The sequence below is a fragment of the Ghiorsea bivora genome (assembly GCF_000744415.1).
Classification (GTDB): Bacteria; Pseudomonadota; Zetaproteobacteria; order Mariprofundales; family Mariprofundaceae; genus Ghiorsea; species Ghiorsea bivora.
The window spans coordinates 115343-173013 of record NZ_JQLW01000010.1 but is presented as its reverse complement, the minus strand read 5'-3'; the positions used below and the strand labels follow the sequence as shown (position 1 = coordinate 173013).

Sequence of the window (57671 nt, the reverse complement as noted above, 5' to 3'; positions counted from 1 at the left end):
ATGGTGGATGGTCCTGAAGATTGGGCAGGTAGCAGAATCCGTTTCCTCATTATTCGGGCGGCTGATGTGTGTACTTATGTGGAGCAGGGTGCTGCAGACCTAGGTATTTCAGGACGTGACTTATTGTTGGAGCACAAACCCCATGTATATGAACCTTTGGATTTGAAGATAGGTAAGTGCCGCCTGTGTGTGTGTGGGCCTAAAAATGCCGTAGAATCGGGTGATTCTTCAGTGATTGGTGGGCGTATTCGTGTGGCGACCAAGTATGACAATATTGCTGAACAATATTATTTGGAACAAGGTGTACATGCTGAAGTGATTCACTTGTATGGCTCGATGGAGCTTGCACCTTTGGTGGGTATGGCAGACCGAATTGTGGATGTTGTGGAAACAGGTAATACGCTCAAGGCGAATGGCTTAGTGGAAGAAACCACATTGTTTGATGTATCTAGCCGTTTGATTGCCAACCCTGCAAGTTTTGTCACCAAGAAAAGACAAGTGCAAGCGGTGATTAACAAGTTGCGTGAAGCTGTGGAAGACAGAGAAAAAGCGTTGGCTAAAAAAGATGTAGAGAGTATGAAGTGATGAAGATTCAACGTATTTATGCAAATAGTGCCGATTATAAAGCGCAATTGGATGCTTTGTTGTCGCGTGAAACCGATACGGGTGCAGATGTGCAAAACCTAGTATCGGATATTTTGTTGGATGTGAAACAACGTGGTGATGTTGCACTATGTGAATATACAGCGAAATTTGATGGTTGGGATTGTACGGCTGAAAACATGGTGATTAGTCGTGAACGCATGAAGCAGGCTTGGTCTGATGTGTCGGATATGGATAGACAGTCGTTGCAATTGGCTGTGGATAGAATCAAAGCTTACCATGAAAAACAAGTACAAACAGATTGGGATTATACCGATGATGCAGGTTTAACTTTGGGTCAGAAAATCACAGCTTTGGATAGTGTGGGTTTGTATGTGCCCGGCGGTAAAGCAGCATATCCATCATCTGTATTGATGAATGCAGTGCCAGCGCATGTGGCTGGTGTTGAAAAGATTGTGATGGTTGTACCCACACCTGCAGGTGAGATGAATGATTTGGTCTTGGCAGCAGCTTATGTGTCTGGTGTGCAACAAGGTTTTGCGGTGGGTGGTGCGCAAGCCGTAGCAGCTTTAGCTTATGGTACGGAAACAATTCCAGCAGTGGATAAAATTGTAGGGCCGGGCAATAAGTTTGTGGCAGCAGCCAAACGTCAGGTGTTTGGTACATGTGGCATTGATATGATTGCAGGGCCTTCAGAAATTGCAGTGGTGGCTGATGGCGGGCATCCAGAATGGTTGGCGGCAGACTTTTTATCCCAAGCAGAGCATGATGAAGCTGCCCAAAGTATTTTTATTACTACAGATGAGGTTTTGGCAGATCAAGTGGAAGCGGCAATTATGCAACATTTGCGTGTGCTTGAGCGCGCGCCTATTGCAAAAGAATCTGTTGAAAACCATGGTGCATTTATTATTGTGAATAGCCTTGATGAAGCAGCTGAAGCTGTAAATATTATTGCGCCTGAGCACTTGGAATTGGCTTTAGAAGACCCAGATGCCATGTTGCCTAAAATTAAACATGCAGGTGCGATTTTCTTGGGTCATTTTGTGCCTGAGGCACTTGGTGATTATATGGCAGGGCCTAATCATGTATTACCTACCAATCGTACAGCACGTTTTTCTAGTCCACTGGGTGTGTATGATTTTCAAAAACGAAGTAGTGTAATTCGTTCAACACCGCAAGGTGTGGCTGCAATTGGTGCTGAAGCAGCACACTTGGCACACCGTGAGGGTTTGCAATGTCATGCTTTGACGTTAGAGCTAAGGTTACAGGATAAAGGGGAATAGATATGGCTCGTAGTGCAAGTATTGAAAGAAATACGAAAGAAACTCAGATTAAACTGTCAATTAACTTGGATGGCACCGGAGTATGTGAACTGGATACACCTATCCCTTTCTTAAACCACATGTTGGAGCAGATTTCACGCCATGGTTTGATAGATATGCGTATTGATGCCAAAGGTGACATTGATATTGATGACCATCATACGGTGGAAGATATTGGTATTTGCCTTGGTGAAGTGCTGCGTGATGCTATTGGTGATAAAAAGGGTATTGTACGTTATGGGCATGCTTATGTGCCATTGGATGAGTCGTTGTCACGTGTGGTTCTTGATTTGTCAGGTCGGCCTGATTTGGAATACCATGTGAATTTTCCTAAAGAAATGATTGGAAGTTTTGATGTGGACTTGTTTAAAGAATTTTTTCAAGCTGTAGTGAATCATTCGCGTATGAGTTTACACATCGACAACCTAAGAGGTATCAATAACCATCATATTGCAGAGACCGTATTTAAAGCATTTGGTCGTGCTTTGCGTATGGCGGTTGAGGCTGATCCACGCCAAAGTGGTATTCCGAGTACCAAAGGTACGCTATAACTCATGATTGGTTTGGTTGATTATGGCATGGGTAACCTGCATTCGGTTGCCAAGGCCTTGGAAAAAGCGGGTGCTAAAGTCGAGCTGGTGCAGAATGCTGCGGCAATTGCTGATTATGAGCGTATTGTATTGCCAGGTGTGGGTGCGTTTCGTGATTGTATGCATACCCTTAAAGCAACGGGTATGGCGGATGCGATTGTAGAAACCGTCAACAAGGGCACACCCTTTTTGGGTATATGTTTAGGCATGCAAGTGTTGATGACACGTTCGTATGAGTTTGGTGTGCATGCTGGGTTAAATTTGATTGAGGGTGAAGTAAAGGCTTTTCCTGAAGATCATGTAGCACGGGGTTTTAAAATACCACATATGGGTTGGAATGATGTGGTGTTACCGCAAGGTAAACCGCACCCCGTGTTTCAAGGAATTAAAAAGGGTGATCAGGTATATTATGTTCATTCTTATTATTGTGCACCGCGTAATCCAGGGCATTTGTTGGCGGCATGTTCCTATGGCGACTTTCCTTTTGCCGCTGTAATTGGTAGAGATAACGTGTTGGGTATGCAGTTCCACCCTGAGAAAAGCCAAAAAGTTGGTATGCAACTATTGGAAGGTTTTATCAACTGGAAACCATAAATAGCGTAAGATGCGAAAAAAAATCTTGCTGCTAGTGTTCGTGAAAAGAAAATCAGTAATACAATATGTTCAAAGGGGACTCCATGGGTATTCTTGAAGGAAAGAAAGGCTTAATTTTAGGTTTGGCCAATAATAAATCTATTGCTTGGGGTGTAGCGCAAGCTTGCCATAAACAAGGTGCAGAGCTTGGTTTCAACTACCTTGGTGAACAATTGGAAAAACGTGTTCGCCCATTGGCAGAACAAGTTGGTGCGACCTTGATTGAGTCTATGGATGTAGGTGAAGATGCTGAAATGGATGCATTTTTTGCTAAGGTTGAAGAAAAATGGGGAAAAATGGATTTTTTGATCCACTCCATTGCTTTTGCCAATAAAGATGCACTACGTAATCCTTTTTCACAGGCTAGTCGCCAAGATTTCCAATTGGCATTGGACATTTCAGCTTATTCATTTATTGCATGTGCGCAACGTGCAGCAGGTATTATGAATGATGGTGGTAGCATGGTGACCATGACCTACTTGGGTGCAGAACGTGCTATTCCGGGGTATGGCATGATGGGTGTGGCTAAAGCTGCGCTTGAAGCATCAACACGTTATTTGGCAGATGATTTGGGGCATAGTCGTGGTATTCGGGTGAATGCGGTATCAGCTGGCCCTATTCGTACATTGGCTGCATCAGCTGTGGGTGATTTTAAACAGTTGATGGCAAAAAGCGCGCGAGGCTCCATGTTGGGGCGCAATGTAAGCCAAGAGGAAGTCGGTAATACGACTGCATATTTGGTATCCGATTTAGCATCAGGTGTTTCGGGTGAAGTGCATTATGTGGATGCGGGGTTCCATGTCGGTGCAGGCGACCCAGGCGAATAATGCTTAACTTACCTATCTACTATTCACTAGCAGCGTTGGAAACGCGCACTTACAGTAGTAAGCTTGCTTGTTCCGCCTCGCTAGGGAATACTATCTAGGCAAGATAATTCATTATTTATGATGATTTATGAGTGAAAGATTAGGGATAACAAATGTCAGGTTCTAGTATTGGTCAAATATTTCGTGTCAGCACGGCAGGTGAATCGCATGGCAAGGCATTGGTTGCGATTGTTGAGGGCTGTCCTGCGGGCGTAGCATTAACGGAAGCGGATATTCAACCTGATTTGGATAAACGTAAACCTGGGCAATCCAAATATACAACACAACGCCGTGAAGCCGATGAAGTTGAAATTCTATCGGGTGTATTTGAAGGTAAAACCACGGGTTGCCCAATTGCATTGTTGATTCGTAATACAGACCAACGCAGCAAAGACTATTCCGACATTAAAGATAAGTTTCGCCCAGGTCATGCTGATTTCACATACCATGAAAAGTATGGTGTTAGGGATTATCGTGGTGGTGGTCGTTCATCAGCGCGTGAAACAGCCATGCGTGTGGCTGCGGGTGCTGTTGCGCGTAAGTTTTTAGCCAGTTTTGGTGTGTCTATTCGTGGCTGGGTGGATCAAATTGGTCCGATTAAGATAGATGCTGACAACTTTTCCTTTGATGAAATTTATAACAACCCCTTTTTCTCACCTGATGCCAATGCAGCAGCAGAGATGGCAGCATTTATGGATAAACTTCGTAAAACAGGAGACTCTATTGGTGCTTCGGTCACGGTTGAAGCGCAAGGAGTACCCGCAGGTTTGGGTGAACCCGTGTTTGACCGCATTGATGCGGATTTAGCTAAGGCTATGATGAGTATTCAGGCGGTAAAAGCCGTAGAAGTGGGTGATGGTTTTGCCTGTGTAGAAGCGCGTGGCTCCGCGTTTGGCGATGCTATTCGCAAGGATGGTTTCCAAAGTAATCATGCAGGTGGCGTATTGGGTGGTATTACGAACGGGGATACGATTCATGTACGTATGGGTTTAAAACCAACATCATCGATTCTGAAACCGCGCCCAACGATAGATATTCATGGCAATGAAACTGAAATTGTCACCAAAGGTCGCCACGACCCATGTGTAGGTATTCGCGCCGTACCTATTGCTGAAGCTATGCTTGCTTTAACACTTGCCGACCATCTGCTTCGACAGCGTGCGAGTCGGTTGTAGTATTGTTTTTTCAACCTCATTGGGTTCACCATGAATAATCCAGAGAAGTGTTTAATTTGTGATACTGCAGATCCCACTTTATTTTTTGCAAAAGCAAGACTTTCAGGTGCTGAAGTTTATGACCTACGAACTTGTCCAACTTGCCAAGCCTCTTTTTTTTCGCCTATACCATCGTCAGATGCTTTGGCAGAACATTACTCTAAAGACTATACCTTTTATAAGGGTGACAACTTTAAGGCGCAGGGCAAAGGTTCAGCCTTTGCTAGAAAATATCTTGTACCACGTTTAAACCAAGGAAAGTTGTTGGATATTGGCTGTGCCAGTGGTGATTTCTTAGCAGGTGTACAGCAAGGATCTCAATGGCAGGTGTATGGTACAGACATAAACCCTGAGGTTGTTGCATCGGTTCAAAGCAAGCTGGGTTTGGATGTTAGGGCTGGTGAAATCGAAGATGTGGGTTTTGATGCAGGATTTTTTGATGCGGTGCGTGTGCAAGATATTCTTGAGCATGTGCCACAACCGCTTACATTTCTAAAAGAGTGTAGGCGTATTCTTGATGATAGTGGAATATTCTACTTGTCTGTGCCAAATGGTTTGGCAGATGCACAAAACCTAATTGACTACTATACCCAATACGAGTCGCCTGCATTCAGTGGTGCTGGGCATATATACTTTTTTTCTATGGATAGTTTAACATTGTTGTTTGATCAAGCGGGATTTCGTATTGAGAAAACATACAGTTATAACTTTAAAAAAGGTTTGCGTAGTTTATCAAAACTTCCCAAAAGTAAACACTGGAAACGTGACTTAACACCACCTGTAGTTCAGCAAAGTAAGAAGCCACATGCAGAAGTGCAAATGCATAACCAAAAACAACGGTCTGCCGCATATTATGATTTTCAGTTTATGAAAGATGAGTTGTTTAAGCTTCCAGGGATCCATCATTATGCACAAGATTTTTCCTTTGTTCTAAAACCCAAGTAATACGGTCGGTTCATGACAGGTCTTGATAGCATTGACTTTCGTCAGGGATTGCCTATGCTGCCGCACGCTGCAATGTGCAGTGAAACTAAAATAACCTTGCTCTGAACGCGCCTAAAAATGTTTCAGAGCAACGATTATCGAAGGATAATCATGCCAAGAGGAGCGCTATGTATTACGAAACAGTGTTTATCGTAAACCCTGATGTATCTCAGGAAAATACCGAAGTTCTTACCAATGAATTGGTTGAGAAAATCGAAAAAGCAGGAGCCCGTATCGTGAAACGCGAATACTGGGGTGTTCGTTCACTTGCTTATTCTATCCAAAAACGTAACCGTGGTCATTACGCATTGCTTGTTACCGATGGCGCAGCAGAAGTTGCTAAGCTTATCGATGAGTCTTTGCGTTTGGATGAACGTATTCTACGTTTTTTAACCACAAGTATTACAGAACTATCTGATGAACCATCGCCATTGTTGCGTCGTCGTTCAACTGCTGTTACAGAAGAGCCAAAAGCTGAAACAGAAACAAAAGCTGAAGAAACGACTGATGCAGCGAAAGTTGAACCTAAAGCAGAAGAAAAAGCTGCTAAGGAAGAAAGTGGAGAAGCTACAGCTTAATACAGCCCAACTTCGTGGTGTCGTTGATGATATCCATGACCGTTGGATGCCAGATGGAAGTCTTGCTGTTGTTGCTTCTTTGATTATACACAGACCACACTTGGGGCAGAAAAGAGCCACCATGTTGGATGAACAACCTATGCCATTGCGTGCAGAAGGTGAATTGGCTGAAAAGTTAATCAAGTTCAAAGGTGAGTATGTGCATGTCGAAGGCGAGTTGCGCCGTCGTTATTATAGTCGTGATGGGCAACAACGATGGGGGCAGGTAGAAGTTTGGCTGAGCCGTATAGATTTATTAGATAAGAATAATTTAGGAGAATAGAATGAGTGAAGAAAAAACAGTAAAAACTGAATCGACTGCACCTGCTGCTGACGCGCGTCCTACACGCCCAGCACGCACTGAAGGTGGTCGCCCTGAGCGCCCACAGCGTCGTGGTCCTGGTGGACGTGGTGGTAAATTCCAACGTCGTCGTAAGTTCTGCAAGTTTTGTGCAGATAAAACATTAACAATTGATCATAAAGATCCTGCACTGTTGGGACAATTTGTTTCAGAGCGTTATAAAATTATCCCTTCGCGTGTGACAAGCACTTGTGCAAAACATCAACGTCAATTGACTACTGCGATTAAACGCGCACGTGTTTTGGCATTATTGTCGTTCACACCTTTGCATCACGATTGATTGATTTGTTCACCATAAGGCAAGCCTTAACATGAACCAAGGCACTGAACAGAAACCTGTAGCTTTACCCAAGTTGGCAGATTTCTTTCTGACCAATCGTGTGCCTTGTGCGGCGATGGTTGTAGTGATGTTAACAGCAGCTTATGGGTTTAGTGTGTTGTTTGGAAACCTTCCTATCATTGGCTTTTTGATGCTGATGGTGGGCATGTTGTTGCACTTGGCAGTGCCTAGCGTGTTTGCTTTGATCTTGTTTGGTGGCGGGCTGTTTTACAGTTTGCAAGTTGGAGCTATTGCATCTGCATTGATATTGTTTTTGTCATCAGGAAATATGTATGTGACATTACTTTTTTTTGTGGTGTTTGCCGTAACACCAGCTTTAACCGCAAAAACCATGCAGCGTGAAGGTTTGGGTCAGGCAGCGTGGGTATTGGCTATTGTTTTATTTACAGTGGTGATACTCACTTTAATGATTGCCATGGACACAACTGGAATTCAGGCTTTTGTCTCTGAGCTCTTTAAACCCATGTTTGATGACATGATGAAGAGTGCTCCAGTGTCTGAAACGCAAGCTTTGGACGCGATTCGTCAGTTGCAAAGCTGGGTGGTCAAAATCTTCCCGGGTTTGCTGGTGTTTAGCCTATGGTTTGTGTGGTGGGGCAATATTGTTTATGCACGTAAAACGGCGAAACGGTATGGCTTTTACCAAGGCAATGAAAACGGCATGTTAGACTTTGCTTTGCCTACATTGTTGATTTATGTGTGGATTGCATTTGCAGCAATGGCATGGCTGGCAACAGGTGATTTGCAATATATAGCCATGAATGGTTTGCTGGTATTGTCAGGTTTGGTTGCTGTACAAGGTGTCATGGTTGCGCATGCTTGGTTTGAGAGCCGTAACATGGTGAACACAATTATAGTGATGTATGTGATGTTATTTTTTTGGTCTGCTGTGATAATATTATTTATTGTGGTTGGGCTACTTGATTTTTGGTTTAATTTTCGTCGAAATATGGTTTCGACAACAGGAGAAAAATGATGGATTTGATTCTTTTGGAACGTGTAGAAGGACTCGGAAACGTTGGTGATGAAGTAAAAGTACGTGATGGTTATGGTCGCAACTTTTTATTGCCACAAAACAAAGCGGTTGTTGCAAATGCTAGTAATGTAAAAGTATTTGAGCGTCGTCGTAAAGTATTGGAAGATAAACAAGCAGAAGTTCTAGCTGCTGCAAAAGCTGAAGCTGAAAAACTATCTGCTTTGGACTTGGTTGTTATTCGAGCAACTTCTGATGGCAAACATTTGTATGGTTCTATTGGTGCTACTGAATTAGCAGCAATGATTAATGAACAAGGTTTTGATGTTGCCCGCCGTGACATTTTGTTGGATGCGCCAATTAAAGAAGTAGGCGAACATGAATTCCGTGTGCGCTTGCATCCAGATGTGGTTGCAGAACTTAAAGTTAACATTGAAGCTGAAGTATAATTGATTGATGAAGGCAATACCCCGACACGTGAGCTAGGCTTGCGTGAACGGGTTCCCCCTCATGCGCGGGATGCTGAGTGTGCCGTGCTGGGTGGAATTATGCTTGATCCAGAGGCCTTAGAGCGTTTGGAGGGTATTTTATCGCCTGATCATTTTTATATTGCAGCCAATGGTAAAATATTTGCTGCGATTGATGCTTTATCCGCTGAAAATCACCCTGTTGATGCTTTAACAGTTAAAGACTATTTGGAGCGCTCTGGACAGCTGGATGAATGCGGTGGAGAAGTGTATCTTGGTGATTTGATTTCACTGATTCCGACTTCGGCAAATGTTAGGCATTATGCTGAAATTGTGCGAGAGCGTGCAATTTTACGTCGTTTGTTACAAGTTTGTTCAAAAATATCGCAAGAAGTATATGAAAGCCCAATGAAACCTGTGGCAGAGCACTTGGATATTTCTGAATCACAGATTTTGGCCGTATCGGAAAGTTTTAGCCAAGATAAGAAAAACTTTTTTTCCTTAAAAGAGCTGATTCAAGAAGGTTATAAAGAACTACAAAAACGTTATGAAGATCAGCGAAAAATCACGGGGGTATCCACGGGTTTTATTGATTTGGATGAAAGTACGGCTGGTTTGCAGCGTGGCGACCTGATTATTATTGCAGGGCGACCCAGTATGGGTAAAACGGCATTTGTGATGAACTTGGCACAAAATGCTGCCATTCGTGATGAAGGTAATGCAAATGTTGTGGCAGTGTTTTCATTGGAGATGTCAGCGCAACAAATTTCCATGCGTTTATTGGCTGCAGAATCCCAAGTGGATATGTCAAAAATGCGTACAGGTAGTTTTGTACCTGATGATTGGCGCAAACTTGCAGCAGGTACGGCGAAACTTTCTGATGCCGCCATTTTTGTTGATGATACACCTGCGATTACAGTGCATGACCTTAGAGCCAAGTGTAGGCGTTTAAAGCGCGATAATGGTCGCCTTGATATGGTGTTAATTGATTACCTACAATTGATGACAGGTACAGCAGCAGAACGTAAAGACTTGGAAATCAGTGAAATGACCCGTTCCCTCAAAGGTTTGGCGAAAGAATTGGATGTGCCTATTTTGGTGTTATCACAGTTGAACCGTTCATTAGAATCACGTTCCGATAAACGCCCAATGATGTCCGATTTGCGGGAATCTGGTGCGATTGAGCAAGATGCCGATGTGATTATGTTTATTTATCGTGATGAAGTTTATAATAAAAAACCTGAGAATGAAGGTAAAGCAGAGATTATCATTGCCAAACAAAGGAATGGCCCGACTGGAACAGTACATCTTGCATTTAGAAAAGAATTTACGCGTTTTGAAAATTTAGCCAAAGGTTTTGACTAAGCTTCTGATATAAAAGTGGGATTATTCTTTTAAATCAATAAAACCCAGATGGGTGGCTTCAAAGACGGCTTCGGAGCGAGAGCTGACAGCAAGTTTTCGGTAAATGTTGCGAATATGGGCGCGCACAGTATTGGTTGATAAAGAAAAAGATGCTGCTATTTCATCGTAACTATAACCCTTGGCAATAAACCGTAAAACCTCATTTTCCCTTGATGTCAGAGGGTTTATGGCTTGTGGTATATGTTGTTCATCTTGTTTTTTGAAGCGTTTGATGAGGTGGCGTGCGATTTCTGGGCTAATGGCCGATTCACCGCGCAAGGTGCTCATCACGGCATCACCAAGTTCTTCAAAGGCCTGTTTTTTTAGCAAATAACTGCTTGCACCAGCTTCTAAGGCGCTTACAACACTTTCTTCATCATCAAACATGGTAACAACCAGTATTTCAATCTCTGGGTAGAGTTGCTTGGCTTGAGCGATCACTTTGACACCATGCCCATCGGGCAAACCTAAGTCTGCAATAAGAATGTCAGGTTGGTGTTCTTTTAAGACAATTATAGCTTCTTCACAGCTACCTACTGCCGCAGAAAGCCTTAATTCAGGATGAATTTTGATGGCTTTGCCTAAGAGATGACGTGTTGCTTTTTCATCCTCAAGCAGTAAGGCGTGATAAAGCTTCATGCGATTTATTTGCTGTCAGTTTTAGCACTAAATTCAGGGTCAAATGTTTTGTTGAGGTGAGTTATAATATCATTGGATTCGTATAACCATGTTGTTTGCCCAGCCTCATCAATACGTAAACAAGGTACTTTAATTTGCCCACCTTCTTTTTCAAGCGTGGTGCGATGTTCGCCACCTCGTACTTGCGCATCCCGGTATTCCAAAGGGATATTTAAACGGTGAACAGTACGCCGTGTTTTTATACAAAAAGGGCAAGCGAAAAATTGATATATGGACATGTTTTCAGCGATGGCATCCATACGTTGTTGTTCTTCAGGGCTACGTTTGATTTTACGAGGTTTGGTCAACCAGCTCACAAAAGCCATCAAACCACCCACACCTTCACGAAATATTTTAAGTAAAATCTTTTTAAGCATGTGCTAAAGCCCCAATTGGTATCGTAAATATTGAAAATGAGATGCGATGCTAGCAGTTTGCATTTGAATTTCACGACTTTTTAATGCTGTATGTGCAATATTGACAATATTAGTGCAAAATGTAGCTTGTTTTGCATTAAGTTGCGCGTTGGTTGTTGACGCTATTGCTTCGTGTACAAGATAAGGAGATGATGATGACTTCAGAGCATGATATTTCATGTTATTCACCAGGGCTTGCAGGCATTCCCGTTGCAGAATCTGCAGTATCAACGATTGATGGGCAGCAAGGTGTGCTTGCATATCGAGGTATTGATATTGAAGAGTTGGCTGAGAAGTCTTCGTATGAAGAAACATCCTTTTTATTGATTTATGGTCGTTTACCTACAGCTGAAGAGCTGGCTAAGTTTGACGAGGACTTACGTCATCATCGCCGTATTAAGTTTCGTATTCGTGATATGATGAAATGTTTTCCCGAGTCGGCTCACCCTATGGATGCGCTGCAAGCATGTGTGGCGGTATTGGGCATGTATTACCCCATTGAAAAAGGTTTGAATCAACAGCTGGGTGAAGATGAGATTCGTGAAGTTTACCTACGCCTGATTGCAAAACTACCAACGATTGTAGCTGCGCATGCACGTATGCGGAAAGGTGATGACCCAATCCAACCGCGTGATGATTTATCACACGCAGCCAACTTTCTTTATATGTTAACTGGAGAAGAGCCTAGCCCATTGGCAGAGCGTATTATGGATGTAGCACTAATTGTCCATGCAGAACATACGATGAATGCCAGTACATTTTCGACCATGGTGGTGGCATCATCCCAAGCAGACCCTTATTCATCCATTAGTGCGGCTGTAGGTTCATTATCTGGCGCATTGCATGGCGGAGCGAATGAAGATGTATTACATATGTTAGATGAGATAGGCTCGTTAGAAAATGCAGAGAAGTATTTACAAGACAAACTTGCCAATAAGAAGAAAATTGCTGGTTTAGGACATAGAATTTATAAAACTAAAGACCCTAGAGCAACCTTATTACAAAAGTTATATGGTGAGTTGGCAAAAGAAGTAGGCGAAGATCCGACTTATGAAATTGCTCGTTATATAGAGCAGTTCTCAAAAGATACTTTGGGTAAAAAAGGCGTGTGTCCTAATGTGGACTTTTATTCAGGTATTGTGTATCGCAAGCTTGGTATTGAAACAGACTTGTTTACACCTATTTTTGCTGTGTCGCGTGTAGCAGGTTGGTTGGCGCATTGGCGTGAACAATTGGCTGATGGTAGAATTTATAGACCTATGCAGATTTATACGGGAAAAACCAGTCAGAGTTACATTCCTATGGAAGATAGAACGTAAGTTATTTTTTAAACGCTTTAAAAGATTTGATGTTCTCAGCTATATTATAAAATATATTTTTCCATTGATGATAAAGGATAAATATCCATCATTGACTATTAGTTTTCAAGACGTTCTGAACAAGTCTGGATGCAATAGATTGTGATTCAGAGTCTTTAAAATTACCAAAAGTAGGCGATCGTAGGCGAGGTGTGCGTTGATGGAATAGTCCTGACTATTGCTCAACGTACAATGCAGCGTTTGGATGTACTGGACGCAAGATACAAATTCAAGGCTTATTCAGGATTTTCTTAACTTTGCATGTTGTAATTTATTTACAATGTCTTGGGATGCCGAGGGAAATGTAAACGTATGATTTTTTTTCATGTCATATGATTATTGGTGTTTGAATGGTTTTGGGCTGAAACCACCAAGATTTTACCCAAAATTATCGCATAAATATTTATTTATTGTATCCCAAAAGCTTTCGATGTCATAGGAAAACAATTTGTATGAGGGTTGTCCCAACAACTGCATACAATGTATGCGAAGCATGGCATCGACCCATGTTGACCCATCTTCTATAAGTATAATACCTTATTGTGACTTGTTTAGAGTTTCTTAATATTCCTCTCGATTTTAGTTGTGGGGAGTGAGAATGACGCTAAAGAAAAAACGGCTATGGTTTACCATGGTGACATCAGTAGTGCTTATCCTTCTTTTTTCGATTGTGACCATTCAGTCATTCAGTTATTTCAGTCGTGATACAATTCGTGAGCAGGGACGAATGGCGGCAGAGATGTTGCGAATTTCGCTAACTGAACAGATGCGTACCGGGGTTATTGGTGAGAGGAATACGCTGTTCAAACGCTTGCGCACCATTCCTGGTCTTGATGATGTTAGGGTGGTTCGGGGTGAGCCTGTTATTCGTCAGTTTGGGCCTGGTATTGAAGGTGAGCAGGTAAAGTTGGAGATGGAGAAGCGAGTGTTGGCGACGGGGCAGTGGGAGGAACGTTTTTTTAGCGAAAAGGATAAACGCCTTTACCAAATTACGATTCCCTATATTGCCAGAAGTACAGGGTCATTGAACTGCCTGCAATGTCATCAGGTGCCAGAGGGAACGATTAACGGTGTGGTGACACTGGGTTTCTCGCTTGAAAACATGCGGCATTCCGAGTTGTTTGCTATCCTTCCGCTGATAGTACTGTTGGTTGTGTTCGGTTTATGTCTGGGTTACTTTCTAAAGCGTTTGTTTGCTCCGATGGTGGTGACAGTGGAAGAGCTGAAATCTGTTGTTGGCAGTGCGATCCAAGGTGATTTCAGTGGGCGAATCACCTCATCAAGCAAAGATGAGATTGGGGAAATCGCCAAGTATACCAATATATTAATGGATACTCTTGATCAGAGTATGGGCAGGATATCCGATCGCATTCAGTCTTTGGGGGGACACAGGCGCTCCGATGGGGGTGAAAAGAACCTGTTGAACCATACGGTTCGAATGGTTGATGAAATGGTGGGGGCGACAAGGTTTAAACAGGCCGTTGAGAATGATCTGGATTTGAACGAGATATACGGCCGCATTCGCCATGTGTTAAAGGAGCATTTTGGATTACACAGTTTCTCCTATTATCAGGTTGAGGAGGATGATAAGCATCTGGCTCTGATTTTTGCCGAAGGTTTGCAGCAGGAGAGTGAGCTGTGGTGCGACCCTGAAATTTTGATGAATGCCGATGCTTGTCGTGCCAAACGAACGGCGAGCTGTGTATCTAGCATTAATAACCCTCATATTTGCCCTCATTTTTGTGGGGTAGCTCAGGAGCAGAGGGATATGGTGCATGTGTGTATTCCGATGAGGTTATCCGGTCGCGTCGGTGGTGTGTTACAAATGGTTATGACTGCAGAGGAGGCGGAGCAATACCCAGATATTGAGCAGACTACCAAGCTATATTTGAATCAAGCTGCTCCGGTAATTGAAGCGCGTCAGCTGATGAAATCATTGAAGAATACAGCCATGCGCGACCCCATGACAGGGTTGTATAACCGTCGTTTTATTGAAGAGTATGTTGATACGCTTACAGCCAGTAGTCTTCGCCAGAACAGTACGCTTGGCGTATTGATGTGTGATATCGATTTTTTCAAGCAGGTAAATGATAATTACGGTCATGATATCGGCGATATGGTGATAAAAGAGTTGGCAACAATACTTAAGAAGGCAGCACGAGCGTCTGATCTAGCTATTCGTTTTGGTGGCGAGGAGTTTTTGTTGTTGTTGCCGGATACTGATGTGGAAGGATGTAAGGAGTTAGCTGAACGGGTTCGCATGATGATGGAAGAACATGTCTTTCAAACTCCGCAGGGACCACTTAAGAAAACACTGTCTGTGGGTTATTCAATGTTCCCTGAGGATGGCGCTGGTTTTTGGGAGTGTGTGAAATATGCTGATATTGCGCTGTATCAAGCCAAGGATCGAGGTCGTAATCAGACGCTGCATTTTCAAGAGGATATGAGAAGCGGGGATATGGAACAGTATTAAGGCCGTATTTGCAAGGTTGTTGTTACGGAATTGGCCAGTGGTTTTGGATGTCATCTTTTTATGATATTCCGCACAGTAAGTGATATCCCCTAAGTGATATACCCAAGTTGCCCAAGTTTTATAACACGTTTAATGTACATGTATGCAACCAACTATAAATCGAACTTTTTCCGTGGGTCTGATTATGGATGATGATGTTTCTGAGGCCCAATCACTGTGTACCCATTTAAGCCACCATGGCATGCATGTTATGGTGGCCAGCAGTGTTCGAGAAAGTTCAGACCTGTTGGCTGCTTATCCTGCCATACAGCGTGTATTCCGACCTAAACGCTGGAACGGCATGCCGAATCATCCTTGGCGACAGTATATTGAGGAGAAGCTGGGTGCATATGAAATATCGGTTTTTTCTCGGGATTGGCTGATCGTAGAAGATGGTGAACAGCAACAGGGTGCTGAAGATTTGGTGCAACAAGAACTAGCCCTGGCGGATTGCCCACCTAAGCTGACTGTAATTCTAACAGCCAATGTACATGTCGGCAATCAGGTTGCATTACTCATGCAACGGAGCGACCGACAAACGTTAGTAACATGCAATCATGTTGATGTGTACAATATGATTTTGCATCACAGCGTGGATAACGTGGTTGCTGATATTGATGATTTGTCGCTGAGTGGTTTATCCCTTCTGATCTTGTGTCAACATCACCACGCGTCTATTGCTATCTATGCAATTTTCAAAGCAAGCAGCTCAGGGTCAATGGGTTTGGCGCGAGAGATCAACTGTGCTGGATATTTTTTTCTCAAACCGCGTAGTAAAAAACACTTGGATGGTAATTACAGCGTAGTACTGGAGTTGGCATTATGAGTGTGGCTGCATTATCATTGTGTTTGCAATGTTGTTATGAGTAATGGATTTAAGTTCCAATTGCAGCAGTCATATCCCTAAGTTGTGCTAGGGTTTGCATCAGTCACAATAAGGGTATCCTGTTCAATCGAGTATCGTCTAGATGATAGCAACTATTTCCCTTCTCTACCCCTTGATACTGGCGTGTTTGTAGTCAGTAAAATTTATCTGCTTGCACCTGAAAAAACGATTGTTAAAACCGAAAATCAAAGCAAGTGGATGAGCATAAAGAACCACCAACTTACAACCAACTATTTCTAAGTAGTTCTACCAAGTATCCAAAACTTAAGACCAAACCGATAATGGCGATAGGACTATTATGAAGCGTGGCTGTTCCCAAGTTATGGCTGATTGATAGGGTAGGGGTGATTGATAGGATAGGGGTGATGATGATGCAATGGTTGTTTGGCCGTTTGGCTCGCCATGGGTTGGCGTTTATACTGATTGTGGCAGTGGCTGCAAATATCGGTATCTATCTCCATTTTTCTCAATCCAAGACGCAATTTGTGCAACGCGGAGTGAATCATCGCGGTGAATTGCTGCTTTATGATATAAAGGAAATTGTTAGGAAACACTTAGAGACTACACGTGGTCTGGCGGCATATGTGTATTCGGAGTTGCTGGTTCATCACCATATGAGCGAATGGGAAGAGGCACGTACATTGTTGCGGGAATTCGTTTCTATACATACTGGTGCATTGGCGCAGGCAGCAGTTTATTTGCCAGATAGTCGTGAACCAATTCAATATACTGACCCGAATATGTCCGGTTTGCCATTGCTGCCGCTTGGTATGTCCAAGCTACCGACGATTCAAGCTGGTCAAATGTTACTTACAGTTATTCAATCGGATGGGAAACGACCATTGTTACGTACCTTCCACAAGGTTTGTGCAAGGGAAAAGTGTGGGATGTTGGTTGTTGATATTGCCATTCAGCCCGTGCTGGAACAGGTTTTGCAGGCGGCTGATAAACGGCAATTGTCTGTTGATATGTCGATCAGTGTTTCTGTCCACGTTCCTGAACGTGGCGATGTTTCGAGCCCCGATGCGGTGATTCCACTATATGTTAGAGCCCCAGACACTGCGGTATCCAGCTCGATAGTATGGCGTGGCAGTTTCGAGTTGGCTGGTCGTCAGTTCTTCGTCAATGCTGTTGCTATGCCTAAGCTGATTGAAAGCCTGGTTGCAAACGTTAAACCAATGGCAATCTGGGGGTTGATATCGGGGGGGATTATTCTGCTGCTGCTGATCTTACTGGGTTATAATATGCTTTATTATAGTAAATATCTGCGCCAGAAGGCAAGGAAACGCTTGCAGGGTGAGCAATGTAGGCTCAAATCCATCATGGATTATGTTCAAGATGCTATTTTATTTGCCACTGTGGACGGTGCAATAAAGCATTCCAATCCGGCAGCCTGTATTCTGTTTGGGTATCGAGGTAATGAGTGGGATACACTCATGCTTGATGATTTGGTGCTTTGGGAGGGAGAAAGTCAGTCTGGTTCGCTGTTGGCTGAAGTGATTCAGAGTGGTTGCAGAACCGCGAGTACATACGAGGTACAGGCGCGGCGAAAAAATGGCGTCATATTCCCAGCAGAGTTGGTTGCGAGCGGATTTCAGGTTATGGGCGAACAGCAGGTAACTCTAATGTTGCGGGATCTATCTGAGCAAAAGAATGTGGAAGCGAAACTGGAATGGTTGTCTGGTTTTGATGCCGTAACGAAACTGCCGAATCGTTCACTGTTTACTGATCGCCTAGATAAAATGATGGCGTTGGTGCGTAGGGAAAAACGGCAGTTGGGTTTGCTTGTATTGGACATTGATCGTTTTAAGGAAGTGAATGACGCATTGGGTTTTTTAGCCGGCGATCAGGTTTTACAAATAACCACAGATCGGTTGCTTGGATTAGTGCGCGAATCGGATTCAACTGCACGTTTGGACAGTGATGAGTTTGCTATCATGCTGCCGGATGCAGGTAAGGTGGACGCTATGCAGATGGCAGAAAAAGTGAAAGAAGCTTTATGTTTGCCGTATGAGGTGGGTGGTCAAGCGTTTTTACTTGGCGTTAATATCGGGGTAGCTGTTTTTCCGAATGATGGGGAGGATGCAGAGACGCTTGTCAAACATGCAACTACAGCCATGCATTATGCAAAAAAACGTGATTTGAATATTCATTGTTTTGAGTCTGTTATGGAAGATAGACTTAAGAATCGACTGGTAATGGAGCAGGAGCTGGTCAAAGCACTGGATGAAGGCCAGATTCGTTTATATTACCAAAGTAAACATCAACTGGTGGATAGCAAGATTATTGGTTTAGAAGGATTGGTGCGCTGGCAGCATCCTGAAAAAGGCTTGATTACGCCAGATAGATTTGTTCCACTGGCTGAAGAAAGCGGTCTGATTCATTCCATGCTTTTTGTATTGCTTCGCCAAGCCTGCCAAGATGCCAAAACTTGGCGTAAAATTGGAGTTTTTCCGGGAAGAATAGGGTTAAACCTTTCTGCTTCGCAGTTGATACGCAAAGGTTTAGCAAAAGAAATTCTGACAACGATTCAAGAATCTGGGGCAAAACCAGAGTGGTTTGAAATTGAAATCACAGAGACTGCAGCGATGAGCGATTTGGAAATGTCGGCGCGTATGATGCAAGAGTTGGTGGATGGTGGTGTTTCTATTGCCATTGATGATTTTGGTACGGGTTACTCATCGTTGGCCTATTTAAAACACTTGCCTGCGGACTGGCTCAAGATAGACATGGCATTCATCCATAATTTACCTGATGACAAGGATGACGCGGCAATTGTTCATTCTACCATAGCAATGGCACACGCCTTGAATAAAAAAGTGATTGCAGAAGGTGTGGAGACAGAAATTCAGCTTGAATTTCTACGGCATGAGGGGTGTGATGCAATTCAGGGGTATTTATTTAGCAGACCTCTTTCTGTTGATGAAACACGCCTTCATTTGAAACGTTATAGCCAAAAATGGTGATATAGCCCCCTTGAGAAGCCGATCTGTTTATTATACCAAAACAACTGAGTGCAAAGGCAGTCAGATGATGGGGTGTTTTTTGTAGCTATGTTGATTCTAACCGCTCCATCTGTTTTTTACCCGAGTTAGGCTCTGCATACAGCACTGTTTCTAGCGCTGTTTTTTGCGCGCGATTGGTCTTCTTATGAAGATATTTATCCGAGCGGATTCTATGGGTTGGTTGTCGTGTATGAACAATAAAAGTTTTGGTTCTCCCCACTGTCATCCCACTTAAAATTCCCTAGCGTCACTCCCGCCTGCGCAGGAGTGACGCTAGGGAAAGTTTATAAGTTCATGTCCAATACTGTATGCATGAAAGAAAACTTATTGATAACCTCTCAGGCTCTAAAGACTCTCTAAGCAGGAAGTGAGACAGCAGTGGTTCACGCCAGTGTTTAATGGGTTGATAGATGAGTATATCATAATATACATTGACATATTCGTCACTACTGTCTATACTGTCATATACAGTTACTTTTGTGAGGCATGCATGAAACAATATTTTACTACGGGTGAGGCGGCGAGAATTTGTTGCGTACATATCAATACTGTTAAAGGTTGGGTTCGCAGGGGAGATATCGAAGCGGTTATTTCCCCTGGGGGGCGCTGGCGCATTGTGGGTACGTCGTTGCTGCGTTTTTTACAAACAAACGGTATGTCGGTGCCAATTGAGCTTCAAGAGAGATTATACAAGATACTTGTTGTTGATGATGATCCTGCAGTCTGCGAGCTGGTGCGTAGCGCTATGAAGCTGAGTTTGTTGCCATGTGAAGTCTCTTGTGTAGGGGATGGTTATAGTGGGTTGATTAGAGTTGGCGACCTTAAACCTGATTTGATGATTCTGGATATTATGATGCCGGATATTAATGGTTTGGAAGTGATGAGGCGTTTACGTGAGAACCCCGTATTGGTTGAAAACATGCGAATTGTTGTATTGACGGGAGCTCAAGACAGCAGTTTGGTACTAAAAAATATCAAGGCGGCCAAACCAGATGCCACCTTATTTAAGCCAGTCAGTATAGTGCAGTTGCTTGAGACGATTCAGGGTTTGTTAGCGCCTAACCAGCCATCTGAACCGAAACAATATAGCGAGGGATATCGTGGCTAACATTTTGGTGGCGGATGACGACCCGCTCAATCTTACTTTGGCATGTGAGATTTTGAAACAATCTGGACACCAGGCCCAGCAAGCGAGTTGCGGAGAAGCCGTAGTTCAACTGGCCATGCAGCAGCCTCCACCAGATCTGATCGTGCTGGATATTATGATGCCGGGTCTCGGCGGTATCGGGGCACTGCATGAACTGCGTGGAGAAGAACGTACCCGAGATATCCCTATCGTGGCGTTGACAGCCATGGCTATGACGAATGACTACAAACGTCTGATTGAACTTGGTTTTGATGCTTATGTTTCCAAACCTTTTAAGGTTGAGGAATTTGTCGCACAAGTGCAAACGCTGCTTGATAGGCGGGGCGACAATGATGAGCTGTGAATATTTGTGCTTATGTGGGGAAGAGGGGTGGATCAATGCAGATTAAACAGAAACTCATGATAATTCTTTTGTGCATGGCGTTATTACCCATGTTGTTTATCAGCACTGTTTTTTTTCATGAGGCAGAATCACTGCTGAAAAGCAACCGTATAGCAGCATTGGAAAGTATTGCGGATCTGAAGGTGCGTGCCATTGAAAGATTTATGCAAGATTTGCAACGTGATGCGGCTATAGCTCAAGACTATTATAATATAAAAACCAATCTGCCGTTGCTCATCCGCTTCGCACATGATCAGCAGAACCCGGCATATATTCGAGCCAAGAAGAGCCTGGATGGACAGCTTGAGACGCTGCAGAAAATCAAGGGATTTAAAGATATTATGCTGTTATCTCCGGATGGCAAAGTCGTTTATGTGTCGAATCAGGCACATGCAGCCATCGATATGGGCAAACCGCTGGTGGATAGGCATGCATTTGAGGAAGGGAAACATCGGATATACCTGAGTGATATCATTGAAGTGAGGAAGGCATTTAAACATGGGGATGATATCGGGGGTGGTTATGAGATGCTTGCGACGGCCCCGTTGTTTGGGGAAGATGGGACGTTTATTGGTGTGCTGGCCTTGGAAACAGATATGCAGCCTGTTTATGACTTGGTGCAACAGACGACGGGTTTGGGGCATAGTGGTGAAACACTGATTGCCCAGGAAAAACATGGTTATGCATTGTTTCTAAATGTATTGCGTCATGACCCATCTGCAGCGATGCATCGTAGGGTAGCATTCGGGCAAAGCCGTGGGTTTCCCATTCAAGAGGCTGTGCGTGGGCATGAAGGTTCCGGTGTATCTGTGGATTATCGTGGTGAAGCGGTGATTGCTGTCTGGCGTTATATTCCATCCATGCGTTGGGGTATGGTATCTAAAATAGATGTGTCGGAAGCTTTTGCTCCTGTGGTTTCGCTTAGGCATCTGGCGTTGTTGGTGGGGGGAGTAGTGCTGGTATTGATTGTTCTGGTTGCCATGGCTGCAGCCCGATCATTTTCTGCTCCGATTCAGGAGCTCAGGCGGGGTATTGCCATTATCGGACAGGGGAATCTGGATCATAAAGTGAGTACAGACCGTGATGATGAGATTGGGCTGTTATCACGTGCCTTTGACGAGATGGTTGTCAATTTGAAAACACTGACGGCTTCCCGGGCAGATTTTGAGAAGGAAATCGCTGAGCGCAAACGGATGGAAGCGAGTATGACAGCAAAGAATCACGAGATTGCTATACGTAATAGGTATGAGGCGAGTTACGGTAAAATAGTCAGCCTGTATGCCAAAAGTCTGGAGCAGGAAGATGTGCTGAACGGTACGCTTGAGGTACTGTCTCAACAGCACCCGTTTCCTGTGTCTGCAGTTTATTTGTATGATGAATGGAGTGGTAAACTGACAAGGGCTGCGGATCATGGCATTCCGGGGTCATTGCCAGATAGCTTTCAGATGGGTGAGGGCGTGCTTGGTCAAGCGTTTCGGGATAGGGAGTTGACTGTTTTGGATGAGTTAGAAGGGGCTCATATCATCTCTATCGATACGGGTCTATTATCATTCTCACCTGCAGCAGTTATTGTAGCACCCATCTGTTTTCAGGAGCGCGCTTTGGCCGTGTTGGTGCTGGCCTCTACCAAACCGCTACTGGAAATAGATCGAGTCTTTATTGAACGTCTTTGCCGACAAATGGGTGTTGCACTGAATAATATTACCCAGCATCAGGCGCTAACAAACTTGGCTGAAGAATTAAAAATGCACAGTGATGAAATTAAGGTAAAAAATACACAGCTGGAGCAGGCGAATCGGATGAAATCGGAATTTTTGGCTAATATGAGCCATGAATTACGCACGCCACTCAATGCTATTATTGGTTTTTCCGAGCTATTGAAAGATGGGCTGGGCGGTGAGTTACAGGCAGATCAAAAAGACTTTGTGACTGATATATACACCAGTGGTAAGCACTTGCTTTCGCTGATTAACGATATTCTGGATCTGTCTAAAATTGAAGCTGGAAAAATGGAGCTGGATTTGGAACCAGTTCATCTTAGTGAGGTGCTGCAAAACAGCGTTTCGATGATCAAGGAAAAAATGCTGGAGCATCATCTTCGGCTGGATTGCGATTTTGCGGACAATTTATCGGAATGTTACCTCGATGCGCGTAAGACCAAACAGATGATTTACAATATGCTGTCCAATGCTGTGAAGTTTACTCCTGATGGTGGTCGTGTGAAGTTTACAGTACGGCGCGTCATGGCCGATGCGTTGCATGTGGCTGATGAGAACCATCCCTCGGCTGTCAATGCGCCTGCCTCACCTGCGGCAGAGTTTTTGGAGATTATGGTTTCTGATACTGGTATCGGTATCAGCCCTGAGGATCAGCAACAGCTGTTTACACCGTTTCAGCAATTGGAAAGCATGTTAACCAAGGCTTATGAAGGCACGGGATTGGGCTTGGTAATACTCAAGCGATTGGCTGAGCTGCATGGCGGCACAGTGGGGCTGAAGAGTGCTACGGATGAGGGTAGCATCTTTGTCGTTTGGTTGCCGTATCTGGTGTCCAAACAGGAAGCTGAGAGGCAGACATCTACTTTGCGCCTGCAGGAAAATCAGCACGGGGTGAAAAAACTCATATCAAATCATCATAACGTACTGATTGTCGAAGATGACGAAAAAGCGGCGGCTTTAATGAAAATACAGCTTGAACGGGCTGGATATGCCACTCGTCATGCTATCAGCGCCGAACAGGCGCTAGAAATGATTGCTGATGAACGCCCCGATTTGATTACCTTAGATATTATGTTACCAGGTATGGATGGCTGGGATTTGATGCACATGCTTAAGCAGCAGTCGGATACAGCTCAGATTCCCATTGTTGTGGTGTCAATCGTAGCCGATTCGGGAAAAGGTTTTTCTCTCGGGGCAGCCGATGTTTTGCAAAAACCTGTGGAACGACAAACGCTGATTGGTGCTATTGCAGGACTGGACTTTTCACTTGAAGGTAAACGTGTGCTAGTGGTTGATGATGATCCCAAAGCAGTGGAACTGGTTGCCAAACATTTGTCGACAGTCGGTTGTGATGTACTTAAGGCCTACGGGGGCAAGGAGGCTATTGATATCGCTGAATCAGCCTGCCCAGATCTCATTATTCTCGACCTGATGATGCCCAAATTCAGTGGATTCGATGTTGTCGATAAACTGAAAAAGATGCCGAAAATGGCTTTAATCCCCATCATCATTTTGACGGCTAAGGAGCTGGATGAAAAGGATCGCCGACAACTCAATGGCGATATCATTAAAGTGATGCAAAAGAGTAGTTTTAATCACAATAACTTTATCAATGAAGTTAAGCGTGCGACTTATCATAGTAAACAACTGGCTGCATCCTGAGGAGATATCCATGAGCGATATGATTTTGATTATTGAAGATAACCTAGCCAATTTGAAGCTGGTTTCGGCCATATTGAACAGTGCCGGTTACAATGTTTGTTCGGCAATGAGTGCAGAGGCTGGTCTATTGCTGGTGGAGTCAGAACATCCAGATTTGATTTTGATGGATATACAGTTGCCAGGCATGGATGGTTTGACCGCAACAGCTAGGTTGAAACAAAACCCTGCTACACGTGATATTCCTGTCATCGCGCTTACTGCTTTTGCCATGAAGGGCGATAGGGAGCGTATGCTGGCTGGTGGCTGCGATGATTATGTGACCAAACCTATTGATTACAAACAGTTCTTGGTCACGGTTGCCCAACACCTAGAAGCAGGAAATCATGATTGATCAATGCTGGTTGTTTTTGGACTATTTACCTCGATGGTATGCGATTGAAAATATGAAACAACGCAACCATGTGCCGTTTGCATTGCTCTGCCTACGCTTGCCTGAGGGTGCAGACTTTTTGCATGTTACCAGTATTATCACACGTATGGCTCGTTCGCATGAGCTGATTACCTATGGTGGACAAGCTCAGGAGTGCCTGATTCTGATGCTGCATGCCCATGCAAGGCAGGCTGCCATGGCAGCAGCGTTTTTATCAAGAGTTGCTGAATCAGAGCGTGGATGTAGTTGTAAGTCATGCAGCTTGTTCTAATCATGCAGAGGATGCCTAGGGGCTGTTCTGGCATGTCAGCAAACAACTGAGACATACGACTGGTAGCGGAAAATAAGATGAAATTGGATTTTGGATAAGGGGTGATGGGTATGTTAGATGTAAGCAATGCTAAAATTTTAGTGGTGGATGATAATGCCCAAAACCTGAGCTTAATGCGTAATATGCTTAGTTCTGAATATCACAATATATCTACTGTTCAGAGTGGCAAAGCCGCGCTGGAGCATGTGGCGCACGAGATGCCCGATATTATCTTGCTGGATATTATGATGCCGGAGATGGATGGCTTTGAAGTAGCCTCTCGTTTGAAACACTCGGTCAGCGACAGGGATGTGCCGGTAATTATGGTGACAGCACTGGAGGACAGGCAGTCCCGCATTCGGGCTTTGGATGCCGGCGCTGAAGAGGTGGTTAGCAAACCGGTCGACAGGCATGAGCTGATGATCCGAGTCAAAAACATGCTGCGTTTGCACGCCTTGAGCGAACAGTTGAAAAACAGCAACCAAATGCTGGAGTCAATAGTGTCTGAGCGTACCCGGGATTTACAAAATTCGTTCAAAGAGACTCTGTTGACGCTGCAGCGTGCAGCTGAATATCGTGATGATGAAACTGGCGCACATGTGCGCCGCATATCCTATTACGCCAAACATCTGGCGCAAGAAATGGAAAAACATGATGAGTTTTGCGAATTGATTTTTCATGCCAGTCCGATGCATGATGTGGGTAAGATCGGCATACCGGATCACATCCTGCTCAAGCAGGGGCCATTGAATGAAGATGAGTGGGTGATTATGAAATCACATGCCACCATCGGGCATAATATTCTTAAAGATCACTCTTCTCCGCATCTAAAAATGGGAGCTTGTATTGCACTGTGCCATCATGAACGCTGGGATGGTAGTGGTTACCCACAAGGATTGAAGGGTGAAGCTATTCCGTTTTCAGCCCGGATTATGCAAATATGTGATGTGTATGATGCCCTGCGCAGTGAACGCCCTTACAAAAAGGCGTTTGATCATGATAAGGCATTTGCAATTATCACCGAGGGTGACGGGCGTACAGAGCCCAGACATTTTGATCCAGAGGTGCTGGCTGCCTTTGTTCAGGCTGCCGGTTATCTGGCACAGGTGTATGATCAGTATTCGGATGCTCATGAGACAGGCACCTCTTCATGATGGGGTTGCGAGGTAAAATTGTTCTGGCTGTTTCTGGCCTTGTGGTGACCTCTTTACTGATTGCCAGCGGTTTTATCTATTGGCAAAACATGCAGCTGATCAGGCAACACAGCCTGGCACTGGCTCAGGATGACTTGGAAAAGGCAGCAGTCGGCATGCGCTCCAAATTGTATGCTGCTGAAGAAAGTTTGCTCACGCTGCGTGGCATTCCTCCAGTTGAGGCGATTATGCGAGCTCGTGCAGCTGGCGGCATTGATCCAGAATCCGGTGACTCCGTGGAGGTCTGGAGACAGCGGATGCAACAGATTTTTTCAGCATTTCTGAGCCACGGTGGGCGGTTTGAGAAATTACGGTATTTTGATGAGAATGGTATGGAAATGGTGCGCGTGGATGCCGTTAATGGTGTGATTCGGGTTATACCGCAGCAGGCTTTGCAGAATAAAGCATCGTGCAATTATTTTCAGCAGGCTATTAAGATGTCAGCAAATTCGGTATATATAGGTGAAATGATTCTCAGTCGAGAACATGGTCGCATTACGCTGCCGCAGCGGGCGGTGATTCATCTGGCTGTGCCGGTTTACGATGACAAACAGCAGTTGCGTGGTTTGCTGGTTGCCAATGTATTGGCGGACTATCTGCTGAAGTCGTTACCTGCTGAACATGACGGCATAAAAAACTATTTGTTCGATGAGCAGGGGCATTATCTGCTGCACCCTATAATGGAGAAACGTTTTGCTCATGAGTTAGGTCGTGACGACGCTGAGGAAGAAAGTGTATATGGGTTATTGTCAGCGCTGGGTAGTGAGCAACGTTATGTGGCTGTAGAGCAACGCAGTGACGGTACGAGAGAGTTACAATTATTTGAGAAGATATATTATGCGGCGCCAAGAGATCACCACCATCGTTATTGGGTGTTATTGCGTACCATGCCCGAACAGCTGCTGTATAGCGAATTGGAAGGCACAGGTAATTCGATTCTGTTGTTGGGATTATTGATAACCGGATTATGCCTAGTTGTGGTGGCCTGGGTAGCTACGCGAAAAATTGTACGTCCGATTGGACAGTTGGTTGAGGCGTCTGAACGTTTGCAACAAGGCGACTTGTCTGTCCGATTGCCGGTTCATGAGGTGAGGGATGAATTCAAAACCTTGTACGGTATGGTGAATGCATTTGCTGAAAAGCAACAGCAAACCACCGCGCAACTGGCCAGAGAAGTGAAGGATAGGACAGCCCGGTTATCGAATATTATGGAGTCGATGGCTGATGGTCTGATTACGATTGATCATCATGGAATCATTCAGAGTTTTAATCGGGCAGCTGAACATATTTTTGGTTATAGTGCCAGTGAAGTGATAGGTAAAAATGTTAAAATATTGATGCCGGAGTCATTTCGCTCTCAGCATGATGATTATATCCAGCGTGCAACAGAAACAGAAAGATTAGGGGTTTTGCATCGTCAACTGGTTGGCTTGCGCAGGGATGGCAGCACCTTTCCGATTGACCTGTCAATTAGCGAGGTGCGCAGCGATGAGCAGCATAGCTTTGTTGGCATCGTCCGAGACATCAGTGAGCTGACACAAGCCGCCGAAGAGATTGCGGCAAAAAATGCAGATCTGATCAAACATGCTCATTATGAAAAATCCTATGCTGCTTGCATGTCTGTGCTGTCGTCCACGCATGACAAGGCTGAAGCGATGCATGATATTTTATCTGTTTTGGCTGAACATCACGATTTCCCAGTTTCTGCGATTTATCTGCATGAGGCGCAGCAAGGCAGGCTGATTTGCGCGGCCTCGCATGGGGCACCAGATCATATGCAAACAGAAATAATGATGGGTGAAGGGCTGGTGGGACAGGCTGCGAAGGCGCAACAAATATTGGAAATTGATGGTCAGGCGGAACAGGGAGGGCTGTTGATAGAAGCCGGCATACTCTCCTTTATGCCAGTTGCTGTCATGGCCTGTCCTATACTGTTTCAACGCAGCTTAATTGGCGTACTGGTATTGGCAGCCAGCGCACCTATGAATGAGCTAGATCGCAAGTTGATAGCGCAGTTTGTCACCCAGATGGGAATCGCATTCAACAATTTTGAACAATATGATGTGCTCAAACAGCAAGCTATACAATTGCAGCAACAACGTGATGAAATTCAAAGTAAAAACAGAGAGCTGGAAAGCGCTAGCCGTATGAAGTCCGAGTTTTTGGCTAATATGAGTCATGAATTACGTACGCCGCTCAATGCCATTATCGGTTTTTCAGAGTTGATCAAAGATGGTGCGGTTGGCGAACTGAATCACGATCAACGGGATTATTTGAAGGAAATTTTCGATAGTGGTCAACATTTACTGGAGCTAATCAATGAGATTCTCGACCTATCCAAAATCGAGGCTGGCAAAATGGAACTGGAACTGAATGCGGTAATTATTTCGGATATGTTGGAAAATAGTCTCTCCATTATCAGTGAAAAAGCGATGAAACACGGCGTATCGGTGCACACGGATATTGATGCGGGGCTTGGAAGCTGCATTGTTGATATCCGTAAGTTGAAGCAGATTTTGTATAACTTGCTCTCTAACGCAGTGAAGTTTACCCCCAAAGGTGGTTCAGTGACCTTGAGCGCTTGTTTGGTGCCATCGACAGACCTTGTTGAAGGTGCAGACAAGCCATATCTGGAAATTTCTGTCATTGATACTGGTATCGGAATTGCTAAAGAGGATCAGGAGCGTATTTTCTTCCCTTTTGAGCAGGCAGATGGATCCTTGACGCGTCGTTATGAGGGTACTGGGCTGGGACTTATTCTGGTTAAATCTATGGTCGAATTGCATGGTGGCAATGTGCGTGTTGAGAGTAACCCGGGTCAGGGCAGTACATTTACAATCAGTATCCCCTACCGACAGGCCATATGTGCAGATGAACCTGAAAATGTAAATGAAAATGTAAATCAGGTGAACCGTGAGTATGGCGCGCGTGGGCTTGTCACCGCTGGCGACCAGCTGTGTGCCCTGATTATTGAGGATGATCATAGCTCGGCCGAATTAATGCGCCGAAAACTGGAAAAATACGGTTTTCTGGCAGAGCGGGCAGCGACGGCTGAAGGTGCGATATTTTGGCTAAGAAATCACCAAGCAGACCTGATTGTGTTGGATATTATGTTGCCATTAACCAACGGTTGGCAGTTTCTGGAAGCGCTAAAGAAACATCAGAACGGTATCAATGTGCCAGTGCTGGTGGTCTCAGCTGTGGCTCAAGATAACTATCAAAAAGGTATGGCGTTAGGGGCATCGGCGATGCTTCAGAAACCGGTCAGTGATCAGGCCTTAAATGATGTGCTGCTTAAACTGGGTTTTGTTGGTAACAACACAGCACAGTTTGAATGAAATCGTGATGAACAGGAGGAACTCCGAATGGGAATAAATACGGATGGCGCAAAAATATTGGTGGTTGATGATGATATGCGGAACCGGATGCTGTTGAAACGTTTGTTAACTGATGAAGGGTATAATCACGAAGAAGCCAAGGATGGTGCCTCCGCTATTTCAAAAGTCAGATCCTATATGCCTGATTTGATTCTGCTGGATGTCATGATGCCTGGCATGAGTGGTTTTGAGGTTGCTCAACACCTCAAGAGTGATACAGCTACGGCTGATATACCGATTATTATGGTGACGGCGCTGGAAGATCAGGCTTCACGTGAACGAGGTCTGGCGGTTGGGGTGGAGGAGTTTATTAGCAAACCAGTCAAACCTAATGAGATACAGATCCGAGTACGTAACCTCTTGCGCCTCAAGCTGGCGATGGATATGGTGAAAGAGAACAATAATACCTTGGAGCAGGAAGTGCGAAGGCGGACTAAGGAGCTGGTCGGCTCATTTGAGGATGGTATTTATGTATTGATGCGCGCGGCAGAATACAGGGATGACGAGGGCGGTGCCCATGTGCGTCGAATCAGTTATTATACCAAAACATTGGCAGCCGCCTTGGGTAAAGATCAGTTTTTTTGTAATACGATTGCATTGGCCAGCATGTTGCATGATGTGGGTAAGGTTGGTGTAGCGGATCATATTATTCAAAAGTCCAGCGCACTGGATGCGTCAGAATGGAAGAAAATGCAAATGCATACGGTGATCGGTGCCAAGATCTTATCTGGCAGCAACTCCCCCTATATCCGCATGGGGAAAATCATTGCCCTGTATCATCATGAGTGCTGGGATGGTAGTGGTTATCCGCAGGGGTTGCAGGGTGAAAAGACGCCATTACCGGCTCGTATCATGAAAATATGTGATGTTTATGATGCATTACGTAGCCAGCGTCATCATAAAGAAGCATTTGATCATACAACTGCCGTTGATATTATTCGTTATGGGGACGATCGCATCAAACCTGCGCATTTCGATCCACGTGTTCATGCGGCATTCTTGCAAATAGCGAATGAGCTGGAAGAAATTTTTGCCAATATTAAGACGGCTGATCCTTTATGATACACAGGGAAAAGCTGTTACTGGTTGATGATGACGTTACCCGGCATGTCTATGGGGAAGCCTTAGAGCAAGCAGGGTACGACGTGATTGAAACGGCGGATTATGATCAGGCAGCAAAACTAATGGATGCATCCGTGAGTGTGGCGCTGGTGGATATTGCATCACATCAGGACCAGGGTTTGGAGCTGTTGTCCAGTATCCGGAAGCACTATCCGTTGTGCTCAGTGATGGTCATCTCAACACATGCCAATAAACACAATGCCATTGATGCACTGCGCAATGGTGCTGTCGATTATCTGGAAAAGCCGATAAACCACTTTGAATTGTGCAAAAGTGTAGAGCGTTGCTTATCCTTTCAGGCTTTAAAGAAAGAGAATATGCGCTTGCATGAAAGCCAGCGTTTGCAACAGCAACAGAGTGAACTGCGTTATCATCAGCTGATCGAATCGGTGCCGGTGGGTGTTTTAGTGATTTGCAAAAACCGGATTACTTATGCCAATAAGGCCGCCGTAACCATATTTGAAGCTTGTGATGCCGATGCTTTGATCGGTCGGCACCCATGTATACTGGCTGATGCTGCGGCCATGGATGTACTGCGTGTAAAAATGACCAGAGTATTAAATGATCAGCAGCCAGTGTTTGCATGGTCGTGCATCTTACAAACGACGACTGGAATGCATCTTGATGTTGAGTTGAGCATTATCCATGCTGATTATCAGGGGCAGCCCGCAGTGCAGTTAATGATCCAAGATATTAGCAAACATTTGCAATCGTTAAGGGAAATCAGCGAGAGTAAACAACGATTACAGGCGATTTTGGATCACTCTAGCGCCGTGATTTATGTCAAGGATGTTGACGGGGCGTATATGCAGGTCAACCGTTGTTATGAAAATCTGTTTCATGTGCGCAGGGAGGAGGTGCTAGGGAAGACAGATTATGACTTGTTCCCAGTGTCATCTGCTGATGCATTTCGAGCCAATGATCTTGCTGTTCTGCAACATGGTAAACCTTTGGAGTTTGAAGAGACCGTTCCTCATGATGACGGAGAGCATGTTTATATCTCGGTCAAATTCCCATTGTATGATGATGATGGTGAAACCTATGCTGTTTGCGGCATTTCCACAGATATTACCAAACGCAAACAGGCTGAAGCGAGCTTGCAGCAAACGCTGCTGGAAACAAAGCAGGCAGAAGCTGTCGCCTTGAATATGATGCAAGATGCGCATGCTGCCAGAGAAGCGCTTGAACAAGTCCAGCAGCAACACCTAGAGGCGCAACGTATTGCCAAGCTAGGACACTGGATGCTTGATCATATGCATCATAAACTGTTCTGGTCTGAGCAGACACTGCTGATTTTCGGAAAAGAACTCGGGGAGCAGTATTTTAGCTACGAAAGTTTTATCGAGGTGGTGCACCCCGATGATCGGGACATGGTGGAACGGACATTTAGGCAGTCGGTTGATCACAAAACTGCTTTTGATATTGAACACCGTGTATTGCTTAATGATGGTGTTGTTCGATGGGTACATGAACGAAGTAAAACAGAATATGCAGCAGATGGTACAGCATTATGTACGGTTGGTACCGTGCAGGATATTACTGAGCGGAAGCAGACCCGCCAGTTTATTGAAGAACAAAACCGCTTGCTGGAAATGCTGGCGGCAGGAGCCCCTCTGCAACAGATTTTGGAAGAGTTGAATTTGATGGTGGAGTCACAGTTACCTGGTGCCCGTTGTTCAGTTCTGGTTCTGGATCAGAGTGGCCAGCATTTATTGACTGCTGCTGCCCAACATTTACCGGCTGCCTATAGTCAGGCTGTTGATGGTTTGTCCATTGGACCCTCGGTGGGTTCATGCGGTACTGCAGCATTCAGGAATGAAGCTGTGATTGTCAGTGATATTGCAAGTGACCCACTTTGGGCGGATTATAAACAACTGGCGCTGACGCATGGTTTGCGCGCATGCTGGTCGCATCCGGTTCGTTCTGCATCAGGGCAGGTCATCGGTACATTTGCTCTCTATTTTAGTCAGTTGCGTATTCCTTGTGATGCGGAGCTAGTGTTGATGGAAACATCGGCTCACATTGCAGGTATTGCTATTGAGCGCAAGCAACTGGATGAACAAATTAACTTGTATAGTGACGAGTTACAGCGTATGGCAGAAGCTTCACAAAATATGGTTGGATTGCAGGATGCTGAATTACTGTATCAGAGCGCATGTGAAACAACGCAGAGTATATTTGACCTAGAACTAAGCTGGATTGGTCTGTTTGAGCATCATTCCGATAATGTGACGGTTGTTTGTGCATGCGGGGAGCAGCGAGAATACCTCTCCGGCATTACGATCAGCACAGGTAATGGACCCGATGGGAAAGGGCCAACTGGGCGGGCGTTCAGTACGGGCCAGGTTCAGGTATGTAATGATTTGGCAAATAGCCCGAATTATTCGCCCTGGCAGGAGCGGGCGCTGGCTCACGGGCTGGCTGCATCGGTATCGCTGCCTTTGCTTGGCGCCAAAAACAAGGTGATTGGCACGTTGAATCTGTATAGTAAAACAGCGAATTTTTTTAACAGCAACAGAATTAGAGTATTGAGTAACTTTGCCAATCAGGTCGCAACGGCAATAGAGAATGCGCACTTGCTGGAAAGCCTAGAGACACGTGTAAAACGCCGTACTCAGCAGATGGAGATCGCGCGTGATCAGGCGCAGGCAGCCAATCAAGCGAAATCCACATTTTTAGCTAATATGAGTCATGAATTACGAACGCCGCTCAATTCAATTTTAGGTTTTTCCGAACTCTTGCTTCTGGATCAGACGCACCCTATGGCGGTTGAGCAGAAGGTATATCTGGGTTATGTTATGGATAGTGGAAATCGGTTATTGAATTTGATCAATGACTTACTTGATATGGCCAAGATCGAAGCTGGTAAAATGGCTATGAATATAACGTGTTTTGAAATTCGGGAATTGTTGGAGCAAGTATTACACCATCATAGTCATGCATGTGGTAAGCAAAGGATTACTTCTCATCTAAAGCTGGATGATGATATTGGTTTATGTACCGCTGATGAGCAGAAAATCTATCAGGTAGTGGACAACTTGTTGGTCAACGCCATTAAATTCATGCCAGAGGGTGGTTCGCTAATTGTACAGGCTAGGTGTGTTTTGGCTCAGAACCTAGAGTTCTTGATTGCAGAAAAGGATGTTAAGATGCTCCAGATCAGCGTTACAGATACAGGCATTGGAATTGCTAAGGCTGACTATGACAAACTGTTTCAGCCGTTTCAGCAAATTGATAGCGGTTTGAGCCGACAGTATGATGGCACAGGTTTGGGGCTGTCGCTATGCAAACATATTATTCAGATGCATGGCGGTGACATCTGGCTTGATTGGAGTAAGCCGGGGCGGGGCAGCCGGTTTAGTTTTGTTATTCCTATGGATGAGCTGATAGCTGATGGTGGGGTAGAACATGAATAAACCGAAAATTATGATTGTCGATGATTATAAAACCAACAGATTATTGATTATGCATCATTTGGAAGGCGAGGGTTATCAATTTATCATGGCTGAAGGCGGTCAGCAGGCAATTGATTTGATTGCGCAGAGTGATGTGGATTTGGTGCTGCTCGATATTATGATGCCCGATGTGGATGGCATGGATGTGTTGAAGTATTTTAAGGCTCACAAACATCTGTGCGATATACCTGTGATTATGGTGACTGCACTGGAAGCACAGAATGGACTACCAGAGTGCCTATCACTAGGAGCCTGCGACTATGTGACCAAGCCAGTTCAGCGTTCTGTGCTGAAAGCGCGAGTTAGTACTCAGTTGTCACGTAAGAAGGCACTGGAAGAGGTGCGTGAGTCCCGTTTGCACCTGGCCAATCTCGTGGAGGAAAAAACCCGTGAACTGGAACAAACCTTAGGGCAGCTTTATCAGGCCCAGAAAATGGAGGCTGTTGGGACGTTGGCTGGTGGACTTGCACATGATTTTAATAATGTGCTCACTAGTATTACTGGGAACCTGTATCTAATTAAGCGGGGGGCAGACTCCCCCGATATGGTGCGTCAGCGCGTCACATTGATGCAAGAAATCTGTATGCAGGCGAGTGAACATATTCAGCAACTATTGCTGTTTTCCCGAAAAGAACAGGTGACTCTTTCCCGCGTTGATATAGGACACAGTGTCCGGACTGCTTGTGATATGGCTGGAACTGCTATTTCGGGTTCTATCCAGCTGGCGTGCATATGCCCAGAATATAGCTTGTGGGTGTACTGGAATGATACTCAAATTCAACAGATTTTACTTAATCTGATTACCAATGCCAGTCATGCGGTTGAAGGTGTGGATCAGCCATTGATCCAGGTTAAGCTGGATCTGTTTTCTAACGATGCACACTTTCAGCAATCTCATATAGGGATGCAGGATGATGTGTATGTGCGACTTACGGTGCAGGATAATGGTGTCGGCATGACGTCACAGGTACAGTCGAAAATATTTGAACCGTTTTATACGACCAAACCTGAGGGTAAGGGCACGGGTTTGGGGCTATCTATGGTCATCGGCTCGGTAGAGAGTGCGGGTGGTATGATCGAGGTAAGTAGCGAGCCAGGGGCAGGCGCAATATTTTCAATGTATCTTCCTCAGTTTGTGGAACCTAATGCGACAGATTGATGTTTTGACAGCCAATACATATTTTCATAAAACAGGATTATATGTTTATAATTGCTGTACAGGAATCAGGAGGGGGTGAGTGCTATGACAGAACAGACACTTGCTGAGCGCAGTCATGATGGTCGGATTGAACAGGGTATTTTGGCTGTTGTCGCCATTGGCAGCCCTGCAGGAGACCTAAAGACCATCTCTAGGTATTGGAAATCAGGCATGGTTTTACATTCGTATCATTCATATCTGCCAGCCACCACTGGAACCTGGTGCTTTTGTCAGTGAACCTAGAGATGAAAATTATTTATTTCACCGGTTATGAAAAATTGACTGAGGCTGACAAACGGGTTGAAACAGGGCTTGGCAAACCGTTCACCATTATCGAGTTGCGCTATATGATTGGTCAACAGTTTGATGTCTGAGGGTGTCGTAGGAGTGTCCAAGCTTATAGATGTTAATAGTATCGTAGGCAGTGACGAGTGTATTCGTCAGTTGGTGGAGAGTATTGATGCCGTGTTTTGGGTGACCGAAAGGAGCAAGCAGACAGTAATCTATGTCAGCCCTGCTTATGAACGTCTATGGGGGCGTAGTTGCAGTAGTCTCTATTGTTCACCGCTTAGTTGGCTGGATGCGATTCATCCTGATGATCGGGAGCGCGTGCGGCAAGCGGCTACGGCAAAACAGGTGGCGGGGGTATATGATGAACAATATCGAATTATCCGCCCCGACAGTTCTGTACGCTGGGTTCGTGACAGGGCCTATGCGGTTCGGGACAATGCGTGGCTGGTTGCTGGGATTGCAGAGGATATTACTGCACAACAACAGGTGAAACTCAGGCTGAGTCAGTCTGAAGCGAATTACCGCAATATTTTTGAGCTTTCCTATGATGCGATTTTTATTGTTAATCCGGGAACGCATGGTTTCCTGAATGTGAATGCCAATGCCGCAGGTCGGCTGGGCTATAGCAGGGAGGAGCTGTTGCGTCTTGGTATGGGGGATATTCATTTGGCCGATGAAGCTATCCTCCATGATCTGGAGCATATCGGCGGAGCTGTATTTGAATGTGTCCATCGACATCGTGATGGCACTGAAATACCCGTTGAAGTTAGTGCGAAGCTAGTCGTATACAATGGATGTAAGGCGTACCAGTTCAATGTGCGTGATATTCGTGATCGTAAACAGGCGGAACGACTGGCGCAGCAGCATATGCGGGAGCTGGCTCATGCTTCTCGACTAAAAGACATGGGTCAGATGGCGGCTGAAATTGCTCATGAGTTGCATCAGCCGCTATCCGCTATTGGCAGCTATAGTGATGCTTGCCTGAATTTGTTGAAAACAGGTGATTATACATCCGCTCAGCTGGTTGAAACCCTTGAAAAGATTGCTGTTCAGGCAAAACGGGCAGGCAGTGTGGTACACCGCGTACATGATTTTTCCTGCAAGGGGGAGGTAAACCTACGCTCGTTGGATATCAAGGATGTAGTCAAGGAGAGTATCCGCCTGATACAAATGGAAAACGAATGGCGAAAGGTGACTATTCGATTGTTATCTGACGATACACTGTTACCGGTTTTGGCGGATCGGGTGCTTATTGGTCAAGTTTTACTGAACCTAATGCGTAATGCTTGTGAGGCTATGGCAGATATGCAGCCCCATGAGCATGTTTTGACGATTAGAATTACTATGGTATCTGGTTATTTTATTCAGGTAGCTGTACATAATCACGGACAGAAGATAGATGCCAAAATGGCAGAACAGTTATTCGAGGCATATTATACCACCAAAAAAGCGGGAACAGGACTTGGTCTGGCGCTTAGTCGGTTGATTGTTGATAGTCATGGTGGGCGCATCTGGGCTGAGAGCGATCGCAATGAAGAAACGGTGTTTCGTTTTACCTTACCCGTGGACGGACGGCTGGAAGTATGACTCTAGGAGCTGTGGTATATGTGGTCGATGATGATGCGGCGATTCGTGATTCTCTGGCACTGCTGCTGGAGTCAGAGGGTTTGTGTGTGCAGCAATTTTCCAGCTGCTACGATTTTCTGAGTAAAAAAGTCTATACGGAGCCAGCCTGTATATTGCTCGATGTGTGTATGCCTGATATGGGTGGTCTTGAGCTGTTACTGGAGTTGAAGCAGCGGCGAATTCGAATACCCACCATCATGATGACAGCTTTTGCTGATGTGCCTTTGGCTGTACAGACTATGCAGAATGGAGCAGTAGACTTTATTGAAAAGCCGATCGATAGCCGCGTATTGCTGCAGTCGATTAATCGATGTCTGGAACGGCAACATATAACCAATGCACAGACAGCCAATGCTAAAGCAGAGAGGAAACGTCTGGCTTTGTTAACGTGCCGGGAACGTCAGGTGATGGACCTTCTGGTTCAAGGCAATATGAACAAACAAATCGCAACCCGTCTGGTGATCAGTCCGCGCACTGTTGAAGTGCATCGCGCCCGCATTAAAGAGAAACTGGGTGTCAGCACCTTGGCCGGTATAGTGCGTATTGCATTGCTTCATGATGATTCCACCTCGTAGGTAAAACCCCCTTTAATAAGCTTTATATAAGAGATAACTGTCCTGAACTAATATTAACCAGCTGCCTATTTAGGTTTTCAATATTGGTGGTGGGTACATCAATGGTTAGTGATACACGTGCCGAATAGTCAGCCTTTTGAATGTTGATATTTTGGGATTCAAGTAGGCGCTTAATATTGGTTTCTAGGTTGTAGTCAAACCTAATTTTAAATACTTTGGTTTCAACAAGAGTAATCGTTTTAAGCTTATCCATAGCAAGACTAGCAGAACTTGAATAAGCGCGAACTAAGCCGCCAGCACCAAGTTTGATGCCACCGAAATAACGCACCACAACCAATACAATTTCACCAATGCCACGGTGTTGTAATACATTTAAGATGGGTTTTCCTGCAGTACCTGATGGTTCACCACCATCGCTAAAACCTATGTCTGTGGTGGCTGTAGGGTGACCTGCAATATATGCCCAACAATGGTGTCTAGCATCGGGATATAGGGCTTTGATGTTTTGAATATATAGCTTAGCTTCAGCTTTATTTACCGCTGGTGCAATATGAGTGATGAAGCGACTTTTTTTAATGACTTGTTCATCACAAAGCTCTGTTTTAGGTATTTTATAACTCACAGTCGGCGATGTTGAAGGGCTGGTAGATGTTGGCGAATATTCTGCAAATGTTCTAGCGATAATGTGGCAGCCACAATACCTTCGCCTTGAGGTAATATTGCAAGTGTTTTGCCCCATGGATCAATAATCATGCTATGGCCATAGGTGTCACGCCCATCTTGGTGATGCCCCGATTGTGCGGCTGCAAGCACATAACTTTGATTTTCAATAGCACGGGCTTTGAGCAGCGTTGCCCAATGGGCTTGACCTGTTGGCACAGTGAATGCTGCAGGTACAGTGAAAATATTACAACCTTGTTCGCTATATTGCCGATAAAGCTCTGGAAAACGCAAATCATAACAAATAGACAAACCAATGTTCCAAATCTCGCCTATCTCAAAGTAACTTGGTTGTGTGCCGGGACTGGTATGCGCCGATTCTTGCCAAGATTCGGTGTGTAAGTCGGCATCAAACAAATGAATTTTATCATAGTGGTTGATCAACTCTCCATCAGGTGAAAACACAGGGCAATGATTAAAAAACTTACCCGGATTTTTTGGGTCGTTAACCAGTATGGAGCCTGCAATAAGCCAAGTTTTATAAGCTTTGGCCAGCAGGCTAAATCGTTCATAAATCTTAGTATAGGTTTCCTTTTGTACAGCCTTATGTTTTAAGTTTTGTTTGTTGGTGAGTAAAATAGCATTTTCGGGTAATACGATGAGATGAAAATCACCTGATTGGTACGGCGCAAGGATGTTTTGGATGCGCTTGAAGTTGTCATCAATGTCTTCTGAGCTACACAACTGCAGACAGGCAACATGTAAACGGGATAGTGACACGATTGAGAATCCTGTTTATTTGGGTTCGAGTTGAATTTCTTTTTTGTTGTGGTCAATCGTCATTTTATAGTGTTTAAAAAAACTCATGCCTAGCAGCCCAAGCTCGTTATTTTTGGTGGATATACTTTGAATGGTTGCTTCAACATGGGGTAGCTTAATTTTAGCCACAGATAATAATTTAATCTTTACCTTAGGTACCTTAACTTCACCATTGGCAGTTTGCGTGGTGACCATGGTGGAAGTGGAATCATATAAACCAGCGCGTTTGGCAATAATAGGGGGAATAGCCAGTAATGTTGCGCCTGTATCAACAATAAATGACATGGCAATACCATTGACGCTACCTTGCACAACCATGGCACCATCCTTGTCAATATAGGGGATAACCATGCTTAATTTATTCATATTATAGTTGGGGTTATCAACCGCATTAATACCTTTAGGTTTGTATTGTTTTGCCTCCATGCTTGGAGCCAAGTCGGTATAAGTGATGTTTCCATCATGATCAATAATTTTATACATCTCAGCATGTGATAGCCAAGGAAAGCTGAATAAAATTAGGTATATCAATACTTTAAGCATAGCGGCCCACCTTTAAGTAATTGCCCATATTTGCCTTGTCATTCAAAACAGGTTTAAGCTTTCTATCACATGCAGACATAATTGTCATCATGCCAGGACCATGTCCTGCCAGTGGTGAGTCGGAGTGAATCACCATGCCAATAGTAACCGCATCACGCCTGAATGTTCGTCCATAATTATTGTCATGATCAAGCACAGCTACAAAATCCCCAAACCTAAGTTTGTCTAAACCATGTTCTTTAACCATGGCTTCATCATGGCAAAGAATATCATAGTCACCCGTGGTCACCGATAGTGCGCCAATGCCCGAACCCATGGCATAATTGGGTACAATTACATTGACAGGCACTTCAATTTGCTTCTCTGCATTTTCCTTTAAGCCCATTTTTTCTAATAAATCAGGGTCGATGTTGTAGATAAATACATTATCATGGTCGATAAATTTTAAACCTTGTCCAAAACCGCGAATCATAAATTTATCATCGCAGGTCAACTTATCCAAAGTGCTGTCAGGGAAATCAATCATCAAATGATTCACGCCGCCATGATGACCAATCACCGTACCAGTTTCTCCTTTAGCTTCGCCAGAAATTACCCGCGCCTGATTACCACAGCAGGCATGAAATTGATAACCATCTTCAGACTTTCGGTTTTTATGCGTGAGAGTGGAGGAAACACCAGGTTCGATATGTTCACCCGCCCAACCAAACACAGAGTCGCCAACTTTCACATTATAAGTGATGCCACCCGTACTCGGCCAAGAAAATACTTCGCCTTGACTGCCCACTTCAAAAGGCGCCCACATTTGTGCAGGTGATACCCCACCTTGTACGCCAGTCATCACCAATTGTTTACGATTCGTCTTTAAGCTCATCTTGTTCTCCAGTTTCTAGCTCACCCAATAAGTGATGGGGAATTTCTTTTTTTGCTTTTCCTGATAAGTCGGCAAGTGTTTTGACTTGGTTGACCAAGTTACCACGCCCATTTTTGAGTTGTCCCAAGGCTTTATCATAAGATTTCTGTGCTCTGCCGATGTGTGTTTGAATATCTTCAAACGATTCAATGAAACCAACAAACTTATCATGCAAGTTGCCTGCTTGTTTGGTAAGTTTGGCAACATTCTCCGATTGCCGTTCATAGCGCCAAAGCTGCTCAATGAGTTTGAGCGTGGCATATAAGGTGGATGGTGTGACCACGGCAATGCGTTTATCAAAAGCAGCCTCAAAAATGCTACTGTCGGCTTCAATTGCCATCAAGTAAGCGGCTTCAATGGGCATAAACATCAAGACATAATCAGGGGAATGAATACCTTCCAAGTGGTCGTAACGTTTGTTGGCAAGGGTTTGAATGTGGGTTTGAATACTTTTGCAGTGGGCACGGATACATTGTTGTTTTGTTGCATTATCTTGACTACTCATGGCACGTTCGTAGTCGGTCAAAGATACCTTGGCATCAATAATCACTTGTTTATTACCAGGCATATCAATAATTACATCAGGGCGTTGACGTTTGCCTTCATCGTTTACAAAAGATTGCTCACGTTTGAACTCATAACCCTCACGCAGACCACTGCTTTCTAAGAGTTTTTCTAGAATCATTTCACCCCAATTGCCTTGTGCTTTGCTATCGCCCTTTAAGGCTTGGGTTAGGTTTAGTGTGTCTTGGCTCATTTGTATATTGAGTTCTTTGAGTTGTGACAAGTGTTGGCTAAGTGCAGAGCGTGCTTCAATATCTTCTTTATGCACTTGCTCCATGCGTTGTTTAAAGTCATATATATCTTTTTGCATGGGTTTAATGATGTGATCTAGGGTTTCTTTACTGGATGCTGTCATCTTGGATTGTTTTTCTTCAAAGATTTGGTTGGCAAGCAGCTTGAATTCTTGGCTAAGTTTGGTTTTTGCCTCATCGAGTAAGGCAAGTTTTTCGGCGTGATGTTTTTGCGCTTGTTCGTGTTCACTTTGTAGTTTAGCAAGGTTGGTGTGCAGTTTGGTGTTTTGTTCTCTTAATTGCTCGATAAGGGTGTTTACCTTAAGTTCTTCTGCTTCATATCCTTTGAGCTTCTCATCTTTATGTTGTATACGTTGTTCTAATACTGCATTTTGCTGATTGGCTTGATTCAGCTGTAAGGACATATTAGATACAAGAGTTTCTTGTTGCTGCTTTTCCTGTGTTAAAACTTGATGCTGCTCGCGCAATAATGAAAATTCATGTTGTTGTGCACGTAAAAGTTGAGCTTCATTCTCCAGTTGTTGCTTCTTGCGCAAGGTAAGGAAAAACCAAGGTGCGATGATAATGAGCAAAATAGTGAGAAATATTAAGCTTACTGTAAGTGTGTTCACGTGTTTTTCTCCAAGGTCATATGATAACATCATATGCAAGTATGGGCTGATGATAGGGTGGTTACCATGCCTTTGCACTTGAAAAATGAATTGTGATATAAATTAATGAACACCACCTTTAGGGGATTGCACTATATAAAACAATAGCTTATATGTTGTTTTTGGGTATGGTTGCGCCGATGAAGAAGTGCGTATTGATATTATTTTTCTTGTTGTTTTGTTCTCAGCAAACACTCGCTATGGGGTTTGGTCAGGCATCCTTGCATAGCCATTTGGGTGAACCGTTGGATGTGCGTGTGCCATTAATCATGGAAAAAGGCGAAACAGTGCAACAGTTTAAGGTGCAATTGGCCACGCCAAGTGAATACCTAAGCTTGGAACAAGTGCCACCACAGTCGTACCATGATATTCGCGTTGATATACAAATTTCTGCTTCTTCCACAGCTGAGGTTTATATTCATTCTAGTTATGCTGTTGATGAAGCAATTCTTGTTTTGGTTTTAAAAGTAAAACGAGGTAGAGGTGTTTTTTATAAAAAAATGCAGTTCTTTTTGGATGCTTTGGATATTCAGCCGACTAAAAAAACATCATGGGTGAGTCGTCCGAATGAAGCCGTGAAATATACGGCATCGCAACAACCACAAGGCAATCAAACTGAGTTCTTGCAAACGCCAACCAATCAGAACATTGCATCTTTTGCACGCACTGCTGATTGGTCGCGGCGGAGCAGTTATGGCCCAGTACAGTATGGTGATAGTTTGAGTGAAATTGCATATCGGTTGCGCAAAGATAAACGTTGGTCGAACCAACAAATCATGTTGGCATTGTTTGATGCTAATCCCGAAGCATTTGTTCATCAGGATATTAACCAGTTGAAGAAAGGTCGTTTTTTAAAAGTACCTGATGATGTTGCTGTAAAACAGTTTGTGAACTCCGAACGGTACCAAAGCTTAAAAGCATTGTTGCACCCAGTAAAAGCACAAGAAAATAATAGAAGAAAAGTGGGTGAATCAGCTTCGCTTGCGCAAAATAAACAAGCTGGTTCACCATCGTTTCGTGGGCGGATTTCTTTGGGTTTACATGAAGATTTGGCAATGTCACAGGAGAATTCCGAAGTGTTGCAACGGTTGGATAAGCTGGAACCTATGTATCAACAAGCCATGGCAACAGGTTTACGGCTTGATGGTATGGATACCAAGGTAGAGGCGCTGGCAAAAGAGTTGGGTCAGTTGCGACATAAGGTGGACGCCTTATCTCGCATACAAACAAGGCCTGCGCCTGAATCGGGTTCGTATGCTTGGTTTTGGTTTTTTGGCTTGTTGCTGTTAAATATTGTTTTGTTTGCGGTTTATTTTTATAGAAAACAAATGAAGTCATGGCAAAACAAGTTGATTGAGGCACAGCAAAGTATGCTGCAGTCAGTAGCAAATGGTGATGTAAAAGACGTGAAAAATTATCAAAATATAGATAGTCAAACGTCTAGTGTGCTGGAACAAAACAAAGAAGCTTGGGATGATGAAAATCAAGTTGTGGGTTTGGATGAATATGACAGTATGGTAGGTGATGATGTATCGGGTACACACGACAACCAAGGGTTGGATGTTATTTCAATCGGTCATATGCCTAGTGTTGCAGAAGCAGATGTGGACCATGACTATGTGAGTTTGTTTGAAGAAGCAGTGCATAAGAAAGACTGGCAGCAAGCGGAAAAATATTATGCTTTGATGGATGATAAAGAAAGTTCACGCCCAAGAATTCAAGCGTTGTGGGTGGAGAAACTCCACCGTTCGAATAATATTATGGAGCGTAATCTTACGCTGCTCAACCTTTCTCGGCTTTATGAGTATGATCAATGGCATCGGTTTTGTTCGTATTTTGATCAAGATATTTGGCATGAACTGCAAGATGAAAAAGTGATCAGTTATACGGGCAAGGTTGTGGAGCCTGAGATGGATAAAATGAATCAACAACTTATGGCCAGTGAGCAAGGTATTGATAAAGCAGACCCTGTTTTAGACTTGTCGGAAGCGGGACGATTTGATATTACGGTTCAAGATTTTCAGGTAGGTATTAAAGACAGTGTTGACAATGCAATGTTGGATACATGGGATGAAAAAGGTGAAACGGGTGCACATAAGGTCGAGCAAGCCTTAGAGGATGATTCCATTGTGGGTATGTGCAGGGTTGACGCTGATGATATTGAACCTATAGCTAAAGATGATACTTCAGCTTTAGCACTAGACTTTGATTTTGAACTGGATACCGATTTAGGTGTTGAATCTGTTGAAAAGTATCAAAACCTTACAAAAGGTGTGGTAAATCATATAAACAATGGTGAAGATGATACAGTGATGGTCACGCCTAAAATGTTAGATGTTATGGAAGCTAAAAAAGCTGAGTCTATCAAAAAAGAAAATTGATTTAATGTTCAGCGATGGCAAATGCCATGGCAGTACCATCGTCATCAGTTAAAGAAATATGGATATGTTTGATGCCTAAGTTTTGCGCTGTCAGTTGTGCATTTCTATGCAGCTTTATTTCAGGTTTGCCGCTTTTAAGGTATATAACTTCAATGTCTCTCATCGCAAAACCAATAAACCCTGTGCCCAGTGCTTTGGATACGGCTTCTTTGGCAGCAAAAAACATAGCTAACCTTCGATGTGTACCGCGTTGTTGTGCCAAATGGTATTCGGCATCTGTAAATACGCGCTGAATAAAACGCATGTCAAACCGCATTACAGATTGCTCTATGCGTTTGATTTGCACAATATCCGTGCCGATGCCTACAATGCTCATGGGCAACAGCTTAATCGACGTGTTTTTTTTTGGAAGCACCTATAGACGATATGCGTGCTTGTGCTTACAGTTGTTGGTCTGCTTGGGAGGTCTGATGACAGCAAAAACATATGATATAGTGATTGTTGGTGCAGGTGTGATTGGATCTGTGCTAGCCTTAAGTTTAGCAAAAGAAGGTTATACTATTGCGCTATTGGATGCACAAGATCCATCATTGGAGCCCACTAACCCTGAGCGCGTGATTGCTTTATCGGAAGGTTCTAAACGTTACCTTTCTAGTCTTGGTGTTTGGGATGATATAGCAGCGGGTGGTGCGGGTTTGATTCAACATATTGCTGTTCGTGAGCCACAAAATATTGGTGCTGTGGATATGTCGCATCAAGAGCTGGATAGTGATGCGTTGGGTTATGTGTTGGAAATTCGACATGTGCTTGCCCCAACTCAGCAGGCTTTTACTGACCACATCAAAAGCATGTATGGTGTGCAGTGTTTGGGTTTTAGACAAGATGAGGCAGGTATTTGTTTGCAGGTTCAAGATGGTGGTAAACAACTAGAGATTCAAGCCCGTTTATTGATAGGTGCTGATGGTACCCATAGTTTTATTCGCAGTTTTGCGGGCATTCAAACTTATGGTTGGGATCATAATCGTTTGGGTATTGTGGCATCTATTGCGTGTGAACATGGGCACAACAATACGGCTTATGAATGTTTTAAAGAAGAAGGCCCTTTGGCGCTGCTTCCTTTGGCTGATGATAGGTTTTCTCTGGTGTGGTCGGTTGCACCCAAAACAGCAGTGGAGTTGTTAAACCTGAACGATGAAAGTTTTTTGCATATATTACACAACGAGGTGGGTGATGAAATTATGGGGAAACTTGGTCGTTTCACATCGATGGGCAAACGCGCCTCATTCCCACTGGAACTGAGGGTTGCAAAATCCTTTGCGCAGGGGCGTGTATTGTTGGCAGGTAATGCTGCGCACACCATTCATCCGATTGCAGGACAGGGTATGAATTTGGGGTTAAGGGATGTGGCGGTGTTGGCAGATGTTTTACAGCAAACATGGGCAAAAGAAGATTTAAATAAACCGTTGATTGGACAAACCTATGCTGAACGTAGGCGGTTAGATACTTTGGCAGTTGCAGGGTTTACAGAGGGTGTGTTGGAAACATTTGCATCATCATTTTTGCCCAAACGCTGGTTGCGTGGGAGAGGTTTACAAATGATGCAATCTACCCCTGTACTCAAACAGTTTTTGTTAAAACAGGCAGCAGGCATAGCTCAGCTTGAAGGGTTGAAATCATGAAACAGAAAAATGTTTTGCAAGGTGAATATGTTGACCTCGTGATTGTGGGGGGCGGTATGGTGGGTTTGATGCTTGCTGCAGCATTGCGTCATACAGGTTTGCATATTGTGGTGATTGAGCGGGCAGTGTATCAACCCATGATGTCTATGGGTTTGGATTGTCGGGTATCCGCTATTGTGCAGGCTAATGTAAATATCTTAAAAAGTGTGGGTGTTTGGCAGTATTTACAAGACAAAGCAGGGCTGATGACATCTATGCGTATTTGGGATGGGCAAGAGCAGGGTGGTATTCGTTATGAAGCGGCTGAAATCAGTGAAGATAAGCTTGGTATATTGGTAGAAAATGCCACTTTGATTCAAGCTTTACAGGATACGCTCAAAGAAAGTGAAAGTGTTGAGCTTCTTTGTCCTGAATCGGTGGCTTCTGTGTTTTGGAAACGTGATGGGGTGGAGGTTGTCTTAGAGAGCGGACAGGTATTCAATACACCTTTGATTGTGGGTGCAGATGGTGGTCGTTCGTGGTTGCGTGGGCAAGTTGATATTGATGTGTTTAGTCGTGATTATGCGCAAAAAGGCATTGTCGCAACAGTGAAACCACGTTTCTCACATCAAAATACAGCCACGCAACGTTTTTTAGAGACAGGGCCTTTGGCATTGTTACCCATGAAAGATGATATGTGCTCTATTGTATGGAGTGCATCCAACGCACGTGCAGATGAATTATTGGCACTATCCGACAGCGATTTTTTACAAGAACTTAATTTGGAAGTAGGTGGTGTATTTGGTGGTATTGCTGATGTTGGCCAACGGGCTGCGTTTCCACTTCAGGCGCAGTTGGCACGACATATGGTTCGCCCACGGTTGGCTTTGATTGGTGATGCGGCCCATAGTATTCATCCACTGGCAGGTTTGGGTGTTAACCTTGGCTTGCGCGATGCTATGGTATTGGCGCAAGAAATTGTTGATGCACGCAAATTTGCGGAAGACTGGGGTGATATGGATGTGCTCTCGCGCTACATGAAGCAGCGTATGCCTGATGTATTGATGACCATGGCAAGCATGGAAGCTTTACATCGAACATTTCAAGTGCAAATGCCTGCTTGGATAAAGTTGCGCGGTTTAGGCATGAAGGTTTTGGGTAATGCAGGTGTCGTTAAGCAGCTTTTAATGAAAAATTCGACAGGTATAAACATGCCCGTACCGCATACTATAGAATAACGTATTTTAGGCTTTAACCAACTTAATGCTGCCGTTTTCGATTAGCTCTTGAAGCTGACCCAAGAGAGCTTTTTCGTGGGCATCAATAATACCATCTTCATCAGCAAGCATCATAATTTGCTCGCGTTCTTCAGGTGTTATTTTTTCATCAGCAATAGCAGCTTTAATCATGGTGTTAAGTTTGGCTGCAGAAGGGCTTAATTTGTGCATTTTTTGCTCCTAACGGGTTTTAAATTTGTAGTCAGAACCCATGAAAAGATACAAGCAAATACGATGCCATTATTCGTGGTTTTGTCAGTTGTAAGTGTAATCGGTTTTGGATGTTTGTCTGAATACTTGACCAAAAGAGTTGTAAATACATAATGCGCGCTCATTTCTTGCCCTGCTTTATTGTGATAAGTAGAGCTGTGGAGGCTTGATGCAATCGCAAAAAGATAAATTTAGCCTTACACTTCAAGGTCTTGCAAAATCTGGTCGGCAATGGGATGAGGTTGTGCCACTGGCATTGTTGGCAGATGTGAGTTTTGGTGATTTGAATGTTGAATCGCCGCTGTTCAGCGATATGCAGTGGAAAGGTAGCTTGGAGCCAGTTGCTGGTCAGTTTGTTTTGACTGGTTGTTGGCAGATGCATGTGCCAAGGCGTTGCGGGCGTTGTAATGTTGAGTTTGCATCACTGATGAAGGCTGATGTACATGTGGTATATGAGCTTGGACAAAAGCATAAAGACTTGGCTGCTGAAGAAGAGTTAAGCCCGGAAGATTGCGAACAAGAGTTGTTACCTTCGCCAGGTGAGTTGAACATGCTGGATGTATTGCGTGAACAATTTTGGTTGGCATGGCGACCTATGGTTGTTTGTTCGCAGGATTGTAAGGGTTTGTGTTTGCAATGTGGTGTTGATTTGAACCGTGACACGTGTGACTGTCATGGTCAGGTGAAAGAAAACCCGTTTGCAGCACTGAAAGATTTTAAGTTTGATGCTTGATTGCGTTTTCCCTGTTAGGGTGCGCAAATAAGCTAAAAAAATGCGCGAAAGCGTGATGAATTTCGTAGTGATACGAAGGAGTATAAAATGGCTGTACCAAAGAGAAAAACAAGTGCTTCAAAACGTAATATGCGTCGTGCGCACGATACCATTAAACTTTCAGGCATGAGCGAATGTACAGAGTGCGGTGAAATGCACCGTCAGCATTATGCTTGTCAAAGTTGTGGTCATTATAAAGGCCGTGAGGTTGTGGCAACAGCTGAAGCTTAATGCCTACAGCAAAGAAAACTTCAACACAGGCTGCTTCTAAGCAAGCATTGGTGCCTGTGGAACAAAAAATAGCACGCATTCTTTTGGATGGACATGGTGGTGATGGTGCCCCTGATGTTGTTCTTGATGCGTTGAAAGATACGATAACTTCGTCTTCATTGAAGGCGAAGTTTGGCGTATGTGGCTTGCCAGAAGTGATGGAGCCTGCTTTGAAGGCGCGTGGTCTTGATGGGTTGGTGGATATTATCCCTGCCACAGAAGTGATTACCATGGAAGATTCACCTGCAGTTGCCGTGCGGCGTAAAAAACAATCTTCGATTCATGTGGCAGCAAGAGCTGTGCGTGATGGTGATTGGGATGCCATGGTCAGTGCGGGTAATACTGGTGCTTTGATGGCGATTTCTAAATTAATCTTAAAAACACTGCCAGGCATTGATAGACCAGCCTTGGCATCGATGATTCCTGCCAGTGATGGCGGTACATTCTTTCTTGATATTGGTGCAAACATCGATTGTTCGTCAGAACATTTGGTGCAACTTGCGGTGATGGGCAGTTGTTATTTACAAGCTGCTGAAGGTGTTGAAAACCCAAGGGTTGGGCTGCTTAATGTAGGCACAGAAGATGGCAAAGGTACGGATGTAGTAAAAGTTGCAGGTGGCCGCTTAAAAACTTCAAGTTTGAACTTTATTGGTAATGTTGAAGGCACGGATTTGTTTTCAGACCGTGTGGACGTGGTGGTTTGTGATGGTTTTGTGGGTAATGTTGCCTTAAAAACCATGGAAGGTGTTGCGAATTTAATGCTCAACACCATTAAAAAGGAACTAACATCTAGTCTATTGTCAAAAGTTGGTGCTTTATTATCGCGAAAAGCTTTAAAACGCGTCAAAAATGCCTTGCATCCCAGTGAACATAATGGTGCCCCTTTACTTGGTTTGAATGGTATTGTGGTGAAAAGTCATGGTGGTACGGACGTGCGTGGTTATGTTTGCGCCATTGAAGTTGCGATTCGTGAAGTGGATGCCAATTTGATTGAACGTACGATAGATACGATGAACGTGATGGCTGAGGCTTCTACATGAAACATACACATATCATTGGTGTGGGTGGTTATTTACCTGAAAATGTCATGAGTAATGATGACTTGGCAAAAGTTGTAGATACATCCGATGCATGGATTCGTGAGCGCACAGGTATTACTCAGCGCCATATTATTGCCAAAGATGAATATACATCGGATTTGGCAACACGTGCAGGGGCGCAAGCTTTGGAAGATGCTGGTATCAGTATAGATGATATTGATGCGATTGTGGTGGCAACAACAACGCCCGATATGATTTTCCCATCAACGGCTAGCATGGTGCAACATAAACTTGGTGGCAAAGGTTTTCCTGCTTGGGATATTCAGGCGGTATGTTCTGGTTTTGTATATGGCTTGGCACAAGTAGACGCTATGATGCGTGGTGGTATGTTTAAACGTGTATTGCTGATTGGTGCAGAATCGATGAGCCGAATTTTAGACTGGCAGGATAGAAACACCTGTGTGTTGTTTGGTGATGGTGCGGGTGCTGTTGTTTTAGAAGCCAGAGATGAAGACGGTGGTATTGTAGGCTCCGTCTTGCATTGTGATGGCTCCTATCGAGACTTGTTGCTTGCGAAACATGCACATCCAGGTGCCAGCCCGCATAATAACCGTCTAGATTTAAATACGGATGCAGCAGGCGTTGCCGCTGTAGAAATGAAAGGCAATGAAGTGTTTCGTTTTGCCGTCACCAAGCTTGGTGAAGTGGTGAAAGAAGTGCTTGAGAAATATGATATTCAGCAGAATGAGCTGGATTGGTTGGTGCCGCATCAAGCCAATATTCGTATTTTAAATGCCACGGCTAAAAAATTAAACATGAGTACAGATCAAGTAGCGCTGACAGTGGCTAAACATGCCAATACATCGGCAGCCTCTGTGCCTTTGGCATTGAATGATATTTACCGCGCTGGCAAAGTGAAAAAAGGACAGTTGTTACTGCTTGAAGCATTTGCTGGTGGTTTTGCATGGGGTGCCAACCTCGTCCGCTGGTCTAAATAAGTTCATATCACAGCTTATTTGTCCGCGAGCAGCGTCAAATATGCTCACTTACAATAGTAAGCTGCGCTTCTTTTCCTTGCTAGCGAACAAAACACTGTAATCTGAATCTTATTTAATATGTAACAGTTTGAAATTAAATAGTTTAGGAGTTTGTTTTGAGTTCTAACGTAGTATTTTTCTTTCCGGGGCAAGGTTCCCAATCTAAAGGTATGCTGGCAGATTTGATTGCTGTTGAAGCCGTGGTTGCAGATACATTTGCACAAGCATCTGATGTTTTGGCTTATGATATGGTCGCATTGGTGACCGAGGATGCTGATGGCAAACTTGATCAAACCGAATATACCCAACCTGCATTATTAACCGCTTCAACAGCGCTTCATCGTTTATGGACCGCACGCGGTGGCGCAAACCCTGCACAAGTGGCAGGACATAGCTTGGGTGAGTATTCGGCATTGGTTGCAGCAGGTGCATTAGACTTTTCGGATGCTGTACAATTGGTTGCATTTCGTGGTCAGGCAATGAGCAAAGCAGTGCCTGCTGGCGTGGGCAAAATGGCTGCGATTATCGGGCTTGATGATGATAAAGTGGTTGCGCTTTGTGAACAAGTTTCAGAAGATGATTCTAAAGTTTGGGCTGCTAACTTTAATTGTCCTGGGCAATTGGTGGTGGCAGGACATGCCGCAGCAACAGAGCGTTTGATGGATGCTGCCAAAGAGGCAGGTGCGAAACGTGCACTTCCATTGGCTGTTTCAGCACCTTCACATACACCACTTATGCAAGATGCAGCCGATGCCATGGCTGAAAAATTATCAGGTATTACGATTGATACACCAACATGCCCAGTTTGGAGCAATGCGCGAGCCACAACCTTAACTTCAGCCGCAGATATTCGTGATGCATTGGTTGAACAGTTGGTTTCACCAGTACGTTGGACGGAAATAGTTCAACAATTGAGTGGCCAAGGTGTAAACCAAGCCATTGAAATGGGTCCGGGTAAAGTGTTGGCTGGTTTGGTGCGCCGTATTGATAAAAATATTAGTGTAGCTTCGGTACAAACAAGCGATTTAATGAATAAGGTGTTGGGAGCGTAATGATGAGTCATAAGAAAGTTGCAATCGTAACAGGCGCAAGCCGCGGTATTGGTTTTGCCATTGCTGAAGGTTTTGCTAAAGCAGGATATAATTTGGCCATTTGTGCGACCCGCGAAGCTACAGTGAATGCATCTGCGGATAAATTAAAAGCTTTGGGTGTAGAAGTTTTGCCCGTGGTGGTGGATGTAACCGACGGCACTGCCGTCAAAACTTTTGTTCAAGATACCGTTAAACATTTTGGGCGTTTGGATGTGTTGGTAAACAATGCAGGTATCACCAAAGATGGTCTTGCCATGCGCATGAAAGCAGAAGATTGGCAGGCTGTGATTGATACCAATTTAACTTCGGTGTTCCATGCTTCACAAGCCGTGCTTAAACCCATGATGAAAGCGCGCAGTGGACGTATTATCAATATATCATCCGTGGTAGCATCTATGGGTAACCCTGGTCAATTAAATTATTGTGCTTCTAAAGGTGGCATTGATGCCATGACCCGTTCACTGGCGTATGAAGTGGGCTCGCGTGGTATTACAGTGAATGCGATTGCACCCGGTTTTATTGCCACAGCCATGACCGATGAATTGGGTGATGATGCGAAGAAATCATTGGAAACACGTATTCCGCTGGGTCGTTTGGGTTCGCCCGAAGATATTGCTGCTATGGCGTTGTTTTTGGCGGGTGACGGTGCGGCTTATATCACAGGTCAGGTATTACATGTGAATGGCGGCATGTATATGTAATGGATTGGGTTAAAAATTTTTAACTATTGATTGCTTGTCAAAAGGCTGTGAGAACTTTAAACTAGCGTTATGCGTGTTTTTGTTCTGACAGCCTTTTTTGCTTTGCAACTATCTGTGTTTACATGTGGATTTGATATTCATGTGCATACGATGGTGGGCGATGATATTGCTCAGGTTGCCCAATCCCAAGGCGGGGATGCAACACAACACCAGAACAATGATGTTGACCATGCATGCCATATTCACACCTCGCATACATTGTTAGATTTTGCTTCAGTGACAACCCATGAAGTGCCACTGTTTGCTTTTGTGGTTGAACATCTTTGGGCAGAGCCCAACCTGAAAAAACTTCAGTTCTCTATCGATTACCCTCCTAAAACTACAGTATAGTTGTTATCACTTGCAGCCCACGGCTGTTAAGTTTTAATAACTTTTCCCCAAATCTAAAATAAATTAATTACACAGGGGGAAACTGTGAAAATTCGTTATATAACGATAGGTATGCTTATGAGCATATTACCGTGGGCTGCACATGCAACCACGCTAGAAGAAGCCATGGCTATGGCAAAAAGTAAACATCCTGAACTTCAGATGTCGGTATTGGATAATGATGCAGCGCGCGCGCAATTAAGTTCACAAAGTTCGTATGCTTATAATCCTGAAATATCATTGGAATACCAAGATAGAAAACTTAATGGTGGTGGAAATAGCGCTGATTATTATATAGGGCTTTCACAAGGTATTGAATTGGGTGGGAAACGTGGTTACCGTGAAGATGCTGCCCAGTTTGCTTTGCAACAAAGTACTTATCAGACCGATATTTTACGGCAGCAGTTAAGTATTAATGCAGCGCGTGCTTTTGTGACACTTTATTTTGCAAAACAAACACTGGATATTCGTGTACAACAGGCTGCATCACTTAAAGCATTAAGCGCAGGTGTAAAGCGACAGCTGGATGTAGGGGATGCCAATGTTTTGGATGCCAATTTGGCGCAGTCTGCTTATGTGACGGCATTAAGTGCAGTCACAGCGGCACGTCAAAGGTATGCGCTTGTTCAAGCACGTTATCAGAATTCGGTAGGTCAGAACTTGGCTGAAAATATTGCGTTTACCTTGCCCCAATTGCAGGCAGACTGGAAAATGCCCGAAAATCCTTTGTTTGTTGCCAAGTCATTTCGAGCTGAATTGGCAGCGCTTAAGGCTAAAGTGAAACAATCACAAGCTGAATCAGAGCTTGCAGATGCCAATCGCTTTTCGGACCCTACAATTAGTTTGATGAAAGGTAGGGAAGCGGGTGAGGACTTGGTGAAGTTGGGTGTGAGTTTTGCTTTGCCTTTTACCAATACGCGCAAAGGAACATATCAAGCTTCGCTAGCAAAAGCTATGCGCAATCAAGGCGAATTGGATTGGTTTGAGCGGAAACTCGTGCTTGAGGTTGATGCGGCAGTGATGAATCACGGTTATGCCATGCAAGCTTTAAAACAAAGCCACCTAATGGATCAAGAAATGGGTGGTAGTAACAGTATAAAACTTGCCAAAGCTGCATTTGATGCAGGCGAATTAAGCCTTGAAGACCTAGTGATTCATATCAATCAGGCATTAGAGGCGCGTTTAACCACATTAAATATCGTAAAACAGGGCTGGTTTGCCCGTATTCGTCTAGCAGAAGTGCTTGGGCGACCAGAATATATTCTCCAAGGAATTCAAAAATGAAGAAAATTATAATTATCATCAGTACAATGGTATTGCTCATGAATATACCTGTGCTTGCTGAAGAAGCTGGGCATGCACATGAAGAAAAAGCAGGTCAACATGCTGAAGCAGGACATGGTGGCGGGCATGAAGAAGAAGGTGAACCCATTAAACTTAGCCCTGAACAAATCAAACAAGCAGGCATTCAAACATTGATTGTTCAACATCAAACTGAAAAACGGGTGGTCACAGCACCGGGAAGCGTATCACAGAATGGTTATCATTTGGCAGAAGTAACTGCATTGGTGGATGCTGTGGTAGATGCACGCCATGTACGTTTGGGTGATAAAGTGAAAAAAGGAAAAAAACTTGTGACGCTTACCAGCTCTGCTTTGGCACAAAGCCAAGCTGATTTTTTAAGAGCAGAAGCATCTTTTCGCACCAGTAAACTGGATTTGCAACGTTTAGAAGGGCTGGTTAAAGAAAAAATTGTCTCTCAAGCACGTTTCCAACAAGCACAAAGCAGTTATCAAGCTGCGCGTGCCAACTTGGCAGCAGCCAAAGCATCATTGTCTTCTTATGGTATGCGCAATAGAGATATTGATGCATTGATGACAACCAAGCGGTATGGCAAACTTGTATTGCGTGCACCCAGTGCTGGTACTGTCACTGCGGATACATTTCATTTGGGGCAACATATCGCAGCAGGTACACGTTTGATGCAGATAGTGGATGAGTCTTCAGTTTGGGTTGAAGTAAAATTGCCCCAATCACAAATTGCAGGTATTCAAGCTGGTGAAGATGCTTTGGTAACGACTAAAAACAACAAAACAAGTTACCCAGCTAAAGTGATTAATGTATATCATCAACTGGATACGACGACACGAACGGTTGGTGTTCGATTAGAGGTACAAAATCCAGAAGATAAGTTGCACCCCGGTATGTTTGTGACGGCTGAAATTCAATCGGGGCGTGGTGATGCTGAGGTATTGTTATTACCAGAGCAGGCAGTACAACGCCAAGGTAGTGAGTTGATTGTCTTTGTTGAAGAAGAACCTGGTCATTTTGAACGCCGAGAAGTGGAAGTGGGCAAAACCAGTATGGGTTTTATACCCATCACCAAAGGTATTGCCGAGGGTGAGAATGTAGTGATTAAAGGTGCATTTGTACTTGCTTCAGAGCTAGCGAAATCTGGCTTTGCAGTACACAACCATTGAGGTTAACCTATGTTTCCTAAAATTATAGATGCGGCAACGCATAATCGTTTTTTAATCCTTTTATTGCTCATTGGTTCTATGGCGTACGCTATCTTTGTGGTGCCCAAGCTTAACCTTGATGCATTTCCTGATGTGACCAATGTGCAGGTACAAATCAATACAGAAGCACAAGGTTTGGCCTCTGAAGAAGTGGAGCAGTTGATTACGTATCCTATTGAGGCGGTGATGTATGCCTTGCCTGATGTGGAAGAAGTACGTTCCATTTCCAAAACAGGTTTGTCGGTGATTACTGTTTCTTTTAAAGAAGGCACGGATATTTATTTTGCCCGCCAATTGGTCTTCCAAAAGTTACAAGATGCCAGTCAAACTGTGCCATCTTGGGCAGGTACACCCAAAATTGGTCCCAATACATCAGGGCTTGGTCAGGTATTTCAATACATTATCAAATCATCTCCTGATACCAATTATGATGCTTTAACATTAAGGGCATTGAATGATTGGGTGGTGAAATTGATGTTAATGCCTGTGGAAGGTGTGACTGAGATTTTATCTTATGGTGGTGAAGTGCGCCAATATCAGGTGCAGGTTAATCCTGATAAATTGCTTTCTTATGGTTTGCATATGAAGGATGTGGTGACAGCGATTGAAGCCAATAACCGCAATGCAGGTGGTTGGTATTTACCCCAAGGTGATGAACAACTTGTGATTCGTGGTGTGGGCTGGGTGCCCGGTGGTGAAGATGGTTTAAAAGCCATTGCCATGATGCCGATTAAAACGGTGGATGGTGTTTCCATTCGTGTGGCTGACGTGGCAAAAGTGGCGTTTGGTGGTCAAATTCGTCAAGGTGTGGTCACCATGACAGAGCGGCTTGATGATGGAAGCATCAAACAGCTTGGCGAAGTGGTGGTGGGCATTGTGATGAAACGTTTTGGTGCCAACACCAAAAACACCATTGATGATGTAAAATCACGCCTTGAAATTGTACAAAAGTCTATGCCTGAGGGTGTAACGATTCAGCCATTTTATGACCAGTCAGACTTGATTGATAAAGCGGTTTGGACGGTAGAGAAAGCACTGTTGGAAGCATTTGTTTTGATTATTATCATCCTACTCTTGTTTTTGATGAATATAAGAGCTGCCTTTTTGGTGTTGTTGTCCGTGCCAATTTCGATTTTATCGGCTTTGGCAGTGATGGAGCATTATGGTATTTCGGCAAACTTGATGAGTTTGGGTGGATTAGCCATTGCCATTGGTATGATGGTGGATGGCTCGGTGGTGATGGTGGAAAACATCTTTAAACACTTGGAAAAGGTGAAAGATGGTGACCATGGTATTGCCTTGCGTATTGCAGAAGCTTCCAAAGAAGTTGCTCGCCCTGTGTTATTTGCGGTGTTGATTATTATGCTGGTGTTTACCCCCTTGTTTTCACTTGAAGGCGTGGAAGGTAAGATGTTTACACCCATGGCATTGTCGATTTGTTTTGCCATGTTTGCCTCATTGCTGGTGGCGTTATTTGTCATGCCAGTATTGGCAACTTATATGTTTACCAAAGGTGTTGTGCACAAAGAAAGCCCTGTACTTGCACCGATTGCGCGTGTTTATCACAAAGTTTTAGCGCGGGCTCTGGCAAAACGAAAAGTTGTGGTGGGTGGTGCAGCAGTTGCATTTGTACTGACGCTTTCAACACTACCATTTCTTGGTACAGAATTTGTTCCAGAGCTTGAAGAAGGCACGCTTGCCATTCGTGTGACACTTGCGCCTTCTTCATCGTTGCTCTTTGCCAAGGCTACAGGTGAAAAACTAGAGAAAGTGTTGATTGAGAACTTTCCCGAGGTGACTTATGTTTCAGCGCGGACGGGGCGAGCAGAAATTGGTGGCGACCCTGAACCCGTGTCGAATGTGGAATTGTTTGTCGGCTTAAAACCTGTGTCAGAGTGGACAAGTGCATCCAATCGTAAAGCATTACAAAACTTGATGCGTGAAAAAATGGAGGTGGTACCTGGTCTTTTGATTTCGTTTACGCAACCGATTGCGATGCGTGTGGATGAGTTGCTATCGGGTGTAAAAGCTGCACTTGCCATCAAACTTTTCGGACCTGACCTTAAAGTGTTGGCTGAAAAAGGGAAAGAAATCGAAAAACTAACCAAAAGTGTGCAAGGCACGCGTGATGTGGAAATGGAACAAATTGCGGGTGAAGCGCAATTGGTGAT

Annotated in this window: 53 protein-coding genes (2 of these 53 running past the window's edge); 44 read left to right on the top strand and 9 right to left on the bottom strand. The window is 44.2% G+C overall.

Going from position 1 to position 57671, the window contains the following annotated elements:
• The 13 genes from hisG to dnaB form a co-directional block, all read left to right on the top strand.
• Positions 1–585, top strand: the 3' portion of a protein-coding gene (gene hisG / locus DM09_RS09050) for an ATP phosphoribosyltransferase (RefSeq protein WP_038250121.1). The gene continues 123 nt to the left of window position 1, outside the view; only the last 585 of its 708 coding nucleotides appear in the window; its start codon lies beyond the left edge, outside the window; it ends in the stop codon at positions 583–585.
• Positions 585–1886, top strand: a complete 1302-nt coding sequence (gene hisD, locus DM09_RS09045) for a histidinol dehydrogenase (RefSeq protein ID WP_038250117.1) — start codon at positions 585–587, stop codon at positions 1884–1886. The genes hisG and hisD overlap by 1 nt, the downstream gene beginning before the upstream one ends.
• A gap of 2 nt (positions 1887–1888) precedes the next feature.
• The gene (gene hisB / locus DM09_RS09040; protein WP_038250115.1) at positions 1889–2476 is read left to right on the top strand and encodes an imidazoleglycerol-phosphate dehydratase HisB; all 588 of its coding nucleotides are present in this window, start codon (positions 1889–1891) and stop codon (positions 2474–2476) included.
• A 3-nt stretch (positions 2477–2479) separates the two neighbouring features.
• Positions 2480–3109 carry an imidazole glycerol phosphate synthase subunit HisH gene (gene hisH / locus DM09_RS09035; protein WP_038250112.1) on the top strand — a complete coding sequence of 210 codons (630 nt, stop codon included), beginning with the start codon at positions 2480–2482 and terminating at the stop codon, positions 3107–3109.
• 83 nt (positions 3110–3192) lie between these two features.
• The gene (locus DM09_RS09030) at positions 3193–3975 is read left to right on the top strand and encodes an enoyl-ACP reductase FabI (protein ID WP_038250109.1); all 783 of its coding nucleotides are present in this window, start codon (positions 3193–3195) and stop codon (positions 3973–3975) included.
• Positions 3976–4127: 152 nt separating this feature from the next.
• Positions 4128–5189, top strand: coding sequence for a chorismate synthase (gene aroC / locus DM09_RS09025; protein ID WP_038250108.1), 1062 nt, complete (start codon positions 4128–4130; stop codon positions 5187–5189).
• Positions 5190–5219: 30 nt separating this feature from the next.
• A complete protein-coding gene (locus DM09_RS09020; RefSeq protein WP_038250107.1) occupies positions 5220–6173 on the top strand; it encodes a class I SAM-dependent methyltransferase in 954 nt (317 codons plus the stop codon).
• Positions 6174–6340: 167 nt separating this feature from the next.
• Complete coding sequence (rpsF, locus tag DM09_RS09015) at positions 6341–6790, top strand: 30S ribosomal protein S6 (RefSeq protein ID WP_038250104.1); 450 nt, start codon at positions 6341–6343, stop codon at positions 6788–6790.
• Positions 6771–7112 carry a single stranded DNA-binding domain-containing protein gene (locus DM09_RS09010; protein WP_198401664.1) on the top strand — a complete coding sequence of 114 codons (342 nt, stop codon included), beginning with the start codon at positions 6771–6773 and terminating at the stop codon, positions 7110–7112. The genes rpsF and DM09_RS09010 overlap by 20 nt, the downstream gene beginning before the upstream one ends.
• Before the next feature lies 1 nt (position 7113).
• Complete coding sequence (gene rpsR, locus DM09_RS11875; RefSeq protein ID WP_038250102.1) at positions 7114–7470, top strand: 30S ribosomal protein S18; 357 nt, start codon at positions 7114–7116, stop codon at positions 7468–7470.
• Between the two features lie 31 nt (positions 7471–7501).
• Positions 7502–8506 carry a DUF2232 domain-containing protein gene (locus DM09_RS09000; protein WP_038250100.1) on the top strand — a complete coding sequence of 335 codons (1005 nt, stop codon included), beginning with the start codon at positions 7502–7504 and terminating at the stop codon, positions 8504–8506.
• The gene (rplI, locus tag DM09_RS08995; RefSeq protein WP_232507800.1) at positions 8503–8952 is read left to right on the top strand and encodes a 50S ribosomal protein L9; all 450 of its coding nucleotides are present in this window, start codon (positions 8503–8505) and stop codon (positions 8950–8952) included. Before DM09_RS09000 ends, rplI begins: the two co-directional genes overlap by 4 nt.
• On the top strand, positions 8953–10335 hold the full coding sequence (gene dnaB / locus DM09_RS08990; RefSeq protein ID WP_232507799.1) for a replicative DNA helicase: 1383 nt from the start codon (positions 8953–8955) through the stop codon (positions 10333–10335).
• Between the two features lie 21 nt (positions 10336–10356).
• Here the strand turns inward: dnaB and DM09_RS08985 are convergent, their stop codons facing one another.
• On the bottom strand, positions 10357–11013 hold the full coding sequence (locus DM09_RS08985; RefSeq protein WP_038250095.1) for a response regulator: 657 nt from the start codon (positions 11011–11013) through the stop codon (positions 10357–10359).
• A 5-nt stretch (positions 11014–11018) separates the two neighbouring features.
• The gene (locus DM09_RS08980) at positions 11019–11429 is read right to left on the bottom strand and encodes a glutaredoxin family protein (protein WP_038250093.1); all 411 of its coding nucleotides are present in this window, start codon (positions 11427–11429) and stop codon (positions 11019–11021) included.
• Between the two features lie 194 nt (positions 11430–11623).
• Here DM09_RS08980 and DM09_RS08975 point away from each other — a divergent pair, with 194 nt between their 5' ends.
• The 18 genes from DM09_RS08975 to DM09_RS08895 all read left to right on the top strand — a co-directional run bounded on the left by DM09_RS08975 (position 11624) and on the right by DM09_RS08895 (position 37715).
• Complete coding sequence (locus tag DM09_RS08975; RefSeq protein ID WP_038250090.1) at positions 11624–12787, top strand: citrate synthase; 1164 nt, start codon at positions 11624–11626, stop codon at positions 12785–12787.
• Between the two features lie 637 nt (positions 12788–13424).
• Positions 13425–15299, top strand: coding sequence for a sensor domain-containing diguanylate cyclase (locus DM09_RS08970; protein ID WP_038250087.1), 1875 nt, complete (start codon positions 13425–13427; stop codon positions 15297–15299).
• Between the two features lie 142 nt (positions 15300–15441).
• Complete coding sequence (locus DM09_RS08965; RefSeq protein WP_157753688.1) at positions 15442–16164, top strand: hypothetical protein; 723 nt, start codon at positions 15442–15444, stop codon at positions 16162–16164.
• Positions 16165–16529: 365 nt separating this feature from the next.
• Complete coding sequence (locus DM09_RS11195) at positions 16530–19190, top strand: putative bifunctional diguanylate cyclase/phosphodiesterase (RefSeq protein ID WP_157753686.1); 2661 nt, start codon at positions 16530–16532, stop codon at positions 19188–19190.
• A gap of 529 nt (positions 19191–19719) precedes the next feature.
• Positions 19720–20337 (top strand): response regulator, encoded by a 618-nt coding sequence (locus tag DM09_RS08955; RefSeq protein WP_051938351.1) that lies wholly within the window; start codon positions 19720–19722, stop codon positions 20335–20337.
• The gene (locus DM09_RS08950) at positions 20330–20719 is read left to right on the top strand and encodes a response regulator (protein ID WP_038250083.1); all 390 of its coding nucleotides are present in this window, start codon (positions 20330–20332) and stop codon (positions 20717–20719) included. The genes DM09_RS08955 and DM09_RS08950 overlap by 8 nt, the downstream gene beginning before the upstream one ends.
• Positions 20720–20754: 35 nt before the next feature.
• A complete protein-coding gene (locus DM09_RS08945; protein WP_051938350.1) occupies positions 20755–24138 on the top strand; it encodes a response regulator in 3384 nt (1127 codons plus the stop codon).
• 10 nt (positions 24139–24148) lie between these two features.
• Positions 24149–24529 (top strand): response regulator, encoded by a 381-nt coding sequence (locus DM09_RS08940; RefSeq protein ID WP_038250080.1) that lies wholly within the window; start codon positions 24149–24151, stop codon positions 24527–24529.
• A complete protein-coding gene (locus DM09_RS08935; RefSeq protein WP_038250078.1) occupies positions 24522–24839 on the top strand; it encodes a hypothetical protein in 318 nt (105 codons plus the stop codon). The genes DM09_RS08940 and DM09_RS08935 overlap by 8 nt, the downstream gene beginning before the upstream one ends.
• Positions 24840–24949: 110 nt before the next feature.
• Positions 24950–26032: a response regulator gene (locus DM09_RS08930; RefSeq protein ID WP_038250287.1), complete on the top strand. Its 1083-nt coding sequence runs from the start codon at positions 24950–24952 to the stop codon at positions 26030–26032.
• Positions 26029–29409 (top strand): PAS domain S-box protein, encoded by a 3381-nt coding sequence (locus DM09_RS08925; protein WP_038250075.1) that lies wholly within the window; start codon positions 26029–26031, stop codon positions 29407–29409. Before DM09_RS08930 ends, DM09_RS08925 begins: the two co-directional genes overlap by 4 nt.
• A gap of 27 nt (positions 29410–29436) precedes the next feature.
• Entirely contained in the window at positions 29437–30510 is a 1074-nt protein-coding gene (locus DM09_RS08920; protein ID WP_038250073.1) for a response regulator, read from the top strand.
• On the top strand, positions 30507–33986 hold the full coding sequence (locus DM09_RS11190; protein WP_051938348.1) for a GAF domain-containing protein: 3480 nt from the start codon (positions 30507–30509) through the stop codon (positions 33984–33986). The genes DM09_RS08920 and DM09_RS11190 overlap by 4 nt, the downstream gene beginning before the upstream one ends.
• Positions 33979–35184, top strand: coding sequence for a sensor histidine kinase (locus tag DM09_RS11185; RefSeq protein ID WP_051938347.1), 1206 nt, complete (start codon positions 33979–33981; stop codon positions 35182–35184). Before DM09_RS11190 ends, DM09_RS11185 begins: the two co-directional genes overlap by 8 nt.
• Before the next feature lie 84 nt (positions 35185–35268).
• Positions 35269–35460 carry a hypothetical protein gene (locus tag DM09_RS11610; protein ID WP_157753684.1) on the top strand — a complete coding sequence of 64 codons (192 nt, stop codon included), beginning with the start codon at positions 35269–35271 and terminating at the stop codon, positions 35458–35460.
• Positions 35457–35597, top strand: coding sequence for a hypothetical protein (locus DM09_RS11665; protein WP_198401663.1), 141 nt, complete (start codon positions 35457–35459; stop codon positions 35595–35597). Before DM09_RS11610 ends, DM09_RS11665 begins: the two co-directional genes overlap by 4 nt.
• 13 nt (positions 35598–35610) lie before the next feature.
• Entirely contained in the window at positions 35611–37101 is a 1491-nt protein-coding gene (locus DM09_RS08900; protein ID WP_198401662.1) for a PAS domain S-box protein, read from the top strand.
• Positions 37102–37121: 20 nt separating this feature from the next.
• Positions 37122–37715 (top strand): response regulator transcription factor, encoded by a 594-nt coding sequence (locus DM09_RS08895; RefSeq protein WP_232507798.1) that lies wholly within the window; start codon positions 37122–37124, stop codon positions 37713–37715.
• A 22-nt stretch (positions 37716–37737) separates the two neighbouring features.
• On the opposite strand, the gene DM09_RS08890 is transcribed toward DM09_RS08895, so the two are convergent.
• The 5 genes from DM09_RS08890 to rmuC are packed head-to-tail and all read right to left on the bottom strand — an operon-like array spanning position 37738 to position 42076.
• Positions 37738–38337 (bottom strand): YigZ family protein, encoded by a 600-nt coding sequence (locus tag DM09_RS08890; RefSeq protein WP_051938346.1) that lies wholly within the window; start codon positions 38335–38337, stop codon positions 37738–37740.
• Positions 38334–39155, bottom strand: coding sequence for a carbon-nitrogen hydrolase family protein (locus DM09_RS08885; protein WP_038250064.1), 822 nt, complete (start codon positions 39153–39155; stop codon positions 38334–38336). Before DM09_RS08885 ends, DM09_RS08890 begins: the two co-directional genes overlap by 4 nt.
• A gap of 15 nt (positions 39156–39170) precedes the next feature.
• Positions 39171–39737 carry a retropepsin-like aspartic protease family protein gene (locus DM09_RS08880; RefSeq protein ID WP_038250062.1) on the bottom strand — a complete coding sequence of 189 codons (567 nt, stop codon included), beginning with the start codon at positions 39735–39737 and terminating at the stop codon, positions 39171–39173.
• Positions 39730–40611 (bottom strand): DUF4438 domain-containing protein, encoded by an 882-nt coding sequence (locus DM09_RS08875; RefSeq protein WP_038250060.1) that lies wholly within the window; start codon positions 40609–40611, stop codon positions 39730–39732. Before DM09_RS08875 ends, DM09_RS08880 begins: the two co-directional genes overlap by 8 nt.
• Positions 40589–42076 (bottom strand): DNA recombination protein RmuC, encoded by a 1488-nt coding sequence (gene rmuC, locus DM09_RS08870; RefSeq protein ID WP_232507797.1) that lies wholly within the window; start codon positions 42074–42076, stop codon positions 40589–40591. Before rmuC ends, DM09_RS08875 begins: the two co-directional genes overlap by 23 nt.
• Positions 42077–42255: 179 nt before the next feature.
• Here rmuC and DM09_RS08865 point away from each other — a divergent pair, with 179 nt between their 5' ends.
• Positions 42256–44496: a type IV pilus assembly protein FimV gene (locus DM09_RS08865; protein WP_157753680.1), complete on the top strand. Its 2241-nt coding sequence runs from the start codon at positions 42256–42258 to the stop codon at positions 44494–44496.
• A gap of 1 nt (position 44497) precedes the next feature.
• Here the strand turns inward: DM09_RS08865 and acpS are convergent, their stop codons facing one another.
• On the bottom strand, positions 44498–44872 hold the full coding sequence (gene acpS, locus DM09_RS08860; protein ID WP_038250055.1) for a holo-ACP synthase: 375 nt from the start codon (positions 44870–44872) through the stop codon (positions 44498–44500).
• Between the two features lie 94 nt (positions 44873–44966).
• Between acpS and DM09_RS08855 the strand changes: the two genes are divergently transcribed.
• The gene (locus DM09_RS08855) at positions 44967–46175 is read left to right on the top strand and encodes an FAD-dependent oxidoreductase (protein ID WP_038250053.1); all 1209 of its coding nucleotides are present in this window, start codon (positions 44967–44969) and stop codon (positions 46173–46175) included.
• Positions 46172–47392: a UbiH/UbiF/VisC/COQ6 family ubiquinone biosynthesis hydroxylase gene (locus DM09_RS08850; protein WP_051938344.1), complete on the top strand. Its 1221-nt coding sequence runs from the start codon at positions 46172–46174 to the stop codon at positions 47390–47392. The genes DM09_RS08855 and DM09_RS08850 overlap by 4 nt, the downstream gene beginning before the upstream one ends.
• A 6-nt stretch (positions 47393–47398) precedes the next feature.
• On the opposite strand, the gene DM09_RS08845 is transcribed toward DM09_RS08850, so the two are convergent.
• Complete coding sequence (locus tag DM09_RS08845) at positions 47399–47602, bottom strand: hypothetical protein (RefSeq protein WP_038250050.1); 204 nt, start codon at positions 47600–47602, stop codon at positions 47399–47401.
• Between the two features lie 208 nt (positions 47603–47810).
• Here DM09_RS08845 and DM09_RS08840 point away from each other — a divergent pair, with 208 nt between their 5' ends.
• From DM09_RS08840 to DM09_RS08795, 10 genes are all read left to right on the top strand, one after another.
• Positions 47811–48374 carry a YceD family protein gene (locus tag DM09_RS08840; RefSeq protein WP_038250048.1) on the top strand — a complete coding sequence of 188 codons (564 nt, stop codon included), beginning with the start codon at positions 47811–47813 and terminating at the stop codon, positions 48372–48374.
• An 87-nt stretch (positions 48375–48461) separates the two neighbouring features.
• Positions 48462–48644: a 50S ribosomal protein L32 gene (rpmF, locus tag DM09_RS08835; protein ID WP_038250046.1), complete on the top strand. Its 183-nt coding sequence runs from the start codon at positions 48462–48464 to the stop codon at positions 48642–48644.
• On the top strand, positions 48644–49723 hold the full coding sequence (gene plsX, locus DM09_RS08830; RefSeq protein WP_081881175.1) for a phosphate acyltransferase PlsX: 1080 nt from the start codon (positions 48644–48646) through the stop codon (positions 49721–49723). The genes rpmF and plsX overlap by 1 nt, the downstream gene beginning before the upstream one ends.
• A complete protein-coding gene (locus DM09_RS08825) occupies positions 49720–50721 on the top strand; it encodes a beta-ketoacyl-ACP synthase III (protein WP_038250043.1) in 1002 nt (333 codons plus the stop codon). The genes plsX and DM09_RS08825 overlap by 4 nt, the downstream gene beginning before the upstream one ends.
• 155 nt (positions 50722–50876) lie before the next feature.
• On the top strand, positions 50877–51812 hold the full coding sequence (gene fabD / locus DM09_RS08820) for an ACP S-malonyltransferase (RefSeq protein WP_038250041.1): 936 nt from the start codon (positions 50877–50879) through the stop codon (positions 51810–51812).
• Between the two features lie 2 nt (positions 51813–51814).
• Positions 51815–52552 carry a 3-oxoacyl-ACP reductase FabG gene (gene fabG / locus DM09_RS08815; RefSeq protein ID WP_038250272.1) on the top strand — a complete coding sequence of 246 codons (738 nt, stop codon included), beginning with the start codon at positions 51815–51817 and terminating at the stop codon, positions 52550–52552.
• 69 nt (positions 52553–52621) lie between these two features.
• Positions 52622–52942, top strand: coding sequence for a hypothetical protein (locus DM09_RS08810; protein ID WP_038250040.1), 321 nt, complete (start codon positions 52622–52624; stop codon positions 52940–52942).
• Positions 52943–53059: 117 nt separating this feature from the next.
• Entirely contained in the window at positions 53060–54265 is a 1206-nt protein-coding gene (locus tag DM09_RS08805) for a TolC family protein (RefSeq protein ID WP_232507796.1), read from the top strand.
• Positions 54262–55461, top strand: a complete 1200-nt coding sequence (locus DM09_RS08800) for an efflux RND transporter periplasmic adaptor subunit (protein WP_051938343.1) — start codon at positions 54262–54264, stop codon at positions 55459–55461. The genes DM09_RS08805 and DM09_RS08800 overlap by 4 nt, the downstream gene beginning before the upstream one ends.
• Positions 55462–55470: 9 nt before the next feature.
• Positions 55471–57671: the 5' portion of an efflux RND transporter permease subunit gene (locus DM09_RS08795; protein ID WP_038250038.1), read on the top strand. The gene runs 940 nt beyond the window's last position; only the first 2201 of its 3141 coding nucleotides appear in the window; it begins with the start codon at positions 55471–55473; its stop codon lies off the right edge, out of view.

What these genes read in the sequence shown, in the direction of transcription:
- hisH (WP_038250112.1), top strand. Translation starts at nt 2,480, where the DNA reads ATGATTGGTTTGGTTGATTATGGCATGGGTAACCTGCATTCGGTTGCC.
- DM09_RS08980 (WP_038250093.1), bottom strand. Translation starts at nt 11,429, where the DNA reads ATGCTTAAAAAGATTTTACTTAAAATATTTCGTGAAGGTGTGGGTGGT.
- DM09_RS08940 (WP_038250080.1), top strand. Translation starts at nt 24,149, where the DNA reads ATGAGCGATATGATTTTGATTATTGAAGATAACCTAGCCAATTTGAAG.
- hisB (WP_038250115.1), top strand. Translation starts at nt 1,889, where the DNA reads ATGGCTCGTAGTGCAAGTATTGAAAGAAATACGAAAGAAACTCAGATT.
- DM09_RS08975 (WP_038250090.1), top strand. Translation starts at nt 11,624, where the DNA reads ATGACTTCAGAGCATGATATTTCATGTTATTCACCAGGGCTTGCAGGC.
- DM09_RS08855 (WP_038250053.1), top strand. Translation starts at nt 44,967, where the DNA reads ATGACAGCAAAAACATATGATATAGTGATTGTTGGTGCAGGTGTGATT.
- DM09_RS08845 (WP_038250050.1), bottom strand. Translation starts at nt 47,602, where the DNA reads ATGCACAAATTAAGCCCTTCTGCAGCCAAACTTAACACCATGATTAAA.
- plsX (WP_081881175.1), top strand. Translation starts at nt 48,644, where the DNA reads ATGCCTACAGCAAAGAAAACTTCAACACAGGCTGCTTCTAAGCAAGCA.
- DM09_RS08880 (WP_038250062.1), bottom strand. Translation starts at nt 39,737, where the DNA reads ATGCTTAAAGTATTGATATACCTAATTTTATTCAGCTTTCCTTGGCTA.
- fabG (WP_038250272.1), top strand. Translation starts at nt 51,815, where the DNA reads ATGAGTCATAAGAAAGTTGCAATCGTAACAGGCGCAAGCCGCGGTATT.
- DM09_RS09030 (WP_038250109.1), top strand. Translation starts at nt 3,193, where the DNA reads ATGGGTATTCTTGAAGGAAAGAAAGGCTTAATTTTAGGTTTGGCCAAT.
- DM09_RS08800 (WP_051938343.1), top strand. Translation starts at nt 54,262, where the DNA reads ATGAAGAAAATTATAATTATCATCAGTACAATGGTATTGCTCATGAAT.
- rplI (WP_232507800.1), top strand. Translation starts at nt 8,503, where the DNA reads ATGATGGATTTGATTCTTTTGGAACGTGTAGAAGGACTCGGAAACGTT.
- DM09_RS08970 (WP_038250087.1), top strand. Translation starts at nt 13,425, where the DNA reads ATGACGCTAAAGAAAAAACGGCTATGGTTTACCATGGTGACATCAGTA.
- DM09_RS11190 (WP_051938348.1), top strand. Translation starts at nt 30,507, where the DNA reads ATGATACACAGGGAAAAGCTGTTACTGGTTGATGATGACGTTACCCGG.
- DM09_RS08930 (WP_038250287.1), top strand. Translation starts at nt 24,950, where the DNA reads ATGTTAGATGTAAGCAATGCTAAAATTTTAGTGGTGGATGATAATGCC.
- DM09_RS11185 (WP_051938347.1), top strand. Translation starts at nt 33,979, where the DNA reads ATGAATAAACCGAAAATTATGATTGTCGATGATTATAAAACCAACAGA.
- DM09_RS08945 (WP_051938350.1), top strand. Translation starts at nt 20,755, where the DNA reads ATGCAGATTAAACAGAAACTCATGATAATTCTTTTGTGCATGGCGTTA.
- hisD (WP_038250117.1), top strand. Translation starts at nt 585, where the DNA reads ATGAAGATTCAACGTATTTATGCAAATAGTGCCGATTATAAAGCGCAA.
- DM09_RS08810 (WP_038250040.1), top strand. Translation starts at nt 52,622, where the DNA reads ATGCGTGTTTTTGTTCTGACAGCCTTTTTTGCTTTGCAACTATCTGTG.
- DM09_RS08935 (WP_038250078.1), top strand. Translation starts at nt 24,522, where the DNA reads ATGATTGATCAATGCTGGTTGTTTTTGGACTATTTACCTCGATGGTAT.
- DM09_RS08805 (WP_232507796.1), top strand. Translation starts at nt 53,060, where the DNA reads ATGAGCATATTACCGTGGGCTGCACATGCAACCACGCTAGAAGAAGCC.
- DM09_RS08955 (WP_051938351.1), top strand. Translation starts at nt 19,720, where the DNA reads ATGAAACAATATTTTACTACGGGTGAGGCGGCGAGAATTTGTTGCGTA.
- DM09_RS08875 (WP_038250060.1), bottom strand. Translation starts at nt 40,611, where the DNA reads ATGAGCTTAAAGACGAATCGTAAACAATTGGTGATGACTGGCGTACAA.
- DM09_RS09020 (WP_038250107.1), top strand. Translation starts at nt 5,220, where the DNA reads ATGAATAATCCAGAGAAGTGTTTAATTTGTGATACTGCAGATCCCACT.
- DM09_RS08920 (WP_038250073.1), top strand. Translation starts at nt 29,437, where the DNA reads ATGGGAATAAATACGGATGGCGCAAAAATATTGGTGGTTGATGATGAT.
- rpsF (WP_038250104.1), top strand. Translation starts at nt 6,341, where the DNA reads ATGTATTACGAAACAGTGTTTATCGTAAACCCTGATGTATCTCAGGAA.
- rpsR (WP_038250102.1), top strand. Translation starts at nt 7,114, where the DNA reads ATGAGTGAAGAAAAAACAGTAAAAACTGAATCGACTGCACCTGCTGCT.
- DM09_RS08865 (WP_157753680.1), top strand. Translation starts at nt 42,256, where the DNA reads ATGAAGAAGTGCGTATTGATATTATTTTTCTTGTTGTTTTGTTCTCAG.
- DM09_RS08840 (WP_038250048.1), top strand. Translation starts at nt 47,811, where the DNA reads ATGCAATCGCAAAAAGATAAATTTAGCCTTACACTTCAAGGTCTTGCA.
- acpS (WP_038250055.1), bottom strand. Translation starts at nt 44,872, where the DNA reads ATGAGCATTGTAGGCATCGGCACGGATATTGTGCAAATCAAACGCATA.
- DM09_RS08965 (WP_157753688.1), top strand. Translation starts at nt 15,442, where the DNA reads ATGCAACCAACTATAAATCGAACTTTTTCCGTGGGTCTGATTATGGAT.
- DM09_RS08825 (WP_038250043.1), top strand. Translation starts at nt 49,720, where the DNA reads ATGAAACATACACATATCATTGGTGTGGGTGGTTATTTACCTGAAAAT.
- DM09_RS09000 (WP_038250100.1), top strand. Translation starts at nt 7,502, where the DNA reads ATGAACCAAGGCACTGAACAGAAACCTGTAGCTTTACCCAAGTTGGCA.
- DM09_RS08850 (WP_051938344.1), top strand. Translation starts at nt 46,172, where the DNA reads ATGAAACAGAAAAATGTTTTGCAAGGTGAATATGTTGACCTCGTGATT.
- DM09_RS11610 (WP_157753684.1), top strand. Translation starts at nt 35,269, where the DNA reads ATGACAGAACAGACACTTGCTGAGCGCAGTCATGATGGTCGGATTGAA.
- DM09_RS08985 (WP_038250095.1), bottom strand. Translation starts at nt 11,013, where the DNA reads ATGAAGCTTTATCACGCCTTACTGCTTGAGGATGAAAAAGCAACACGT.
- DM09_RS08925 (WP_038250075.1), top strand. Translation starts at nt 26,029, where the DNA reads ATGATGGGGTTGCGAGGTAAAATTGTTCTGGCTGTTTCTGGCCTTGTG.
- rpmF (WP_038250046.1), top strand. Translation starts at nt 48,462, where the DNA reads ATGGCTGTACCAAAGAGAAAAACAAGTGCTTCAAAACGTAATATGCGT.
- aroC (WP_038250108.1), top strand. Translation starts at nt 4,128, where the DNA reads ATGTCAGGTTCTAGTATTGGTCAAATATTTCGTGTCAGCACGGCAGGT.